This is a genomic window from Gloeocapsopsis crepidinum LEGE 06123, assembly GCF_015207655.1.
GTDB classification, from domain to species: domain Bacteria; phylum Cyanobacteriota; class Cyanobacteriia; order Cyanobacteriales; family Chroococcidiopsidaceae; genus Gloeocapsopsis; species Gloeocapsopsis crepidinum.
Genome location: NZ_JADEWN010000051.1, coordinates 1 through 46,221 on the forward strand (window position 1 = coordinate 1; position 46,221 = coordinate 46,221).

General features: G+C 42.0%; 40 protein-coding genes and 4 tRNA genes. 28 read left to right on the forward strand and 16 right to left on the reverse strand.

Features of this window, described 5'->3' with window-relative positions:
• Positions 1 to 142: 142 nt before the first annotated feature.
• The gene (locus tag IQ230_RS18300; RefSeq protein WP_228055111.1) at positions 143 to 556 is read left to right on the forward strand and encodes a cysteine hydrolase family protein; all 414 of its coding nucleotides are present in this window, start codon (positions 143 to 145) and stop codon (positions 554 to 556) included.
• A 20-nt stretch (positions 557 to 576) separates the two neighbouring features.
• On the opposite strand, the gene IQ230_RS18305 is transcribed toward IQ230_RS18300, so the two are convergent.
• Both IQ230_RS18305 and IQ230_RS18310 read right to left on the reverse strand, forming a co-directional pair.
• On the reverse strand, positions 577 to 1,134 hold the full coding sequence (locus tag IQ230_RS18305; protein WP_322742469.1) for a thermonuclease family protein: 558 nt from the start codon (positions 1,132 to 1,134) through the stop codon (positions 577 to 579).
• A gap of 158 nt (positions 1,135 to 1,292) precedes the next feature.
• The gene (locus IQ230_RS18310) at positions 1,293 to 1,640 is read right to left on the reverse strand and encodes a hypothetical protein (protein WP_193933706.1); all 348 of its coding nucleotides are present in this window, start codon (positions 1,638 to 1,640) and stop codon (positions 1,293 to 1,295) included.
• A 161-nt stretch (positions 1,641 to 1,801) separates the two neighbouring features.
• Between IQ230_RS18310 and IQ230_RS18315 the strand changes: the two genes are divergently transcribed.
• The gene (locus tag IQ230_RS18315) at positions 1,802 to 2,545 is read left to right on the forward strand and encodes a ferritin-like domain-containing protein (RefSeq protein ID WP_193933707.1); all 744 of its coding nucleotides are present in this window, start codon (positions 1,802 to 1,804) and stop codon (positions 2,543 to 2,545) included.
• On the opposite strand, the gene IQ230_RS18320 is transcribed toward IQ230_RS18315, so the two are convergent.
• Together IQ230_RS18320 and IQ230_RS18325 are read right to left on the reverse strand one after the other, a co-directional pair.
• Positions 2,542 to 2,886 carry an S-layer protein gene (locus IQ230_RS18320; protein WP_193933708.1) on the reverse strand — a complete coding sequence of 115 codons (345 nt, stop codon included), beginning with the start codon at positions 2,884 to 2,886 and terminating at the stop codon, positions 2,542 to 2,544. The two genes, IQ230_RS18315 and IQ230_RS18320, sit on opposite strands and share 4 nt — an antisense overlap.
• Before the next feature lie 91 nt (positions 2,887 to 2,977).
• Positions 2,978 to 3,712: a sulfite exporter TauE/SafE family protein gene (locus tag IQ230_RS18325; protein WP_193933709.1), complete on the reverse strand. Its 735-nt coding sequence runs from the start codon at positions 3,710 to 3,712 to the stop codon at positions 2,978 to 2,980.
• 712 nt (positions 3,713 to 4,424) lie between these two features.
• On the opposite strand from IQ230_RS18325, the gene IQ230_RS18330 reads away from it, so the two are divergent.
• The 3 genes from IQ230_RS18330 (at position 4,425) to purF (ending at position 9,178) form a co-directional block, all read left to right on the forward strand.
• The gene (locus tag IQ230_RS18330; protein WP_193933710.1) at positions 4,425 to 5,075 is read left to right on the forward strand and encodes a hypothetical protein; all 651 of its coding nucleotides are present in this window, start codon (positions 4,425 to 4,427) and stop codon (positions 5,073 to 5,075) included.
• 81 nt (positions 5,076 to 5,156) lie between these two features.
• Positions 5,157 to 7,478: a phosphoribosylformylglycinamidine synthase subunit PurL gene (gene purL / locus IQ230_RS18335; RefSeq protein WP_193933711.1), complete on the forward strand. Its 2,322-nt coding sequence runs from the start codon at positions 5,157 to 5,159 to the stop codon at positions 7,476 to 7,478.
• A gap of 212 nt (positions 7,479 to 7,690) precedes the next feature.
• Positions 7,691 to 9,178: an amidophosphoribosyltransferase gene (gene purF, locus IQ230_RS18340; protein WP_193933712.1), complete on the forward strand. Its 1,488-nt coding sequence runs from the start codon at positions 7,691 to 7,693 to the stop codon at positions 9,176 to 9,178.
• Positions 9,179 to 9,344: 166 nt separating this feature from the next.
• Here purF and IQ230_RS18345 read toward each other — a convergent pair whose 3' ends face one another.
• The 3 genes from IQ230_RS18345 to IQ230_RS18355 form a co-directional block, all read right to left on the reverse strand.
• Positions 9,345 to 9,980 carry a DNA-3-methyladenine glycosylase family protein gene (locus tag IQ230_RS18345; protein WP_193933713.1) on the reverse strand — a complete coding sequence of 212 codons (636 nt, stop codon included), beginning with the start codon at positions 9,978 to 9,980 and terminating at the stop codon, positions 9,345 to 9,347.
• Between the two features lie 51 nt (positions 9,981 to 10,031).
• Entirely contained in the window at positions 10,032 to 11,402 is a 1,371-nt protein-coding gene (locus IQ230_RS18350; protein WP_193933714.1) for an MATE family efflux transporter, read from the reverse strand.
• Between the two features lie 124 nt (positions 11,403 to 11,526).
• Positions 11,527 to 12,045, reverse strand: coding sequence for a methylated-DNA--[protein]-cysteine S-methyltransferase (locus tag IQ230_RS18355; protein WP_193933715.1), 519 nt, complete (start codon positions 12,043 to 12,045; stop codon positions 11,527 to 11,529).
• A gap of 162 nt (positions 12,046 to 12,207) precedes the next feature.
• Here IQ230_RS18355 and pdxR point away from each other — a divergent pair, with 162 nt between their 5' ends.
• Entirely contained in the window at positions 12,208 to 13,674 is a 1,467-nt protein-coding gene (pdxR, locus tag IQ230_RS18360) for a MocR-like pyridoxine biosynthesis transcription factor PdxR (protein ID WP_228055112.1), read from the forward strand.
• 156 nt (positions 13,675 to 13,830) lie between these two features.
• Here the strand turns inward: pdxR and IQ230_RS18365 are convergent, their stop codons facing one another.
• Positions 13,831 to 14,454 carry a chorismate lyase gene (locus tag IQ230_RS18365; protein ID WP_193933716.1) on the reverse strand — a complete coding sequence of 208 codons (624 nt, stop codon included), beginning with the start codon at positions 14,452 to 14,454 and terminating at the stop codon, positions 13,831 to 13,833.
• Positions 14,455 to 14,667: 213 nt separating this feature from the next.
• Here IQ230_RS18365 and rpsP point away from each other — a divergent pair, with 213 nt between their 5' ends.
• The 8 genes from rpsP to IQ230_RS18405 all read left to right on the forward strand — a co-directional run bounded on the left by rpsP (position 14,668) and on the right by IQ230_RS18405 (position 20,110).
• Positions 14,668 to 14,928: a 30S ribosomal protein S16 gene (gene rpsP, locus IQ230_RS18370; RefSeq protein WP_193933717.1), complete on the forward strand. Its 261-nt coding sequence runs from the start codon at positions 14,668 to 14,670 to the stop codon at positions 14,926 to 14,928.
• Between the two features lie 40 nt (positions 14,929 to 14,968).
• Positions 14,969 to 15,322: a KH domain-containing protein gene (locus tag IQ230_RS18375; RefSeq protein WP_265576232.1), complete on the forward strand. Its 354-nt coding sequence runs from the start codon at positions 14,969 to 14,971 to the stop codon at positions 15,320 to 15,322.
• A 127-nt stretch (positions 15,323 to 15,449) separates the two neighbouring features.
• Complete coding sequence (locus IQ230_RS18380; RefSeq protein ID WP_193933719.1) at positions 15,450 to 16,403, forward strand: PhoH family protein; 954 nt, start codon at positions 15,450 to 15,452, stop codon at positions 16,401 to 16,403.
• Positions 16,404 to 16,547: 144 nt separating this feature from the next.
• Entirely contained in the window at positions 16,548 to 16,955 is a 408-nt protein-coding gene (locus IQ230_RS18385; RefSeq protein WP_193933720.1) for a ChuX/HutX family heme-like substrate-binding protein, read from the forward strand.
• A 109-nt stretch (positions 16,956 to 17,064) separates the two neighbouring features.
• Positions 17,065 to 17,835 carry a DUF6816 family protein gene (locus IQ230_RS18390; RefSeq protein ID WP_322742470.1) on the forward strand — a complete coding sequence of 257 codons (771 nt, stop codon included), beginning with the start codon at positions 17,065 to 17,067 and terminating at the stop codon, positions 17,833 to 17,835.
• 152 nt (positions 17,836 to 17,987) lie between these two features.
• Positions 17,988 to 19,805 (forward strand): ABC transporter ATP-binding protein, encoded by a 1,818-nt coding sequence (locus IQ230_RS18395; protein ID WP_193933721.1) that lies wholly within the window; start codon positions 17,988 to 17,990, stop codon positions 19,803 to 19,805.
• A 139-nt stretch (positions 19,806 to 19,944) separates the two neighbouring features.
• Positions 19,945 to 20,027 (forward strand) — tRNA-Tyr (locus tag IQ230_RS18400).
• A gap of 11 nt (positions 20,028 to 20,038) precedes the next feature.
• Positions 20,039 to 20,110, forward strand: a tRNA-Thr gene (locus IQ230_RS18405).
• Between the two features lie 242 nt (positions 20,111 to 20,352).
• Here the strand turns inward: IQ230_RS18405 and IQ230_RS18410 are convergent.
• Positions 20,353 to 21,117, reverse strand: coding sequence for an SDR family NAD(P)-dependent oxidoreductase (locus tag IQ230_RS18410; RefSeq protein WP_193933722.1), 765 nt, complete (start codon positions 21,115 to 21,117; stop codon positions 20,353 to 20,355).
• Between the two features lie 254 nt (positions 21,118 to 21,371).
• On the opposite strand from IQ230_RS18410, the gene IQ230_RS18415 reads away from it, so the two are divergent.
• Positions 21,372 to 27,275: a hybrid sensor histidine kinase/response regulator gene (locus tag IQ230_RS18415; protein WP_193933723.1), complete on the forward strand. Its 5,904-nt coding sequence runs from the start codon at positions 21,372 to 21,374 to the stop codon at positions 27,273 to 27,275.
• A 6-nt stretch (positions 27,276 to 27,281) separates the two neighbouring features.
• Complete coding sequence (locus tag IQ230_RS18420) at positions 27,282 to 29,390, forward strand: response regulator (protein ID WP_322742471.1); 2,109 nt, start codon at positions 27,282 to 27,284, stop codon at positions 29,388 to 29,390.
• A 186-nt stretch (positions 29,391 to 29,576) separates the two neighbouring features.
• On the opposite strand, the gene IQ230_RS18425 is transcribed toward IQ230_RS18420, so the two are convergent.
• Positions 29,577 to 29,649, reverse strand: a tRNA-Arg gene (locus IQ230_RS18425).
• A gap of 430 nt (positions 29,650 to 30,079) precedes the next feature.
• Here IQ230_RS18425 and IQ230_RS18430 point away from each other — a divergent pair.
• The 3 genes from IQ230_RS18430 to cutA all read left to right on the forward strand — a co-directional run bounded on the left by IQ230_RS18430 (position 30,080) and on the right by cutA (position 33,375).
• On the forward strand, positions 30,080 to 31,066 hold the full coding sequence (locus tag IQ230_RS18430) for a helix-turn-helix domain-containing protein (protein ID WP_193933724.1): 987 nt from the start codon (positions 30,080 to 30,082) through the stop codon (positions 31,064 to 31,066).
• Positions 31,067 to 31,360: 294 nt separating this feature from the next.
• A complete protein-coding gene (locus IQ230_RS18435) occupies positions 31,361 to 32,959 on the forward strand; it encodes a flavin monoamine oxidase family protein (protein WP_193933725.1) in 1,599 nt (532 codons plus the stop codon).
• An 83-nt stretch (positions 32,960 to 33,042) separates the two neighbouring features.
• Positions 33,043 to 33,375, forward strand: a complete 333-nt coding sequence (gene cutA, locus IQ230_RS18440) for a divalent-cation tolerance protein CutA (RefSeq protein WP_193933726.1) — start codon at positions 33,043 to 33,045, stop codon at positions 33,373 to 33,375.
• A 113-nt stretch (positions 33,376 to 33,488) separates the two neighbouring features.
• On the opposite strand, the gene IQ230_RS18445 is transcribed toward cutA, so the two are convergent.
• Positions 33,489 to 33,570: transfer RNA gene (locus tag IQ230_RS18445), tRNA-Leu, on the reverse strand.
• 148 nt (positions 33,571 to 33,718) lie between these two features.
• Between IQ230_RS18445 and accC the strand changes: the two genes are divergently transcribed.
• Positions 33,719 to 35,074: an acetyl-CoA carboxylase biotin carboxylase subunit gene (gene accC, locus IQ230_RS18450; protein WP_193933727.1), complete on the forward strand. Its 1,356-nt coding sequence runs from the start codon at positions 33,719 to 33,721 to the stop codon at positions 35,072 to 35,074.
• Positions 35,075 to 35,284: 210 nt separating this feature from the next.
• Here the strand turns inward: accC and IQ230_RS18455 are convergent, their stop codons facing one another.
• On the reverse strand, positions 35,285 to 35,575 hold the full coding sequence (locus IQ230_RS18455) for a YggT family protein (protein ID WP_193933728.1): 291 nt from the start codon (positions 35,573 to 35,575) through the stop codon (positions 35,285 to 35,287).
• Between the two features lie 351 nt (positions 35,576 to 35,926).
• On the opposite strand from IQ230_RS18455, the gene psbX reads away from it, so the two are divergent.
• The 4 genes from psbX (at position 35,927) to IQ230_RS18475 (ending at position 38,435) form a co-directional block, all read left to right on the forward strand.
• Positions 35,927 to 36,046, forward strand: coding sequence for a photosystem II reaction center X protein (gene psbX, locus IQ230_RS18460; protein WP_099701471.1), 120 nt, complete (start codon positions 35,927 to 35,929; stop codon positions 36,044 to 36,046).
• A gap of 207 nt (positions 36,047 to 36,253) precedes the next feature.
• On the forward strand, positions 36,254 to 37,123 hold the full coding sequence (locus IQ230_RS18465; RefSeq protein ID WP_193933729.1) for a Ycf66 family protein: 870 nt from the start codon (positions 36,254 to 36,256) through the stop codon (positions 37,121 to 37,123).
• Positions 37,124 to 37,284: 161 nt separating this feature from the next.
• Positions 37,285 to 37,767, forward strand: a complete 483-nt coding sequence (locus IQ230_RS18470) for a TolB family protein (RefSeq protein WP_228055113.1) — start codon at positions 37,285 to 37,287, stop codon at positions 37,765 to 37,767.
• A 128-nt stretch (positions 37,768 to 37,895) separates the two neighbouring features.
• Positions 37,896 to 38,435, forward strand: coding sequence for a TolB family protein (locus tag IQ230_RS18475; protein WP_193933731.1), 540 nt, complete (start codon positions 37,896 to 37,898; stop codon positions 38,433 to 38,435).
• A 128-nt stretch (positions 38,436 to 38,563) separates the two neighbouring features.
• On the opposite strand, the gene IQ230_RS18480 is transcribed toward IQ230_RS18475, so the two are convergent.
• Both IQ230_RS18480 and IQ230_RS18485 read right to left on the reverse strand, forming a co-directional pair.
• Complete coding sequence (locus IQ230_RS18480) at positions 38,564 to 39,136, reverse strand: protein-S-isoprenylcysteine O-methyltransferase (protein WP_228055114.1); 573 nt, start codon at positions 39,134 to 39,136, stop codon at positions 38,564 to 38,566.
• Between the two features lie 7 nt (positions 39,137 to 39,143).
• Positions 39,144 to 40,136 (reverse strand): succinate dehydrogenase/fumarate reductase iron-sulfur subunit, encoded by a 993-nt coding sequence (locus IQ230_RS18485; RefSeq protein ID WP_193933732.1) that lies wholly within the window; start codon positions 40,134 to 40,136, stop codon positions 39,144 to 39,146.
• 654 nt (positions 40,137 to 40,790) lie between these two features.
• Between IQ230_RS18485 and IQ230_RS18490 the strand changes: the two genes are divergently transcribed.
• Both IQ230_RS18490 and IQ230_RS18495 read left to right on the forward strand, forming a co-directional pair.
• The gene (locus tag IQ230_RS18490) at positions 40,791 to 41,204 is read left to right on the forward strand and encodes an AbrB family transcriptional regulator (protein ID WP_099701476.1); all 414 of its coding nucleotides are present in this window, start codon (positions 40,791 to 40,793) and stop codon (positions 41,202 to 41,204) included.
• A 163-nt stretch (positions 41,205 to 41,367) separates the two neighbouring features.
• A complete protein-coding gene (locus tag IQ230_RS18495; protein ID WP_193933733.1) occupies positions 41,368 to 42,156 on the forward strand; it encodes a CPBP family intramembrane glutamic endopeptidase in 789 nt (262 codons plus the stop codon).
• 35 nt (positions 42,157 to 42,191) lie between these two features.
• Here IQ230_RS18495 and cbiE read toward each other — a convergent pair whose 3' ends face one another.
• Positions 42,192 to 43,427, reverse strand: coding sequence for a precorrin-6y C5,15-methyltransferase (decarboxylating) subunit CbiE (gene cbiE / locus IQ230_RS18500; RefSeq protein WP_193933734.1), 1,236 nt, complete (start codon positions 43,425 to 43,427; stop codon positions 42,192 to 42,194).
• 15 nt (positions 43,428 to 43,442) lie between these two features.
• On the reverse strand, positions 43,443 to 44,072 hold the full coding sequence (locus IQ230_RS18505) for a cobalt-precorrin-8X methylmutase (protein ID WP_322742472.1): 630 nt from the start codon (positions 44,070 to 44,072) through the stop codon (positions 43,443 to 43,445).
• An 11-nt stretch (positions 44,073 to 44,083) separates the two neighbouring features.
• Here IQ230_RS18505 and holA point away from each other — a divergent pair, with 11 nt between their 5' ends.
• Both holA and IQ230_RS18515 read left to right on the forward strand, forming a co-directional pair.
• Positions 44,084 to 45,061, forward strand: a complete 978-nt coding sequence (gene holA / locus IQ230_RS18510) for a DNA polymerase III subunit delta (protein WP_193933735.1) — start codon at positions 44,084 to 44,086, stop codon at positions 45,059 to 45,061.
• A 237-nt stretch (positions 45,062 to 45,298) separates the two neighbouring features.
• Positions 45,299 to 45,796, forward strand: coding sequence for a DUF4168 domain-containing protein (locus tag IQ230_RS18515; protein WP_193933736.1), 498 nt, complete (start codon positions 45,299 to 45,301; stop codon positions 45,794 to 45,796).
• The last annotated feature ends 425 nt before the right edge of the window (positions 45,797 to 46,221 follow it).

Genomic DNA, 46,221 nt, shown 5'->3' on the forward strand with positions numbered 1-46,221 from the left:
TTCGACTCACTTGATGCTGTTACAGATGTCCTTTGCCAAGGCTTGCAGGAGTTAATGCTAGCTCCTGCAAAGCTGTCTTCCATGACCTACTTCCCTCATCTGAGAATTGTTCTTTAGAACGCGGTTTAGTATCAAGGGAGCAATGGCACTCCAGCGCGTGACAACGGTTGCAGAAGTTCAGCCCAATTTTTTACCTGATTCTGCTGCTCATGCTGTCGTTCCAGATTTAGCACCGCTACCGTCAGAAGTCGCGTTTGACAAACTAACAATGTCAGCATTTGTTGGATCGTATCTGGATCTAGCGCTGCGGGATGCTCGAATTGAAGCGATCGCGATCATTGGAGCCGTTCTCGAATTCGGCATTGAACCAACGGTGCGTCATGCCGCAGATTTAGGATATGTCCCAGTGTTAATTAGCGATGCCTGTTATTCATTCTCAGAGCAGAATCGGACAACTTCGCTTGCAGCCCTTCAATCTACCAGTTTAATTGCTGATATCAATACATTCCATACCACGTTAGAGCGAGTGCATCAAAATGAGGTGGATGCCATTTAGCGCAACAATTTCTACTTCCTTCATTTTCGGCTACGGTACTGCCAAGGCTCGACAAAACGCGCATCACTCCATACACCTGTGCGTTGACTTTTAGCTTTAGCTTCTGCTTGTTCAACAGCAGTAGCACTCGGACAATTTTTAAGATAGGGACGGTAAACGAGTGCGAGTCCTTCACGTGCCAAAACTTCTTGAATCAAAGTTCCATTACTAAGACGCACTTCACCAATTTGGCGACCATAGCGATCGCTATCCGTAATCTTTAAAGTAACGCGATCGCCTTCCTGATCGATCAGTTGCTGTACACGCTGTTGCGCTTTGATACCCCAGTTGAATTGATTACGCGCAATCTTATTTTTCGTGTATTTTTCTTGATTAGAATGCGGGATTTCTGGAGCATCAACACACGCGAAGCGGACGTGAATTTTAGCTCCTTTGGTATCAGTCACAGTAATCGTGTCGCCATCACTGACTTTTTGTACAGTGTATTGTTCGCGTGGAATCAGAAATTGACACCCACTTAACCCGAATAAAATAATAATCGCGTAGATCAGAAGAAGCGATCGCACAAGTCGTTTCACAAACTCAAAACAAAATTGTCACCCGTGCGATATTAGCAAATATGAGGGGTAAGGAGTGAGGGGCGAGGGACGAGTGATTAGTTTTGAGTTTTGAATTTTGAGTTTTTTTAACTCATAACTCCTAATTTCCCTCTGCTTCCCATCTTCCCCAGCTTTCCTTACTTGCGGCTACCGACTAACTCGCGTTCTTCTACTACTTGTTCAACTGCTGGAGTATCAATCATTTCTAGTGCTTCGTACTCAGCGCGATCAATAACAGGATCGGATTGACGCGAACGGCGTGACAGATAGATACCACCTACTGCAAGTAAGCCTGAGAGTAGAGTGAATCCTGCTAAGTTGGAATTATTTGTTGTTGTCGGATTGATACTTGGTGATGACTGATTTACAGAATTAGCCGAAAGCTTAGAGCTAAAGGGACATGCTTGAGCCGGACTAGAAGTAACGAAAGTAGTACCTACGATCGCCGCAACCGAGACAAGGGTAATTAAATGACTTGGTTTCATAATGTTCTGCGGTAGAAAGTTGTTCCAGATTGTTCTTAATTTTGCATAACATTCAAAATACTGCCAAATATAAATTTCTGATGTATCACATCTTGCAACCCTAATCAAAAATTAGCGACTAGGATCAAAGATGTAATCTCCTTACACAGCACAAGTAGCTCATGAACTTTCTCACACACGTTCTACACTTAGCTGGCTCAAGTGCTGCAGCGTTTGTCGCAGCGCAGCAAATTCGCGATCCCTTAACACGCCCCAATGTTCTTGCTGGGTTTCAACTTGCAGAATCAGGTTCAGTTCCGTTTTTAGAAGCACTGAGTAAACGAGCAGCCGCTGAGGGCGATTCTTGGTTAGCAGAAAAACTGAAGAAACACGCCGCAGATGAAACAAGACACGGTCATATTTTTGCTCATGCCTTAAAACAACTCGACAAACAAGTTATTGACTTCAAAAACCTTTCCAAACCGTCTGATGACAAGCCAAATAAGCGGCGTAGTCCTTTTTTCGCAGCTTACTTTGAAGGGTATTCTCCCGAACAGCTAAAGCCAGATAATATTGACTGGAAAGTTTTCATGGCTAGCACCTATATCTTAGAGCTAGACGCGAGTAAAGACTTTGCGCGGATGGCAAATGTGCTACCAGAAGATGACGCAACTGCGCGAAACCTCAAAAAAGGAATGCTCAGCATTGCCCAAGATGAAACAGGTCATGCCGCATATTTATACGAAGCAATGACCCGTAAAATGTCAGTTATTGAAGTACAACAACTCGTTGATGAGTGGCGAACCCGTAAAGTTAACGCTTTATTAGCAATGGTTAGTGGTTTTCTACAACGTACTGGGCAAATGCCTTCACTTGTACAAGATGCTGCACCCGCAGACGTGTCTGACGAACTGGCTGCTGCCTAACTATTAGGTGCGACTGGTGCGGTAAACTCGATGGTGCTTTCTGTGGGGTTAGACTGCTGACTTTGTGTTGGTGTTGATTGCTGAAACAAAGACGGTGGTGCAGCCTGACGGAAGGCACCACAATAATACATTGTCATGACAGCTTTAAAAGCCCAGTGATCAGGCGAAACATCGCTAAAAGGTACAGGTAAGGTTTCTGCTTGGTTTTGAATACAAGCGTTGGCGACTGGATTTGTTGTCGGTGTCGTTGGCGATTCAGTTGCGGGTGTTTGGGCTTTAACAGGAGTAATGAGACTAGCAGTAGATAAAAATACCGTTGTTGCTAAAATTCGTAAGTTCATAAATACTTGAATATGCTGCTTTCTCTAGTCTAGTTTTTATTTTTGGTAGCGTATTGTAGGAGTAGAGCACCTAGAGTGGGAGATAGCAACTTCACCACGAAAAGAGAAGTTTTAGTCCAGCGACAACTAATAAAATTGATAGCAGCCTTTGTAAATTTGCATTTTTGTGCTTGCTGCCATACTCAGCGCCAATCAAACCACCAAGAATTGCAGATGGTGCCCAAAACACAATTGCTTTAGGTAATAGTGCTACGTGCGAAAGATGTCCGAGCAACCCTGCAGTTGAGTTGACTAGGATAAATGCTGCAGACACTCCCGCAGATTGCTGCGGATTTGCCCAACCCATCAGTAGAAGTAGAGGGGATAGAAAGATACCTCCACCGATACCAGTCACTCCTGATAAGAAACCGATCGCTGCGCCTGACGAAAGTGCAGCAAATAGTGGAATCGCTTGATGTGTTACGGCAATTGTGTGATGAGTGCGAAAAAGTTTGTACGCCGCAACAAGCAAAGCACTACCTGTAATTGGATTGTAGAAAGCAGTAGGTAACGTTAGATACCCCCCAATAAAAGAGCATGGTATAGAAGCGATCGCTAACGGTAAAAATAACGACCAAGAAAAATATCCCGCGCGATAAAATTTCACAGTAGCAATAACTGCAACTAAAATATTCAGCGTCAAAGCAGTCGGTTTCATCACCTCTGGAGCGATACCCATTAATGCCATAATTGTCAGATAACCTGACGAACCTGCATGACCGACCGAAGAATACAACACTGCTGCCGCAAAAATTAAGACAGCAAGTATCAAGATTGTGGCATTCACTAAAAATTACTCAGACGCGGCTATCAGAATATTTTGAAGCACGATTGCATTCACTTTACTATTAGTCTATTGCCCTCACTAAGTCAAGCTTACCTGTTTTGATACTTATAACCGAAAATTGTGATTCAAATTGAATATCAGTTGCTAACACAAGATAAGTTCAGCTCCTTATAATAGATTTGATGATACAAGCTGTTCTCACCCTATTACCCAGCTCAACTAGCAACAATCACTTCAAAATTAGTGCACCTAGTTAATATTGAAAAATCCGCCAGTGCAGGATAACTGGCGGTGTATCTAGAAGCAGGAGAGGAATCGCGTTAACTGAGTTGATTGTAATTCTTAAGTTCTTGCATAATCTCCAGTATAATCACGGTTTTTTCATTGATACGCAATTTATATTCAGGGTTTTCTGGGTGGTCAAAAGAGTAAAATTAGGGCATTTGTATCCTTTCATGAATCTTTCTAAGTAAAGGTTTTATCAATCAGGGATGATCATTTGGATTTAGAATAAAATGAATTAAATCAGAAGAACTATTTTTTCATCTAAAGGTGGTAAAAGCATAACTTATATAGTTTATATTTAAAATTAAGTTTATTTCTGAAGTTAAGACAGGTAAAGCGATACTAAAGTAGGCGATCGCCTACTTTATGTGAAATATAAAGCTAGTGAATTAACCTAATTATTTATAACAGTTTTTCAATTAAAAAAATGGCATTATATCAGCTTATTTACTTAGTAATTAGTATATCTTTATTAAGTGCAACAGCTTGTTCTTTTCCTATTAATAAAAATACAAACAATTGTAATTCTGATATAAATACAAGAAATTTAAATCAAGTTTCTCAATCTACAGGCATCCAAAAACCAGTAACGAAGACAGCCAGTATCAATATTGAAGGAGAAAAAACAACTATTTTTTTGGAACTATACAGCAATCCTTGCTTTACAACCTACTTCCCAGCCCAAGATTTCATCCCTGAATCGGTTGCCTCTGGCGAAGGCACAGCAGTTTGGTTCTATACCAATTTTGGCGGTACAAAAAATGAAGCAGCTTACATTCAATTCTTCTTTCCAAGCTACGCTAATACAATTGACCAGTTGAGACAATGGGTTGAAGGAGAAAGCGGTTTATTTGCCTCAAATGGCTGGCGAATTATTGAGGTTGTACAAGAAGTCACGTACCCCTGGGCTAAAGAAGAAATTATTTTTTACCAACCAGAAAAGAATATCACAGGTACTGTATTTCTTGGAGAAGCCCAAGGCAATGCGTTCTATGTCGTTACACATTATCCAGTAGAATACGGAGATGGATTTATACCTAGAGCTAATGTCATTCTCCAAAATTTGGATACCGAATAATCAAATCTAAGTTAAAACTTCCGTGAAGGCATTCGCTCAATATCGATAAAATAATTCTTTATTGCGTTTCTAATTTAAGTTATGTCCGTCCTCTCTTCTGCACCTTTTTCTCTTGAAGAAATCGCAAATGAAGGCTTAAAACCTGAAGAATACGAAGAAATTGTGCGGCGGCTAGGACGCCATCCAAACAAAGCTGAATTAGGCATGTTTGGCGTTATGTGGTCAGAACATTGCTGCTATAAAAATTCACGCCCCCTCCTCAAACAGTTTCCCACAACAGGTTCACGTATTTTGGTTGGACCTGGAGAAAATGCTGGTGTGGTGGATTTAGGCAACGGACTGCAACTTGCTTTCAAAATTGAATCGCACAATCACCCTTCAGCCGTTGAACCCTTTCAAGGGGCTGCGACAGGTGTTGGAGGTATTCTCCGCGATATTTTTACGATGGGGGCGCGTCCGATCGCATTACTCAACTCACTCCGCTTTGGTTCTCTAGAAGATGCCAAAACACGACGTTTATTTACAGGCGTCGTTGCTGGGATTAGTCACTATGGCAATTGCGTTGGTGTTCCTACTGTGGGCGGCGAAGTTTATTTTGATCCGGCTTACTCAGGTAATCCCTTAGTTAATGTCATGGCATTAGGATTAATGGAAACTGAGGAGATTGTTAAATCTGGGGCTGCAGGCTTAGGAAATCCTGTTCTTTATGTTGGTTCTACCACAGGACGCGATGGCATGGGTGGTGCAAGTTTTGCGAGTGCAGAACTCAGCGATGAATCTGAAAAAGATCGTCCCGCAGTGCAAGTCGGCGATCCTTTTTTGGAGAAATCTTTAATTGAAGCTTGCTTGGAAGCTTTTAAGACAGGTGCAGTTGTAGCAGCGCAGGATATGGGTGCAGCTGGTATTACCTGTTCAACATCGGAAATGGCTGCTAAAGGAGGAGTAGGAATTGAACTTGACTTAAATGAAATTCCGGTACGCGAAACGGGGATGGTTCCCTATGAATACCTGCTTTCCGAATCGCAAGAGAGAATGCTATTTGTTGCAGAAAAAGGCAGAGAACAAGAACTAATTGATATTTTTCACCGTTGGGGACTCCACGCAGTTGTGGCTGGTAAAGTAATTAACGAGCCAATCGTGCGCATTTTATTTCAAGGTAGAATTGCCGCAGAAATTCCCGCGACAGCTTTAGCCGAAAATACACCGATTTACCACCGCGAATTACTCAGCGAACCACCCGAATATGCCCGTAAAGCTTGGGAATGGACAAGCGATCGCCTGCCGCTATGTAATGCATCTGGGATTGAAATCCAAGGCAGTTTTTATACTTGGAATGAGATTTTACTTACATTATTAGATACGCCCACGATCGCCTCAAAACGCTGGGTATATCGCCAGTACGATCATCAAGTCCAAAATAATACTGTAATGCTTCCTGGTGGCGCCGATGCGGCGGTTGTCCGCTTGCGTTCTCAAGAACAATCTGCGCCTTCAAATTCAGCAGTTGCCGCAACCGTTGATTGTAACCCGCGTTATGTTTATCTAAATCCCTATGAAGGAGCAAAAGCCGTTGTCGCTGAAGCAGCGCGAAATCTTAGCTGTGTCGGTGCAGAACCTTTAGCAGTAACAGATAATTTGAATTTTGGTAGTCCAGAAAAACCTATAGGCTATTGGCAACTAGCGGAAGCTTGTCGTGGTTTAGCAGACGCTTGCCGAGAATTTCAAACACCTGTTACGGGTGGTAATGTATCACTTTACAATGAAACACTCGACTCCTATGGCAACCCGCAACCCATTTATCCGACACCTGTAGTGGGAATGGTGGGCTTGATTCCTGATTTAACGAAGATTTGCACTCAAGGCTGGAAAAATGCAGGAGATATCATTTATCTTCTTGGCTCATCGCTAAAATCGCAAATTACTTTAGGCGGTTCCGAGTATCTTGCCACAATTCACAACACAGTTGCGGGATTACCGCCGCAAGTTGATTTTGATTTAGAACGTCAGGTACAAGCGGTTTGTCGTCAAGGCGTTTCTCAAGGTCGGATAAATTCGGCACATGATTGTGCGGAGGGTGGAATTGCGATCGCCTTGGCTGAAGCTTGTCTTAGCAGTAACTTAGGCGCAAACATTACACTAACACTAAACACTCAATTGCGCTGGGATGAACTACTTTTTGGCGAAGGTGGCGCTAGAGTTCTTGTTTCTGTCTCTCCAGAACAACAAACGCAATGGGAATCTTATTTACAACAGCATTTACCGTCGAACTGGCAAAAAGTTGGTTTGGTCGAATCCGACACGTTCTTACGGATTTCTACGTCCGATCAGCTATTAATCGAAGTTACAATCGAACTGATGCGCGATCGCTACTGCAATGCGATTCCTAGACGTCTAGATGTCTAGATCAAGTAGGACTTTAGTCAATGCGCGAGTCTCAGAAGGTTTCAAAAATAACCCTGACCGCCGACCCCTGACCTCTTCTACAATGAGCGTTCTTACGCTACTGTGGTAAGAGGAATAGTTAACGATTTATTAAGCTCGGTTAAACATTCTGAAATTTCAGCTAGAGACCAACTTTACTGAATCAACACCCCGCTCAGGAGCAAAGCAGCAGCATGATTCCCAACCATTCCCATTTATTGCCTGATGCCGAAGCAGTAGACGTTGACAGCATAGCGCGTCCTGATAAACCTGAAGAAGCCTGTGGCGTTTTTGGTATTTATGCACCAGGGGAAGATGTTGCAAAATTAACTTACTTTGGTTTGTATGCGCTACAGCATCGCGGTCAAGAATCAGCAGGTATTGCTACCTTTGCCAGGGAAAAAGTCTACTTGCACAAAGAAATGGGATTAGTCTCCCAAGTTTTTAACGAATCGATTCTGCAAGAATTACCTGGTGATATTGCTGTAGGTCATACCCGCTATTCCACGACAGGTTCCAGTCGTGTTGTTAACGCCCAACCTGCTGTCGTCGCCACTCGCTTAGGTTCACTTGCTCTAGCACATAACGGCAACTTAGTCAATACGGTACAACTGCGTGAAGAATTACAAAAAGCGCATTGTAACTTAGTTACTACTACAGACTCAGAATTAGTTGCGTTGGCGATCGCCGATGAAGTCGATAGTGGTAAAGCATGGTTAGAAGGAGCGATCGCAGCTTTTCAACGCTGTCAAGGCGCGTTTAGCCTGGTTATTGGCACTCCAGCAGGTGTGATGGGTGTTCGCGATCCGAACGGAATTCGTCCTTTAGTAATTGGTACTCTGGCTGATAATCCTCAACGCTACGTACTAGCCTCTGAAACTTGTGGTTTAGACATTATTGGTGCTGACTATCTTCGCGATGTTGAACCAGGAGAGCTAGTCTGGATTACCGAAGCAGGACTCGCCTCGTTTCATTGGGCACAACAGCCACAACGCAAGCTGTGTATCTTTGAGATGATCTACTTTGCACGACCTGATAGCGTGATGCACAGTGAGAGTTTGTATACCTACCGCCTCCGCCTCGGACGCCAACTCGCACAAGAATCTCCGGTTGAGGCGGATATTGTTATTGGTGTCCCAGATTCGGGTATTCCTGCAGCGATTGGTTTTGCGCAAGCATCGGGAATTCCCTATGCCGAGGGGTTAATTAAAAATCGTTACGTCGGACGCACATTCATTCAACCAACACAGACAATGCGCGAATCAGGTCTGCGGATGAAACTCAATCCCCTCAAAGATGTCCTCGCAGGCAAAAAAATTGTCATCGTGGACGACTCTATTGTTCGCGGGACAACAAGCCGTAAACTTGTCCGCACACTACGCGATGCAGGGGCTACTGAAGTACATATGCGCGTCTCTTCGCCGCCAGTCACTCACCCATGTTTCTACGGCATTGACACGGATAGCCAAGACCAATTGATTGCCGCAACTAAATCTGTTGCAGAAATTGCAGCACAAATTGAAGTAGACTCTCTAGCGTATCTCAGTCAAGAAGGAATGCTTAAAGTAACTCAAGAAGATACAAATACCTTCTGTACTGCTTGCTTCAATGGTGACTACCCAATCCCTGTTCCTGAACTCGTAAAGCGTTCCAAACTCATGCTCGAAAAAGTTGTCGTTTAACTTACTAAATGTGGCTGCTGATTTTAGATAGATCCGCAGCCCTTCCTATTAAATGTATCAGCAAAAAAGCTTAGCGCTTAGAAACCACAGCTACATGAACGAAGGAATCATAACACCAAGCAGGTACAAATATTCCATCTCAATATTTGTAGTAAATCTCTGTAATTTATGCTTTTAGTTTTAAACTTTGCCACAGATACCAGGATGCAACTGTACGGTAAGGCTGCCAAATCTGCCCAAGCTGATTTACAGTTTTCTTATGTGGTAAATCTGGTAGGCTGTATGCTTTATAAATTGCTGCTCGAATTCCTAAATCGTCCGCAGGCAGTACATCCCAGCGATGCAGGCGAAAAATCAATACCATTTCTACTGTCCAACGACCAATACCTTTAACTTGAGTTAACGTCTGAATAATAGATTCATCATCCATTGTTTCTAAGTCATTTAGTGTCGGTAATCCGTCAAGAATTTTTTGTGCCAGTCCTTTGAGGTAGACAATTTTAGGACGAGAAATTCCTGCTTTTCTGAGAGTTTCATCAGAAGTTTCAAGAATACTCTGTGCGGATAGTTCCGAATATAATTCAAGAAAACGTTGGTGAATAATTGACGCTGCTTTGACAGAAAGTTGCTGATAAATGATCGCTTCGCACAAGCTAAATAACAAATCGCCTGTCTGTTGTTCTTGCGCTAAAGTACAATCGCCAACTCGCTCAATGATTGTTGCTAATATCTCATCAGACTGTTTGAGTGCAGTAGTTGCAATCTCGTAATTGAAGTCAACCAGTTTTTGAGAGTGTATCATTCACTAAAGCCAACACGTTCTTAATTAGAATCTCAGTCTCAACAAATTAAATTAGTCAGTTCCAATTTTCCTAGAAATTAGGTTGCCAAAGCGCCAAACATAGACGGTGGCTGCCATTAAACTGCCAAGGTAATAACCCACCCACAGTCCGACACCGCCTAAGCCAACAGCAAAGCCTAAAACATAGCCACTGACCAGTCCAATTCCCATAAAAGACAGAATACCAAGCAGGACGGGAATGCGAGTATCTTGAAGCCCATACAGTGCCCCTAGCGCTGTCTTTTGTAGTCCATCAAAAACGTGACCAACTGCAACAACACTCAGCATAGGAATAACAAGTTTTAGCAACTGTGCATTCTCAGGATTACTAATGTCTACATACAACCCGACGACTTGCTGACGAAAGGTTAGTAGGGCGATCGCAACCACTGTTGTCGCCCCTATGACAATGCCAGAACTCACAAATCCCGCCCGTCTTATACCTTCAAGGTTTTGCCACCCCAACCACTGACCAACACGCGCCGTAGTGGCAAACGACATTCCTAGCGGAATCATAAACACAATCATTCCCGTTTGCAACGCAATTTGATGCGCCGCCAGAATATCGGTTCCCAAGATTCCCATAAGATACGTCATTACCAATACCAAACCATACTCGAAGGCGATGGAAACCCCAATCGGTACACCAACGACGATCAGTTCCCGTAATAACTTCAATCGAAGCTGATACCACTTCTGAAACAAGCGGTAGATTCTTAGCTGTGGGTGTTTAAACAAGTAAACAACCAACACCAAAAACATTCCCCACCACGATAGAGTGCTAGCTAATGCCAACCCTGCTAACTCCATACGCGGAAAGCCAAATTTACCAAAACCCAAAACGTAGTTGCCTACTATATTAAAGAGCGTTCCCCCAATCACAATAAACATGATAGGACGAGCTTGCGACAATCCAGAGACAACTCCTCTGAGCATGGCAAAGCCAACCGCAGGGAACAATCCCCAAAGCATGACATGGAGATAACTACTCGCTAATGTAACGGTTTCAGGAATTTGCCCAAGTCGCAGCATCAAAATATCCATATGGGCTATTATCCACATGGTTGAAATTGATAACCCGACTGTTAGCCACAATCCTTGTTGCGTAACCTGCTCAATCCGAGTTTTCCTTCCTGCGCTATAGGCTTCAGCAACGAGTGGACTGACTCCCATCACAACACCGCTGAGAATATTTAGAAAAACTTGAAAGGTGAACGAGGCTAATCCTCCTGCGGCTAAAACTTTCCATCCTAAATGCCCCATCATTACAGTATCGACAAACCCTGTAGCCGATTGAGCAACTTGGGCACTCACTAGAGGAACAGCGAGTTTCAGAAATGCTCTGATTTCGGCTCGAACTGGAGAAACTGAAATTGAAGTCATGATAAATTTTCAAAAAAACAACACGACAAATTCAGCAACAATGGATGTACCATCGAATGCGTGTAGAGCAGTCTGATTGATTACAGCGTTTAGAGTGAAAACAAATTTGAATTCAAGATTTTCGTCAAATGCGTTGAGTTGCTAGCAGGTTAACTCCTTCATGTCTTAGTAGCCATTGTTTGCGTTCTATTCCGCCTCCATATCCCACTAATGTTGCATTTGCACCAATCACCCGATGACAAGGCACGACGATCGCAACAGGATTAATTGCATTTGTCATTCCTACCGCGCGGGCAGCCGTTGGTTTTCCGAATTTCGCTGCGAGTTCTCCATAAGATATGGTGTTTCCTATAGAGATATCTCGGAGTGCTGACCAAACCTGTTGTTGAAAGGGTGTTCCCCCAAGATTGACAGGGATGCGATTGATCGCCTGGTAATCTCCTACAAAATAGGCTGCAAGTAAGTTTGTGAAGCCATGCGGATTTTTGGCTCGTTGCAGTTGCAATTGCCCAAAGCGTCTTGTGAGTCGCTGCATCAGTTGCGTTTGCTGATCGGCGTATTCTAAGGCACAGAGTGCTTGTTGATCGGCAACTAATAAAACCGTCCCGATCGCGGTATCTATTTCATCTAATAGCAGTTTCATCAGATATCCCTCAGAATTAGCTGATGCGATCGCACTCAGTTGTAGGTCGAGATTTAGAAGTAACTGAGTTTAATTACTCACTCTTTTGTTAAAGTAATAGGAATTCTGGTATGTCACAAGTACCAGTTTTATAACTTTATTCCGTACCAGTTTTGCCAACTCATGATGGATCTCGCACTCAAGCTGGAGACGACTTCGACAATTCCATTACACAAACAGCTTTACGAAGAAATACGCCAAGCGATTTTGTCAGGTCGGTTAGAGTCTGGACAGCGGATGCCCTCAACTCGTGCGTTGGCAAAGACATTAGGCCTCTCACGAGCAACCGTTTTATTCAGCTACGATCAATTGCTCAGCGAAGGTTATCTACAAACGATTCCTGCTTCTGGAACCTTTGTGGCTTGTCAGCTACCTGATGCACTACTGCAAGCAACCTCGCCCCCAATTTCACCCGCATCTCCATCTTGTATTGAGTTATCTACCTATGGCGCAGCCTTGGCAACAGTGAATTTGCCACCCCCACCTGGACAAAAACCGCTGATCAATTTCAGTTGCTATGGCAGACCTGCCTTTGATGAATTTCCGATCCAAATCTGGCGGCGGTTGTTGTCTCGCGCCTGTTGCTCTAGCACAGCCATACTCGATTATCCTGCCGATCCGTTGGGATACAAACCATTGCGAGAGGCGATCGCGCGCTATCTAACTCAATCGCGTGCAGTGCGTTGCGAACCCAGTCAAGTAGCGATCGTGAATGGTTCTCAGCAAGCTTTAGATCTGATCGCTCGGCTATTTTTGAATCGAGGCGATCGCGTTGTCATGGAAGATCCTGGCTACACTGAGGCGCGGTACATCTTCCAAGTACAAGGTGCAGAGTTATTAGCTGTTCCTGTGGATCGCTCAGGATTGGTCATGGAACAACTTTCAGCCCTGACAACGCCTGTTAAGTTAGTTTATGTCACTCCTTCTCATCAGTTTCCCACAGGAGCAGTGTTGTCGTTGCCTAGACGATTGGCGCTTTTAGCCTGGGCACAACAAACAGGTACCATTATTCTAGAAGACGACTACGATAGTGAGTTTCGTTATGACGAACGCCCAATTCCTGCGCTGCAAGGGCTAACAAACAGTGACTCGGTAATTTATATAGGCACTTTTTCCAAAGTCATGTTTCCCTCACTGCGAATGGGGTATCTAGTTATACCGCAGCAACTCATTTCGGTAGTCGCTCGTGCGAAATGGTTGGTTGATCGCCAATCTCCCTTATTAGAGCAACACGCTTTAGCCGATTTCATCAACGAAGGACATTTGGAAAGCCATATTCGACGCATGCGAATCCTGTATGCACAGCGTCGGAGAACGCTCGTGCAAGCTTTAACTCAACATCTAGGAAATCGAGTGACAATTATCGGCGAGAATGCTGGGATGAATGCGCTTGTAAAATTTCATACTGATCAGAACGATGAAGAGATTATCGCTCAAGCAGAACAGAAGGGTGTGGAGTTAATTAGTGCTCGTTCTTGCTACATGAATGCTGAATATGGCAATGGAAAGTTTTTGTTGGGATGTACCGATCTCAACTCAGAGGCGATTCAGGAAGGTGTGTGGCACTTAGCTCAAATCCTCAAAGCATAAATTGCTATTTTGTTAGACCTCTTAAGCCCATAGACTAACATCCGAAGCTAGAGAAACAAAGTGTGACAAGCGCACGCTGCATGATTAGTTTTAACAACTAGACAACTCCGCGATCTTAGTCTGATTAGCTACAACTTCACTCATTAAGCGGTTCTTTTAGTCATCGCCACCATCTAAATGCGTTGCTCCGAGATATTTTGTCAGGTAAGGTGAGAAAACCTCGTAAATAAGCGTTAGCGGCTGTCCGTGATGCCAAAATAAGTAATGACGACCCCAAAAAGGTCCTGACTCAGAAAAAGCTGACTCCAAAGCTTTTGAGTGACCGTAGTAAAGTCCTTGGACATCTCGATACAACTCAGTACGTAGACGAGTTAAGCTAGCCCAGATTGGTAGATTGCGGTTCTGTAAATACTCATCTACATGACTTGCTTCCCACCAAGAAGTTGCATACGCCAGTCTTTGTCCTGAAGCAGTCCGCAGCCATACTTGACGTCGCAAACGAGGTCCAGGCACAGCTTGAATTTGCGTCGGTGCGCCATCCAAGTCCATCCCAACTGCAGACATATCGATCACATCGACTTCTGTCGGTTCCCCTGTTAACAATTGCAGGTGTCTTGTTGGAGAACCATCGCCCAACAATAGTAGTTGCCAAGCAGGTGCTAACTGAGTATGTGGTAAGCCTTGCTGTACAGCTTCCTCTCCACCTTGCCACAGTGGGGTCAAGCAGTGCCAGGCAGTTGAGATTTTTACGTTATCGGCTGATTTAAAAAGTGCAGTCAATTTATTTTACAAAACTTCATACCTTCTTATCAAATCATAAACAATTCTGCTTCGCCAAGGAGCGAGGTAAAGATTTTGCTTTAACTTTAAACAAGTCTGCTCAGCTATCTGCTTGAAGCTGAAGGATAGTAAGTGGTATTATAATTTATTCAGCTAATCATAAAATGTCAATCGATAGCTTATTTCTAGGAACAGGAGTAATTAATTTCTAACATGATCAAACTGCGATTAAAGAGATTCGGTAAAAAACGGGAAGCGAGTTACCGGATTGTTGTCATTAATAGCCGCTCTCGCCGTGATGGTCGCCCCTTGGAAGAAGTGGGATTCTACAATCCAAGAACTGATGAAACAAAGTTGGATGTTCCTGGAATAGTAAAAAGACTTCAACAGGGCGCTCAACCCACCGATACCGTGCGACGCATCCTTGAAAAAGCAAATGTCTTTGAACAGCTCAGTGCCTCAGCAAACCAGTAGGATAAGCTATAGTCAGGTTAGTACCCCTGACTACACCAAATTGGTCAAGTTTCTCATTCAACCATTTTTAGAAAATCCTGACTCTTTGAGTGTAGACTGCGAAGTGTCTCAAAGTAATAGGAAAGTTTGGGTGCGTGTAGCCTTTGAAAGTGAAGATAAAGGCAAAATTTATGGTAGAGGTGGACGCAATATTCAAGCAATTAGAACCGTCATTGCAGCAGCCGGTGCAATAGCAGAGCAATCAGTCTACCTAGATATCTACGGTGGTGATGCTCAAGAGCGCGATTTGACAGCGGATACATCTGCAGAGATCGGAACTAAACCATCTCAGCAAAAGCGCAGAACAACTTCTAAACCTAATGTTAGACTGCGATCGCGCTCCAGCGTTCAATAGACAATATCAAGGATTCACTAAAGAACTTGATCAGAAAAGCGCAAAGTGAATGATTGGGGGTTGGTTCAGAAGCTCGAACTAACCCCTAAAGTTTAGTTATTAAATTTATCAAGACTTAAGATATTTTATGGCAGAGGCATCAACGATTCAACTGCCGAGTCCAGAAAGTGCGATCGCACTTTCTGGGGAGCATGAAGAAAATTTAAAAACCCTATCGCGACAAACTGGCGCAACATTTGTGCTGCGCGGACAAGAACTACACATTTCCGGAACCGAAAAGCAAATCGAACTTGCCCAAACATTAGTGCGATCGCTATCTGATCTATGGCTCAAAGGAAACAGTATTGCTTTAGCTGACATTCTCACAGCACGTCAAGCGTTAGATACTCATCGCGAGAACGATCTACAAGATTTGCAGCGTAATATTTTGGCAAGAACCCGCCAAGGAGAGGAAGTTCGTGCTAAAACCTTCAAACAGCGACAGTACATTCAAGCAATTCATAAAAATGACTTGACTTTTTGTACAGGACCCGCAGGTACAGGTAAAACCTTTCTGGCGGTTGTGATTGCTGCACAAGCACTCTTAGCAAATCAATATGAGAGACTAATTCTCACGCGCCCAGCCGTTGAAGCAGGAGAAAAACTCGGCTTTTTACCAGGAGACTTGCAGCAAAAAGTTAATCCTTTCTTGCGTCCGCTTTATGATGCCTTACATGAATTCATTGATCCAGAAAAAATGCCCAGTTTGATGGAACGAGGTGTGATTGAAGTTGCTCCTTTAGCTTATATGCGCGGGCGTACTTTAAACAAAGCTTTTGTGATTGTCGATGAAGCCCAAAACACGACACCCGCTCAGATGAAGATGGTGCTAACACGTCTTGGTTTTCGTTCGCGTATGGTAGTTACTGGAGATATGACCCAAACTGACTTACCAGGACACCAAGAGTCAGGATTAGCTGTCGCACTCAATCTCTTGCGCCATGTCGAAGGTATCGGCTTTTGCGAATTTTCTCAAAAAGACGTTGTGCGACATCCTCTAGTACAAAGAATTGTCGAAGCTTACGAACGCTACGAAAAATAAGCTACTATGCTGAGGCAAGAGAAGAGTGAGTTGCTAGTGGATAGTGAAAGAGTGGCTAGTTGCTAGTCAAAAAGAAGTTTATATTTAGTATTTCTCCTCTGCACCTGAAGCTCCTTTACTCTCTATCCCTATTCTTAAATAATTATGAGTGCGACATTAAAAGAATTTTTGGAAGCTTGTGAAACGTTATCAACGCTGCGTTTGATTGTGACGAGTAGTGCAGCTGTTTTGGAAGCACGTGGCAAGCTAGAGAAGATATTTTATGCCGAGTTGCCCAAAGGGAAATATGCAAATATGCATACTGCAGGGTTTGAATTTCATCTCAATATGGATGAAATTCAGCAAGTAAAGTTTGAAACAGGTGAGGCAAAGCGAGGTAACTTTACAACTTATGCAATTCGGTTTTTAGATAAAGAAGGAAAACCAGCACTGAGTGCATTTCTGCAATGGGGTAAACCAGGAGAGTACGAGCCAGGGCAAGTCGAGGCTTGGCAAGCTTTACGCGAGCAGTATGGCGAAGTTTGGGAACCGACTCCGGTGGAGAGTTTGTAGTGGGAATTGAACCACACAAGAGCCAGTCTCGTGCGGAGGTGTCCTCCGTTGAGAGAACTGGCGTGTGCAGAGGACATAGAGAAGAGAGAATGTACAGAGAATACCAGTAGTGAAAATCTTTTGGGGTTTGTGTCTCGTTGTTGCCTTGTTTTTGGGCGGTAACGAGGCTGTGGCTGGGCAATTAGCTGAGCGATTGGCAAGTTTTCCTGATTGGGATAAGCCTGTGGTACAGGTAGCTAAAGGAGACTTGGTTTATCCAGACTGGATGGCTGGGACTTGGAATGTAAAAAGTACTCTGATTGATGCGGTTGCACCTTTAGCACCCGATATTGTGACTCCTGGTTTTGAGAGTAATCGTCAAAATTTACAGCAGCCAGTTAGTTTTCAAGTTCGGTTTGGGAAAGATAAGTTATTTAAATCTTCTGCAATAGTTGCAGATCGGGCTTTTAATGGGTTGAGTTTGGCAAAAGCATATCTGGGTAACACAGTCATTGCTGTAAAAGTCGATCCAAAGTCTCCTAATCGTCAGATTACGTTACTGAAAGGCGATCGCCAGTTAGTTTCCATTGTCTCTGGTCGTGCTACTGAAAAACCAAAAGACGATCAATTTATCACAACCGAAGTGTTTCAGCAATTCTTTCGTGCTGCCCAGTCGCGTCCTTATTTTAATGAAGTTGAATCAACAACTGCTTACCAATACTTGCCACAATTTCCTTCTACGATTGAAGCTGATCAAGTTACTGCTGTCTTTTTGTCTCCTCAAGACCCAGACTACCCAGACTACTTTGCTACGGCTTCTCGACCTGTGGCACTTTATCGCTATCGGTTAGAATTTAGTCCTGTTAATGTGCCAAAAACACAAAAGAAAGCCAACGGTTGAAACCGCGGCTACATAGACAAAACCTGTCTTCACAGGTTTTTACACCATGAGTTTGTTCTATCTATACAAGAAAGTCACGTAATTTTTTGTATTATTTGTAGTATTATGTATTATAGAAGCTGCGATCGCAGCCGTTTAGTTGGTACAGCAATATGGCAAATTTGCGCGATATCCTCAATTACTATAAAGATTATCGAGCGATCGCAATTTTTAGTATTGCGGCAGCTAGCGTATTTGAAATTATCGATCTGATTGTGCCGTATGCGATCGGACAAATTTTAAATGTACTCTCAAATCAACCTGTAGATGGGATAGTTCAAAATGCGATCGCAACTATTTCCCAGATAACGCGATTGCCTGTCAATCAATTCTTTTCATTAGCAGTACTGTTAGGCTTAGTCTTCTTAGTGACTGTAGTACGTGCCCCACTACAAGTTTGGTTAAGCTGGTGGTTTCATTGGGATATTGCCTTACGTACCCGTCGCGATCATGCCCAAAAAACACTAGAAAAAATCCTCACCCTACCACTAGAATTTTATGACGAAAATAATCCTGGAAGAATTGCGGGACGAGTAGCAAGAGGACTCGAAAATCACACTTGGACTTATCCAGAAATTGCCGGACAATTGATTCCCAAGTTATTGAGAGTCTTAGGCATTTTCTTAATTATTTGGTTTATTGAGTGGCGGATTGCGTTGTTGTTTCTTGTGTCCTTCATCTTCATTCTCAGTTTTAGTCTTAAAGACTTAAAGCAGTTGATGGATCAAGAACGACGGCTAGATCGGTATATGGAAAATACCCAAAGCCGCACCTCGGAAATTGTTACCAATATCAAAACTGTCAAAGCTTTTGCAACTGAAGCCGCAGAGTTAAAGCGCCAACGACAACGTTTAGATCGCGAACTGCAAGTCGTTATTTATCGCATTCACTTGGGTTACATCAAGTTATCGACTTGGCAAAGAACTATCGTTCAGTTTTGTGTTTTTGCCGTGTTAGGTTTAGCACTTGCAGCTACTCTAGGAGGACAAATTTCCATTGGACATTTTGTTACAACACTAACAATTTCTAGTATGGCGTATGCTGAACTCGAACCAATCAGTAACTTAGCAGAGATTTTTGCACGCCGTTATGCTTCCATGCTGCGTTTTCATGAGTTTATGCAGCAACCAACGGGGAAAGATGCAGCAAGTTTGGTGAGTGCATCCTCAAATATAAGAATGTATGACTTTACAGGCAAAGTCGAGTTTTCTCACCTAACTTTTGGTTATGACCCCGATCGCCCAGTTCTTAAGGATATTAACTTACTAATCGAACCTTATCAAACTGTGGCACTAGTTGGACGCTCAGGTTCGGGTAAATCGACTTTAGTGAAGCTACTGTTTCGTTATTTTGAACCTAATCAAGGTCAAATTCTAATTGATGGTCACGATATTCACGATCTAGATGTTGCTGGATATCGCCGCCGTTTGGCAATTGTGCATCAAGAAGTTGATGTTTTTAATGGAACTTTGCTTGATAACCTGACCTACGGTAATCCTCATGTCAGTTTCGCACAAGTTGAAGAGGCTTGTCGGATTGCGAGATTAGATGAAGTTATTCAACAAATGCCGCAAGGATACAATACGGTAGTTGGTGAAAGAGGTTTGCGGTTATCGGGTGGACAAAGACAAAGGTTAGGAATTGCGCGATCGCTGTTAGTCGATCCTGATGTTTTGATATTTGATGAAGCAACCTCAAGTTTAGATTACGAATCGGAACGTTCGATTCAACTTGCCATGCGCTCAATTTTGGGTACGCGGACTACAATCATTATTGCTCACCGTCTTAGTACTGTACGTGAAGCAGACAAAATTGTTGTTCTTGACCAAGGTAAAATTGTTGAAGTCGGCAGTCACGACGAATTACTGCGTCAACGAGGTATTTACCGTCGTTTGCACTCATTGCAGGAAACTGGAGAACTTTTAACCTAAGTAGATGAGCATAAGTCAGGTAATAGGTAATAGGTGACGGATATTCTTTCCAATTACCAAGCTTTAAAGGCAAATAATTGTAAAAAAATACTTTCTTTTTTGAAAAAGTTACGGTAATATAATAAATCGTGGGTTAAAAGGGTCGATGCCCGAGTGGTTAATGGGGGCGGACTGTAAATCCGCTGGTTTACACCTACGCTGGTTCAAATCCAGCTCGGCCCACCTCAAATTTTGCCCATGTAGCTCAGTGGTAGAGCACTTCATTGGTAATGAAGAGGTCACGAGTTCAATCCTCGTCATGGGCTTTTAGGTTATCTAAAAGCTCTCATAAGTTTAACTCGTCAAGTGTCCTCTTGGTAGTTGTTCAATAATGATGCCCTCGACTGAAGTCGGGGCTACTCAAGCAAAGTGTACCTTCGTACACTAAAGTAAGGTTTAAAGGTAAGTCCGCCTCCGTGGACTTTGTTTAGTGCATTTTTTGCGAAGAAAGGTGCCGGAGGTATTAGAATTTTCTTAACTTTCTTAAACTCAAAACTCAAAACTCTCCTCACCAAGGCAAACGACTACCATCCCAAGAGAAAAACTGCCCGCTATCATCTGGTTGCAGTGCCTCGATGACTTTCAATAGTTGGGTTACACTTCGTTCGACAGAAAATAACTTGTCTGGGCGTACACTACGCTGGAAGGGCTGAGACAAACGTGTATCGGTTGTGCCAGGATGAAGTACAACAACAAGAGTGCGAGGGCTTTTGCGACTGTATTCGATCGCTGTCGTGCGTACGAACATATTCAAGGCTGCTTTTGAGGCGCGGTAGCCATACCAGCCCCCTAAGTGATTATCTCCGATGCTACCAACCTTAGCAGAAATACAAGCAAACACATTGCGATCGCCGTGCTTGAGTAATGGTAGTACATGTTTAGCAATTAACACTGCACCAATGCTATTGACTTGAAAGTAACGTAGCAAATGTTCCGCATGAATTTGCTGTAAACTTTTTTCTGGTTGAATACTGCCTTCATGGAGAAAACCGACGCAGTAGAGTACAAGGTGTAATTTGTCAACTTGGTGCTGAATTTGAGCTATACCTTGGGCAATTTGCGATTCATTGGTGATGTCGATTGAGATTAAACCGAGGCGTTGCGGATATTGTTCTTGGAGTGTCGTTAATTCTGCACTCGCTAAATTACGATAGGTAGCATAAACTCGCCCTATGCGATCGCCTTGCAATAGATTTTGCACAAACCCTAGTCCAATTCCTCGATTTGCACCAACAACCAGCACGTTAACTGATTCGCTTTCAAACACAGACATTCTTCAATTTATTCTCCACTGCTTTCTGATCGTACACAGAGCTGAGAACTGAGCTAATGGAATAGCTGAAGCCTAATTCTGTAACGTTCGTGCGATCGCCAAGTAACATAAATCTCATAGTATTCAGCTATATGACTCCTGACAACCTGCTTGCTGCACGATCGCTTCAATTGAGGTAACTTGAAAATATCCTTGAAAAGCTGCCAATTTTACACAGTCAATTAAACGGCATACTCCATAAGCGTTGAAAGAATATGAGCCTTGCGATCGCTGGTTATACACCGCTAGACATTATTTGCCAAAGTACAGATACGATTACTTATCGCGCTTATCGAGAGTTAGACCAAACCTCAGTTATTATTAAAACGCTTAATGCTGAGCAGCCATCCATTGCAGAACTGACTTACTTAAAACACGAGTACAAAATTCTCCAAGAATTGGACATAAACGGACTGCTTAAACCACTGTCTTTGGAAAACTATCAAAATGGTTTAGCCCTCATATGTACAGATTTTGCTGGGGAATCTTTAGAGAAATTAGTTACAAAGCGTTTTGAGTTAAAAGATTTTTTAGCGATCGCTATCCAAATAGTCACAACTGTTGCTGAATTACATCAAAATAGTATTGTTCACAAAAATCTTCAACCAGGCAATATCTTGGTTAACTGTAACCAAATTCTCATTATTGATCTTAGTCATTCTTCACGCTTATCAAGAGAAAATCAAAGCACTCGACACCCCCATTTGCTTGAAGGCAATCTTATCTATATATCTCCTGAACAAACAGGAAGAATGAATCGCTCAATTGATTACCGGACTGACTTTTATTCTTTGGGCGTCATCTTTTATGAAATGCTGATAGGACAGCGACCTTTTCAAACAAATAATCCCTTAGAACTAGTTCATAGTCATATTGCAAAAACAGCATTACCACCTAGAGAAATCAATCCCGAAATTCCTCAAGTTATTTCAGAAATAGTCATGAAGTTGTTGGCAAAAACTGCAGAAGATCGCTACCAAAGTGCCTTGGGTTTAAAGGCTGATCTAGAAACTTGCCTGAGAATGCTACAGACACATAGAGAAATTTCTGACTTTGCTGCTGGAAAACTAGATTCGTACAGTCAATTTCTGATTCCACAAAAACTTTATGGTCGCGAACAAGAAGTTGATCTCTTAATTAACGCTTTTAAACGAGTCAGCCAGGGAGCAACTGAAATAATGTTAGTCAGTGGTTACTCTGGAATCGGTAAATCTTCTCTAGTTAATGAAGTCCATAAACCAATTGTTGCAGCGCAGGGTTATTTCATTACAGGAAAATTCGATCAGTTTAAACGTAATATTCCTTATGCTTCTCTCATTCAAGCATTTCAAGAATTAATCCGACAGTTACTGACAGAAAGTAGCCATGCAATTGCCATATGGCAAACAAAACTTTTAACAGCATTAGGTTCTAATGGTCAGATTATTATTGATGTTATTCCTGAAGTTGAACGCATTATTGGCACGCAACCAGCAGTTCCTATTTTAGGCTTAACTGAATCTCAAAACCGATTTAATCGAGTATTCCAACAATTTATTCGCGTATTTACTCAGCCAGAACATCCACTAGTCATCTTTCTAGATGATTTGCAGTGGGCAGATTTAGCTTCATTAAAACTAATTCAACTGATTGCTAGTAATCCAGATAGTCAATATCTGTTGCTGATTGGTGCTTATCGCGATAATGAAGTTAGTGCGACACATCCGTTAATGTCAACTTTGAACGACGTGCAACACGCGACAGTAAATAATATTGTCCTCCAGCCTTTGCAAATTAGGCATGTCAACCAATTAGTGAGCGATACTCTCCGCAGTCATACGAGACAAGTAATATCACTGGCTGAGTTAGTATTTCACAAAACACAGGGAAATCCCTTTTTCTTAACTCAGCTACTCAAATCGCTTTATCAAGACAATCTCTTATTTTTTAATTTCAGTGAAGGTTGCTGGCAATGGAACATTGATCAACTTCAAGGTATTGAAATCGCTGACAATGTTGTCGAATTAATGGTTAGTCAAATTCAAAAATTATCACAGAAAACACAAAACGTTCTTAGATTTGCTGCTTGCATAGGAGATAAATTTACTTTAGATGTTTTAGCCATTGTTAATGAACAATCTCCATCAAAAACAGCTACCGATTTGTGGGAAGCGCTACAAAAAGGTCTAATCTTGCCACTTTCTGAAACTTACAAGATTCCCTTGGTACTCGATCTAAACTCAGTAGCACAATTTGAATATTTAAAAATTAGCTACAAATTTTTACACGACCGCGTACAACAAGCAGCTTACTTACTTATCCCAGATTCACAAAAAAAACTAACTCACTTAAAAATTGGTCAGTTACTATTACAAAATACCAAAACCGAAGAAATTGAAGAGAATATTTTTTCTTTAGTAAATCAACTCAATTATGGTACTGACTTACTTAGTACTGAATCAGAAAAATATGAGCTAGCCCAACTTAATCTTATTGCAGGTCGGAAAGCAAAAATAGCAACGGCATATGATTCAGCAACACGGTATCTCAATATAGGGTTGGGGTTATTAACAGTTGATAGCTGGCTTCATCATTATGAACTAACACTAGCACTTCATGAATTAGCAGCAGAAACAGCTTATCTTAACGGCGATTTCGAGCAAATGGAGAAATGTATAACAGATGTTCTCCAACATGCAAATGCTCATATTGACAAGATGAAAGTCTATGAAGTTAAAATTCAAGCTTGCATGGCGCAAGTTAAACAACTCGAAGCTGTCAAAATTGGATTACAAGCACTGGAGCTACTAGGGATAAAGTTGATAGAGGAGCCTAACCCTTCAGATATTGAGCAAACATTAAATCAAACAGCAACAAATCTTACTGGAAAGAATATTGAAGATTTGATCGATCTACCTGTGATGACAGAGGTAGATAAGCTAGTAGCCATACGCATGCTCACAAGTGTGGGTTCTCCTACCTATCAAGCTGCACCTACACTGTTTCCGCTAATTGTGTGCGAACAAGTGAATTTATCACTTAAATATGGCAATGCGCCTTTTTCTGCTTATGGATATGCCTGTTATGGTGTCATTTTAAACGGAGTTGTTCAAGATATTGAGTCAGCCTACAAGTTTGGCAAGTTGGCTTTCAGTTTAGTTGAAAAGTTTAATGCCCTAGAACTCAAGGCAAGCGTATTCTTTGTTGCTGGAGCGTGTACAATTCATGGGAAAGTTCATGCTAGGGAAACTTTACCACTGTTACTTGATGGATATCAAAGCGGGCTAGAAAATGGTCATTTTGAATATGGTGGCTATGCTGGAATGCAAAAAAGTCAATATTCTTACCTTATCGGTCAAGAATTGACAAAACTTGAACAAGAAATGGCAACTACTAGTAGTACTTTGGCTCAACTTAAACAAGAAAATGCCTTAAGTTGGAATCAAATTTTTCAGCAAGCGATTCTTAATCTGTTAGATTCATCTGAAAACCATTGCTACCTAATTGGTGATGCATACAACGAGGAGCAATCATTACCACTGCTCGAAAAAGCCAATGACCGAACTGGACTACATTATTTTTATTTAAATAAGCTCCTTCTTTGTTATTTATTTAGAAAATACGATCGCGCGTTAGTCAATGCTGTTGGCGCTGAAGAATATTTAGACGGGGTGAAAGCATTTCTTGTTGTACCAGTGTTCCATTTCTACGATTCTTTAACACAATTAGCCCTATATGCATCAGCACCTCCTACACAGCAAGAACACCTTTTGCAAAGAGTGGAGAACAACCAAGAAAAGATGCGAAGATGGGCGAACCACGCCCCCATGAATTTTCAGCATAAGTATGAGTTAGTAGAAGCAGAGAAAGCACGGGTATTAAGTCAACATTGGCAAGCGATGGAGTATTACGATCGCGCGATCGCCCAAGCCAAAGAGCAAGGTTATCTGCAAGAAGAAGCTTTGGCAAATGAATTAGCCGCAGAATTTTATTTTTCCCAAGGTAGAAACAAAGTTGCTCAAGTTTATTTAGTTGAGGCTTACTACGGCTATCTGCGTTGGGGAGCAACCGCAAAAGTTAAAGATCTAGCAACTCAATATCCTTACGTTCTGGCACAAACGAAACAAGGCAACAGTGAAGAGGTATCAAGAAACCTAGATTTAGCAACGGTAATCAAAGCCTCGCAAGCGCTTTCTAGTGAAATTGTCTTAAACAACTTACTCACAAAGCTGATCCAAATTGTGCTGGAGAATGCAGGTGCTCAAAAGGGCTTTTTACTTTTAGATCAAGCTGGAGAACTTGTTATTAAAGCATCCGGAGGCGTCGTTGATGAAACAGTAGAATGCGATCGCCTACTTCCTATCTCTGTCATTAATTATGTTGTCAGAACACAAGAAGCGATCGTTCTTAATAATGCAACAACAGAAGAAATCTTTGCTGCCGATCCTTACATTATTGAACACAAACCAAAATCGGTTTTATGCACGCCCATTCTCCACCAAGGTCGATTGACGGGTATTCTTTACCTAGAGAACAATCTGACAGTAGGAGCTTTTACGCGCGATCGCCTAGAAGTTTTGCAACTTTTGGCAGCGCAAGCAGCCATCTCAATTGAAAATGCTCGTCTCTACGAAGATCTAGAGAATTACAACAGAACACTAGAAGCAAAAGTAGCAGAACGAACCCTAGAGTTACAAGATAAGAATTCACAACTGCAACAAGAAATTCGCGATCGCCAACGAGCTGAGGAAGCTGCTGAATCAGCGAATCGTGCCAAAAGTCAATTTCTCGCCAATATGAGCCACGAACTACGGACACCGCTCAATGGTATTTTGGGTTATGCTCAAATCCTCAAAAAAGAGAAAACCTTAACTGAGCAGCAAAAGAATGGGTTGGACATCATTCATCGCTGTGGCGAGCATCTCCTAATTCTGATCAACGATATTCTAGATTTGTCCAAAATTGAAGCTCAGAAAATGGAACTCGATCCCCATGATTTCCATTTTCCTTCGTTTTTAGAGGACATTGTAGCAATCTGCCAAATTCGTGCAGCACAAAAACAAATTTCTTTAACAGCCGAATTACCATCAACACTTCCTCAATTTGTGCGAGCTGATGAAAAGCGACTGCGCCAAATATTGCTCAACTTATTAGGTAATGCGATTAAGTTTACCGAAGAGGGTAGCGTGAATTTTCGAGTCAGCAATCGCGATCGCCAACTGTTATTTCAAGTCACAGATACAGGCGTTGGCATAGCAGCAGAGCAATTGTCAGAAATCTTTTTGCCATTTCAACAGGTAGGCGAACATCGCCATTATACAGAAGGCACAGGCTTGGGTTTAGCAATCAGTCGGCAGTTGGTACGAATGATGGGTAGTGACATAACGGTACAGAGTACTTTAGGTCAAGGAAGTGTCTTTTCATTTGCATTAAATCTACCCAGGTGCCAATCGACTCAAGTTGTTAGCCCAGATGTCCGCAGAATTATTGGTTTTGAAAGCAAAAAACGAAGAATTCTCGTCGTAGACGACAAACCCTCTAATCGTTCTGTCTTAGTCAGTATGCTAGAACCACTAGGGTTTGAAGTCGTAGAAGCAACAGACGGCTTAGATTGTCTTGCCAAAGTCCAAAAATTTAAACCTGATTGTATTTTTATAGACTTAGTGATGCCTGCAATGGATGGTTTTGAAACGGCTCGTCGCCTGAGGACATTACCAGATCTCGCAGATGTTGTTGTGATTGCCATTTCAGCAAGTGTTTTTGAATTTGACAGACAGCAAAGTCAAGCAGTTGGTTGTGACGATTTTCTCTCTAAGCCAATTCGAGAAACAGAGTTGCTAGAAAAATTAAAAATTTATTTAGGTTTAAATTGGGTGTATGAAGAAGAAACCACAGCACAAGATTTAGCTTCTTCCCAACAGCAATTGATAGCAGACATTATTCCTCCTCCAGCAGAGGAAATGACAGTTTTACTTGATTTGGCAATGATGGGCGATCTTAAAAGTATTCTTGAACAAACCGCTAAAATCGAAGCATTGGATCGGCGATACCTACCATTTGCCCTCCATCTCCGTCAACTTGCCAAAGGTTATAAAGAGAGACAAATTTTGGAGTTTGTCAAAAAATATGCAGGGGTTTAAGTGAGTGTGGCGACAACAGAATATATCATCCTAATTGTTGATGACACGCCTGCTAATTTAGAGGTGTTGTTTAGTTTTTTAACTGATTGCGGTTTCAAGATACTAATTGCAGAAGATGGTGAAAGTGCCCTTCAGAAAGCAGAATATGCCTCGCCTGAACTGATCCTGCTTGATATTGTGATGCCAGGCATAGATGGTTTTGAAACGTGTCGCCGTCTCAAAGCACAGGAAGCCACGCGCGACATTCCAGTCATTTTTATGACTGCTTTATCTGAAACAGTAGATAAGGTTAAGGGATTACAAGTAGGAGCAGTTGATTATATTACCAAGCCGCTGCAACATGAAGAAGTTTTAGCTAGGGTACAAACACATCTGCGTCTGCGCAATCTCAATAAGCAACTACAAGCACAAAATCTACAGCTAGAGCAAGAAATTAAACAACGTCAGCAACAAGAGGAAGCACTGCGCCAAAGCGAGGAACGATTTCGCTTGGCAATTGAAGGGATCAAGGACTACGCAATTTTTATGCTTGACGCTGAAGGTTGTATTGTCAGTTGGAACACAGGTGCAGAACGCATTAAAGGTTATCAAGCAACAGAAATTATTGGACGACATTTTTCTTGCTTTTATCCTGAGGCAGATTTGCAGTCTGGTAAACCTCAGCAATTACTCCAAATAGCCGCGGAGGAAGGTCAAGTCAAAGATGAAGGATGGCGAGTTCGTAAAGATGGTTCGCGATTTTGGGCTGATGTTGCGATCGCAGCGTTACGAGACGAAAAAGGACTGCGTGGCTTCTCAAAAGTGACACGCGACATTACCGAACGCAAGCAAGCTGAACAAGAACTCCAACGCCAATATCAGCGATCGCAGTTGTTTGCTGAAGTTACATTCAAGATTCGTCAATCTCTTCAACTCAAAGAAGTGCTACAAACTGCTGTGGCTGAAGTCCAGAAGATTCTCCAAGCAGATCGAGTTTTAATTTATCGTTTCTGGTCAGATGGCACTGGTAGCTCAGTTGCAGAAGCCGTTCTTCCTGGTTGGGTTGCAATTTTAGGACAAAAATTTCCTGAGGAAGTTTTTCCAGAAGATTACCGCCAGTTATACTTGCTGGGACGCATTTGCCGAATTACCGATGTAGAAAAAGAAGAAAACATCTCTCCTTGTTTAGTCGAGTTTGTTCAGCAATTTAGTGTTAAGGCAAAACTCGTTGTTCCCATTATTATCAAGCAGGAACTCTGGGGTTTATTAGTTGCCCATCAATGTGCTAACCCTCGATATTGGACTGACTTTGAAACAGAACTGCTGCGCCAGCTAGCAGATCAAATTGGCATAGCTTTAACTCAAGCTCAACTTTTAGAACAAGAAACCCGATTCTCGCAGCAGCTAGCCCGCTCTAATGCTGAACTGCAACAGTTTGCCTCAATTGCGTCTCACGATCTGCAAGAACCACTACGGAAAATTCAGGCATTTGGCAACCGACTACAAGATAAATATCGCGATGTACTTAATGAACAAGGACGTGACTATATCCAGCGGATGCAGAACGCAGCTCACCGAATGCAAACTTTGATTGACGATTTATTAATATTCTCTCGTCTCACTACTAGAGCGCAACCCCTTGTTTCGGTTGTTCTTGCTGAGGTGATCGCAGAAGTATTGTCTGATTTGGAAGTACTAATTCAGCAAACTGGGGGGCGTGTGGAGGTAAGCGAGTTGCCTACTATAAGTGCCGATCCTTTACAAATGCGTCAGTTATTCCAGAATCTAATTGGTAACGCCCTCAAATTTCGTCGAGCAAATGAACCTCCTTGCGTGAAGATCTCTAGTCAGATTGTTGAACAACTACAATTCACTACAGATTCAGGCAGTGCCGCTCTTTGTCAAATTACAGTAGAAGATAACGGTATTGGCTTTGACGCCAAATATCTCGACCGCATTTTTCAAGTTTTTCAACGGTTGCATAATCGCAGTGAATACGAAGGCACCGGCATGGGATTAGCAATCTGCCGTAAAATTGTGGAGCGACACCGCGGCACTCTTACCGCAGAAAGTCAGCCAGGGCAAGGAGCCAAATTTATGATCGCGTTGCCTGTCAATCAATTACTAGACCAATAGTAAGCCCCCTTTGCGGGGGCTGGTTAACATATTGTTTTACTTATATGCCCTTATTTTGCCTGGAAACTGCACTGCATCGCTTGAGTGCGATCGCTGAACCAAACATGTTCAGTTTTTTGTGTCTAGTTCCGTAACTTTACTTGCGATCTCAAAATGGTACTTTTATACTGTTGGCTACACTAAAAGCCCTGCCGGAGGGATTCGAACCCCCGTGATACAACTTAGAAGGTTGTTGCCTCATCCACTCGGCCACGGCAGGATAAAAATCTACTTTGCTATGATAGCAACTAGAACTCGTTCTTTAGCATTTTTTTGATTTTTATCAAGCTTAGCCTATAGTATCAAAATTCCATATAGATCTTTTGACTACCAAGGAAAACTACGGCACCACTCAATACACGATGAAAATTGTCGCTACAATAGGGATCAGTGGCGTTTAAGGCGGAGGTTGTACCAAGCCTTGACAAAGAATTTTGAAAAACAATGTTCTCGTTACTAATTTGCCAATAGGCAATTGACTTGACTACACCAACAAAATTAAAAGCTTTTACAGGTATACTTCAACGAAGTTGTTTCTATTTCTGATACAGTATTGTCTGTATAATAAGCGCTGCTATATAACATAAAGTACTAATCCGATTTCGCTGCAAGCTCAGGCAAGCAGAAACGGGCTGTGGAAAACCTATGGTATGACCGTGAAAAAACTATTGGATGCTGACAAAAGTGAAATTCTTAAACTGTATCGGGAAACCGGAGAAACAACCTCGACGTTGGCAGAACGATATGGTGTCAGTAATTCGACAATTAGCCGTCTACTAAAAGTTACCTTACCAGAAGCTGAGTATGAATCTTTAATCGCTTCAAAACGAGCTGCACGCACTCCTCACTCAGAAAGTACGCAAGATGAGCCTAATGCGCCGGAATCAGTTGATAGTGAAATCCAAATCGTAAAAGCACAACCGCAGTCTGAGCAAGTCGAACCAGTCCGTACTTCTAGTCGCAGAGGTAGACGCGCCACACCAAAGCCACAGCCAAAATTAGTCAAAAAACCAGCAGCGCACCAACTGCAACTACTCGATACATTGAGTGCAGATGTTGATAGCAACTCAACACCAAATCAAGAAGAGAGTCCTCAGCTTGCGATTGACAACAATCCTTCTGCGATCGCAGAAGATGTCGAAGAGGACACTGACACAATTACAGAAATCCTTGGGGAAGATTTAATTGACGAAGATGAAGATGATGTCGATGACTTGGAAGATGATTTAGATGATGACGATCTTGACGATCTCGACTTAGATGACGATTTTGATGAAGAACCTTTCACAGTTTCTAGACCAATAAAAAATAGCAGAGTCTCGGTACAAGTTCTACCACTATCAGAAGCGTCTTTACCAAAAACTTGCTATTTAGTCATCGATCGAGCATCTGAGTTAATTACACGTCCCCTCAGAGAGTTTGGCGATTTGGGACAAATTCCTACTGGTGAAACTCAGGAAAGAACTTTACCTGTGTTTGATAACCATCGAGTAGCACGTCGTTTTTCAACGAAACGAGACAAAGTCATCAAAATTCCAGATAGCAGATTGCTGCAAAAAACGCGATCGCATCTCCAAGCTAAAGGAATTACACGACTACTCGTTGACGGTCAAGTTTATTCCTTGTCTATAACTTAGTATTGTACTTCAGCTAATTTGGAACTGTAATTGTACTGAAATTAAGTCTGTATTTACTCTTGTTTAAGAATCTCTCAGTAGATTCTCGAATAGACATATAAACCAAGGTGGCGCTAGTTTTGTTTAGTATTTAAATTGTCTAGAACTACCTAAAACAACTGACTTTTCAGATGTCCTAATATATACAGCTTTAAATTGCGGAATTTGATAACTGGGTGCAGCCATTGTCAGACGAACGAACAAGTTCATACTCAAGGTAGTTCTATCGACAGCAGGTTGTATGACAGTAAGCAAATGGCTAAATTCGCCTTAATTAAGAGATTGCGTCGTGCTTGTAATATTGCTCGGTTATCACATAAAAGCAGAATTCCGACAAATGAATTAATAGAAATACTGCATCAGAAAACTTCACGGCGACGGTTACTCCAAGGTGGACTTTTTGCTGCAAGTGCGATCGCTGGAGTCACTTTAAGTCATAAACGGCACAGTATGGCTGTTGGTGCAAGTTCTAAAGTACTAATTGTTGGCGCAGGAATTGCAGGATTAACAGCTGCGTATCGACTACATCAAGCCGGAGTAGGTGTTGAAATTGTTGAAGCCAGAAATCATATTGGCGGAAGAATCCGCAGCCTTGCCAACGCCGCAGGAACCTCCACAACAGTTGAGTTAGGAGGAGAATTTATTGATTCAGATCATCAGAATATTCAAGCGCTTGCAGCTGAACTAGGCTTGCAGCTTAGCGATTTATCAGCTGTAGATCGAGGATTAATAGAGGATACTTGGTACTTTGAGGGCAGAAAAATTCCCTTAGAACAGATTGTTCAAGATTTTATCCCCTTAGCGCCAATTCTAGAGAAAGATGCAGCGATCGCAGAAAATCTAGAATCTCCAGAAGCAATTAAACTAGATCGAACTTCAATTACACAGTATTTAGCACAACAGCCAATTAGCCCAACTTTACGCAAACTGATCGCAATTGCTTACACAGTAGAATATGGTCGTGAAGCCGCAGAACAGTCAAGTCTCAACCTAATCTACTTAATTACCACAAATACAGATGAATTTGGCATTTATGGCGATAGTGATGAGCGTTATCACATTATCGGAGGTAATCAGCAACTTCTGCAACGATTGGCACAGCCGTTGACAAGTTTTATAGAAACAGAAACTGAATTAGAAGCAATCCGCAGTCTATCAGATGGTCGTTATCGCGCCAGCTTTCGGGCAGGAACTAGAGTATTTGAGCGTAACTACGAACGAGTTTTACTCACTATTCCTTTTAGTGTTTTACGTACAGTACACCTTGCTGTTGATTTGCCACCTGCAAAACGTCAGGTAATTAATGGTTTATGTTACGGTACAAACTCTAAGTTAATTACTGCATACAAAGAAAGAGTTTGGCGCGATCGCTACCAAGCCACTGCTTCTGTGTTTACTGATTTGGGTTTTCAGAATACTTGGGAACCAACACGTTATTCATCTACAGAAAGTGGCTTGATGACTAATTTTTGTGGCGGACGTTACGGAGTCGAAATAGGAAGAGGAACTACACAAGCTCAAGCGCAAAAATTTTATGGACAAATCGAACAAGTCTTTCCTGGACTTTTTAGCCAACGCACAGGAGAAGCAATTCGAGCTTACTGGACAAAAGAGCAATATAGTGCAGGTTCTTATGCTTGCTATTTAGTCGGACAGTGGTCCCAGTTTTATGGCAAAGAAGGAGAACGTGTAGGAAACCTCCTGTTTGCCGGCGAACACTGCTCCTATGACTATCAAGGGTATATGGAAGGAGGCTGTGAAACGGGCGAAGTTGCAGCACAGGAAATCTTGAAAGACTTAAATATCAAAACTGGAGCGACCTTGAAAAACCGTCAAGCCAACCAGCGCCGTTAATTTGCACAAAAGGTTCAACAGACAAGTGGTGTACACTTAAACATAATGGGAAATAAGTTGAGTATAGTTACATAGAGTCAATCATGAGCAGTGCTTCTGATGTAACTCAATACAGTGTGGTATTAGTGAGTACTGGTTCACAGCAAGAGGCAGAGGCGATCGCCACTTCTTTAGTCAAATCTCGGTTGGCTGCTTGTGTCAGTATCGTCCCAGTTTCATCAACTTACACTTGGCAAGGAGAACTTTGTCAAGAACCAGAGTGGCAGTTAATTATTAAAACAGATTTAAGTCAGTTTCCGGCTCTAGAAGCAAGAATTCAGGAGCTACACTCTTACGAAGTTCCAGAAGTGATTGCACTTCCTATTATCGCTGGTTCTAGCACTTACCTTGCTTGGCTCTCTGGGCAATTAAAATAATGAACCACCTCAAGCACTAAGCTAAAAGTTAAACAGTATTTCTATTAGTACCATTTTGCTAAAAGAGAAATCAATAATTTCTCCCCTGCTTCCTTCACGGCATAACAGTAAAATGCGGATGGCGAGACTCGAACTCGCAAGGCGTAAGCCACACGCCCCTCAAACGTGCGTGTCTACCAGTTCCACCACATCCGCTTGTGACTAATTATAGATAGTAGCAGATTAAGCGCAATTTCGTCCTATATTTACTGTATGCTGAAGCTACGCGATCGCACTACCGCTGTAGAAATGTTCAGGAGTTAGCGAAAGCATTTACTCTAGCTGTTGGTATATTTGCTGGCAAATGCATTTTTCTAAAATACTAATCGCCAATCGGGGAGAAATTGCCCTCAGGATTATCCGTGCTTGTGAGGAGATGGGAATTGCTACTGTTGCAGTTCATTCAACGGTTGACCGTGATTCTCTTCATGTCCAACTTGCGGATGAAGCCGTGTGTATTGGTGAAGCTCCAGGGAGCAAAAGTTATCTTAATATTCCCCGAATTATTGCTGCAGCTTTAACACGTAATGCTACCGCAATACATCCTGGTTATGGCTTCTTAGCTGAGAATGCCCGATTTGCAGAAATTTGTGCCGATCATCAAATTACTTTTATTGGTCCGTCACCCGAAGCAATTCGTGCTATGGGTGATAAATCAACCGCCAAAGAAACGATGATTCGAGCTGGTGTGCCAACTGTTCCTGGTAGCGATGGGTTGCTTAGAGACGAACTTGAAGCACAGGCGATCGCTCGTAAAATCGGTTATCCTGTCATCGTTAAAGCCACAGCAGGTGGTGGCGGACGTGGAATGCGCCTCGTACGCGACGACAACGAAATCACTAAATTCTTTTTAGCGGCTCAAGGCGAAGCGGAAGCTGCCTTTGGTAATCCTGGGCTGTATCTTGAAAAATTTATTGAACGCCCTCGTCATATTGAATTTCAAATTTTCGCAGATAGCTACGGTAATGTGATTCACCTCGGCGAACGTGATTGTTCCATTCAACGTCGTCATCAAAAATTGTTGGAAGAAGCACCAAGCCCAGCACTGAACTCAGCACTCCGCGAAGAAATGGGACAAGCCGCTGTTCAGGCAGCCAAGTCAATTGACTATGTCGGTGCGGGTACTGTTGAGTTTTTGCTTGCCCCTAACGGCGAGTTCTACTTTATGGAAATGAACACGCGGATTCAAGTTGAGCATCCAGTCACAGAAATGATTACTGGACTTGACTTAGTTGCTGAGCAAATTCGCATTGCTCAAGGCGAAAAACTCCAGCTGACTCAGGATCAAGTAGTACTACGCGGTCATGCGATCGAATGTCGGATTAACGCTGAAGATCCAGATCACGATTTTCGTCCTTCTCCTGGTCGCATTAGCGGCTATTTACCACCAGGTGGACCAGGCGTACGTATGGATTCCCACGTTTACACAGATTATCAGATTCCTCCCTACTACGACTCGTTAATTGCCAAATTAATCGTTTGGGGTCCCGATCGCCCTAGTGCTATCAAACGGATGAAACGCGCTCTACGCGAGTGCGCACTGACTGGCTTACCAACAACAATTAACTTTCACCAAAGGATTTTAGAAACACCAGAATTTCTTCAAGGTGAAGTCTTTACAAACTTTGTTGAACACGTTATGTTTCCAAGGAAAAACTAGAGCAGAAGAGTAGAGACTCGGTAAGCTGAGGTAGGCGGGGAGACTAAGAGAGTTATGAATGTTGAGGTTAAGTGTTGAGTTTGAGAGAGTTGAGAAAATTCTTTTAATTCAAAACGTGCTAAGGCACCACTACGCTAACAAAACTCAAAACTCAGAACTCAAAACTCTATTACCCACACTCCCACTAATCACTAACCACTCACCATTCCCTTATTGCAAGCGAGAAGCCATTGTCAGTAGCCCTTGCTGACCTAAAAGCAATTCTCTCAACAAGCTGAAAACACCCAGCCAAATAACAGGAGTAATATCGACCCCACCAATAGGTGGTATTAGCTTGCGCAAAGGAGCTAAAAATGGTTCTGTCGTTACAGTAATTACATTGAACGGACGTTTAAGTTCAACTTGGGGATACCAGGTCAAAACGATGCGAAAGAGAAACAACAAGATCATTAATCCAAAGATCAGACCAAGAGTCCAGCTAGTAAGAGTAACAGCGCTCATATCAGGTTAACGGTGAAACAACTAGAAAAGTGACCAAGAATTTGGAGAACAGAAATTGGAGTGAAGGAGTTTAAGTGTTTCTAACTTCTAAACTATAGATTCTTCATATACAGCAATTGGTATTTTAAATTTTGTAAACGTTTTATTACTTTATTCTATTTTAACTGTAGAGAAGCTTATAAATAGTACGTATAAAAATCCTTGTAGCTCATAGAAGACTTTTGGGTATTCTGGGCTATTTCTGCTTGTTATTTATCGAACTGTAAATTCAGAACATTATTAGACAAGCTTCTCAACGGTGTAACAGAAGATTAAAATTAAGATCGAAGTGTGCAAAAAGGTTGCGAATCTATGACACCCTCTTTAATGAATTTCTTTTACAGTTTACTGGCAGGACTGTTAATTGTTGTCGTTCCGGCAACTGTTGGGTTGATTTTTATTAGTCAAAAAGATAAGGTCGAGCGTTCATAAATCTGTGTGGGAGTCATAATGACTCCCGCTCTATGGAGATCGGCGCTGGATTTGTGCCACAATTGTACGATGTGTAAGTTAGTTGCATACAGCAATCTGTATAAACAATAGTGAACTAGTAGTATGCAACGTATTAGAATGCCCAGAGATTCCTATGGTTATTTTAAGCTGAACTCGTTAGGATAAGACATACTTGAGAGAATAGAAATGGTTAACTTTGGACTTAACCCAGCGAGTATCCTGGGCATTTTCTTAGCTGTAGCTGGTGCAGGGTTGTATTTCCTGCGCTCAGTACGTCCAGAGCTATCGCGAGATCATGACATCTTTTTTGCTGCTGTCGGGCTGCTATGTGGCTTCATTTTGCTGTTTCAAGGCTGGCGGTTAGATCCCATTTTGCAATTTGGTCAGTTACTACTGAGTGGTTCAGCAATCTTCTTTGCAGTTGAAAGTATTCGGCTACGGGGCGTTGCTACTGAGCAAGCAAAACGTAATACGCGAATTGTTGACGAAGAAAGACCAGTCAGCCCAGTTTATGAATATCAAGCAGAGTTAGACGAACTTGAACCACTTTATGAAGAGCGTCCGACCATTAATCCTAGAAGAAGAATTCAGGGAACGAAAGAAACACGTCCTGCAAGAACAACTGACTACGAAGATCAACCTCGACGTAGTATAGATGAATACGACGATGAACCTCGGCGTCGTTACTCGAATCGGGGAGGTAATTCAGAACGGTTAGCGCCAGCAGCAGATAAACCCACTAAGCGGCGTCGTCCTTCTCGCCCGACAAGTCGTCCAGGAGAAGAACGCTCAAGTGATGAATGGGGCTATTCTAAGCAATCAGAAAGTAGCTGGGAGGATGCTGGAAGTAGCAGTGCTAACAGACAGTCTCGTTCTTCAAGAAGTAGTGATTCTTCATGGGAAGATAAAGATGCCTCTAATACAGTGCCTAGATCGAGAAAGCGGCGTTCCTCACAAGATTCGAGAAAAAGAGGAACTGACATCGAAGCAACACCAACAGACTATGTAGATTACAAACCCATTGATCCATCAGATAGCAACTTTGACGAACCCTAGCTCCAAAAAGTTGTAGGTCTTATGTCCCAAAAGTACTAAAATTCTGAATGTGTCAGCTTGGATAGGGGCATAAAAGCAAATCTGAGGTGAGAAAACTTTTAGCAAAATGGTGGCTCCAGCATTGGTTTCTTTGTCTAAGCTTGGGGTTATTGGTTCTTGTGATGGCTTGCAGTCCTAGCGATCGCTTAATGAGCAGTCCTGGCAGTCTAAACAGCCGTTATACTGACGAACAACCAGCATTAAGTGGCAATGGTCGCTACGTAGCATTTATCTCTAACCGCGATAGCAGTCGTAATCTCTTCTTGTATGACTTGCAAGAGCAGGTGTTTCTGCCCATACCACGCTTACAAAATCGTCCAGACGCGATCGCTCAAAGCCCTAGCATTAGCTATACAGGACGCTACATAGTCTGTATTGTCAATGATCGCGGTAAACCAGACTTAGTACTTTATGACCGCGTTACGCAACACCCACAGATATTAAATCAGTGGTATCAAGGATGGGTTCGTAATCCTAGTATCAGTCCTGATGGTCGTTATGTCGTATTTGAAAGTAGCCTTCACGGTCAGTGGGATATTGAAGTGCTAGACCGAGGTTCTAACGTTGAGTTAGATATTCCCGATGGTGTTCCTGTTAACAAGTAATCAATTATTGCGTCACTACTATAATTCCTGCGTCCCTATTCCCTAGCTTGTCTAAGGCTTCGTTATTTTCCTGGCAATTGTCTTAGAGTATTTCCCCGATCTTTGACCCCTGACCCCTGACCACTGTTGTGAAACGCTTCATTATTTTCTTGGCAATAGTCTTAACACTAACATCTATCTTAATAGTATTAGGTAGTTATGGAAGCTCCGCCCGTTTATTAAGCTTCCCCTCAGATTCAGGAGGAAAAAGTCTCAATAGCCCTGCGGCTGAAATGACTCCGCGTGTTTCTGGGAAATATATTGTGTTTAGTTCCGACCGCTTGGGGCGTCAAGATATCTATTTATTTGATATGGTCAGTCGTAGCTTAGTTGACTTACCAGGGCTGAATTCTTTTGATGCGATCGCTTCAAGTCCCGCAGTATCAGAAAATGGTCAGTACATTGTCTTTTCTAGCAATCGCCAAGGTAGATCTGGAATCTTTTTGTATGACCGAGAAACGCGGCAATTACGGAACTTGACAAAAAACTTACAAGCTGAAGTTCGCAACCCTACAATTAGCGCTGATGGTAGTAGGATTGCTTTTGAATCAAGCATCAACGGACAGTGGGATATTTTAGTATACAACCGCTCTGGACAACCAATTAATGTTTCGATTGAGCCTCAGTAAGAGAGTTGAGGCAAGGAAACGCTCTCTTCCTATCAAGTCCTATCAAGCGCTATAAGAGCATCATTAGCACCTGTACTAGGGTTGTTACGACGCGCAACCTACGATTACATTTCAACAAGTAACACAATTTAGAATAAGTACGGAACTAATCGCTTTGTGCGTTGCCTATAGGCTTCATACTCATCACCGAAGCTGCTAAGAAGCATTTCCTCACGGTCAACTCGTGTTGCATATGCAATACTAAAGCCAATGAATCCAGATAGACCTGCAATCAAGTTTGGCAGCAATAGTGCTTGTGCAATGCAAAGTAACAACACAGAGGCGTACATTGGATGACGAATGTTTTGATAGACACCACTAGTTGTCAATGTGTGTCCTTCTCGAATTTGCAGCGTTGATGACCAATTTTTGCCTAAGTCGTGATGGCTGCGCCAAAATAACCAAAGAGAAAGAACAAGAGTACCGATACCTAATCCGTTTGCCCAGATTGGTAGATGGTAGTTCGCGAAATTTAACCAAGGCGATAGAACATAAATCAAAGGAAGAAATAGTATCCCAATTAATAATAGAAGGCGCACCACCTTTTCCTGAGTGCTTTTTCGGTCATCAATAATTGTGTTCTGCTTTTGTTCTCGCTGGTAAGGAATTCTGACGATTAACCATAGCATCATTCCAATTGTAAAAATGATTTTTGAGGTCATTGGATTCTTACTCCTCACCCTTCTTTCGTTGCACTGACTCAATGAGCGATCGCACTTCTTCGGTACCTGTTGAGGGTTCAAAATGAATCGGAAATTTACCCCGAATCAGCATTCTTAAGCCCAGTGGTCCAATTCGTAGTAAACCTCTAAGATCGCGTAAGTAATCACCGACTACCTGAAAAACAAACTTTGGTTCATTAATCCAGCCACCCTGTTTTACAAGTTCAATTAATCCCTTACGATGGCGAATGGGAATACTATCTGGTACTTCCTTATCAGCCAAGATTTCTTGTTTGATTTTGCTAATTTGATCCAAGGGTGCAACATCCATCGGGCACACACTGTTGCAATACAAACAGCGCGTACAACCCCAGACACCTTGAGTTCCAATATTATAATTTTCTAAACGTGCTTCAGTTTGAGTATCGCGAGAATCTGCTACCATGCGATAAGCTTTGGCAAGAGCATGAGGACCAACAAAATCTGGATTAATTTCTCGCGCGTTACATTCTGAATAGCAAGCACCGCACATAATACAATTACCAGTTTGATCGAGACGCGATCGCTCTTGTGGTGTTTGTAAAAATTCTCGTTCTGGTATTTTTCTGGCGCTGCTACTTACATAAGGTTCTACAGCCTCTAAATGGTTCCAGAAACTACTCATATCTACTACCAGGTCTTTAATAACTGGCATATTTCCTAAAGGAGCAAGAATAATTTCTGGAACTGGAGACTCAATACCAGTATTTTGTAGTCTTTGAACTTCGGAGTCAACATTTTCCTTGCACGCCAAAGCTGAACGTCCGTTAATTCGCATCGCACAGCTACCGCAGATAGTATTGCGACAATTCTTCCGAAACGCTAAACTACCATCTTGCTCCCATTTAATTTGATTGAGGCAATCCAGAATGGTCTTACTTGGTTCAACCTCTAAATGATACGCCTGAGCTTGTACTGGAGAATTTTCTTTTTGCCGAATAACTTTGAAAATAACTTGCATTCTTACAAAGCCTTACACTTTTCTAGATGGATACCGATGAGTCTAATAATCTTGCTGATATTTACTCACTAAGACTATTATTTCCTCAGCTATTGCTATTGTTGTTGCACTTTTGCGTTTGGCAGCTAATTTTGGTGTTGCATCTAGTTTAAGAAACATTGAGGAACTTTAGTTATGCTAGCCTTTCTACTACTTCAGCAGGATTGAGACTAATGATTTGTCGAAGATAAACAGCAAATGTTACAAAAAATATGTCTTAAGAATTATGTGTCCTAGCTTGACATAATATCTTAGCTAGGATTGAGTAATCGCATAAATCAATAAACTGCTACCAGTTGTTTATTAACATAGACGCTTCGCATAGAGCAAAAGAGTTAATCTAAAAGGCGTTTAGGTTGATATTTTCAGAAGAGTAACATATAGTATCATCGCTGGCAGGATAAAAATATCTGGAGACGACAAATAAAATTTACTCTTGCCTTGATACTTTACCGTTTAAAAAAAAATTGCAAATATAAATTAACAAGGGATAAGATGTAAATATTCCCAGATTCTTTTGCTAAAAAGTAGAGATAAGAGGATATATTTTTTATAATGTCAATGTTGTAAAAGACATTGAAAGCAACTTGGAGAACGTAAGGATTTAGAAGTGCGATGACAGAAACTGCAACTGCACCATTAACGGGAAAAGCATTACTGCAAAAGGTAAAAGAATTATCTGACTTACCAAGACGAGAAAGAGCAAAGCGCTGTGGTTATTACACAGTAACTAAGAATAAACAGACTCGCGTTAATCTCACTGATTTTTATGATGCATTATTAGCAGCTAGGGGAATTCCCCTCAGTCCAGAAGGACCAAAAGATGGACGCGGTCGCGAACCAACCTATCGTGTTAGTGTTCATAAAAATGGTCAAATTGTCATCGGTGCAACCTATACTGAAGCAATGGGACTCAAACCTGGAGATGAATTTGAAATTAAATTAGGATACAAGCACATTCACTTGATTCAGCTAGATAGTGATAAAAGTGCTAACCAGGATGAAGACGCGGATGAAGATGAAGAATAATTTTTTCCAAAAAAGGATTAAGGTTGATTCCTTAATATCGGAAATCAGCTTTTAGTCTGACCTTTTTACTATTCAATCAACAAAATCTGGCAATTTGACAGCAGTTTTGATCGGATTTAACTATGCAGCATATAGTTTGCTAATAAATTTGGCAGCTACCCCAATGTCATTGCTACAAGTAATAAGTTTTTTTCTTACTTGGGCTGGGTGTTGGTTGCCAATAGCAATTCTGCTGGCGATCGCCCGTGGTTGGCAAATTGGAACTTTAGAACCAGCGCAGAAACTTCCCTTATTAGGATCGCTGTATCTACTTGCTCCCATTATTCTTTGGATAGCTAGCTTAATAACAAATAGCAGTTTCCGAGATTATGGCTTAGTCTGGAATTTTGCAATTCTCCGCTCTTTGAGTGTAGGTTTAGCGATCGGAGTGCTAAGCCTGATTATTTTATTCGCAATTCAAACAATTTTGGGTTGGGTGAAATGGCAAAAAATATCTGCCCAGCAAATCACAAGTGTCGTGCTACCTACATTAGCTTTAGCGCTATGGGTAAGTGCAACAGAAGAGTTAATTTTTCGTGGCTTTGTCTTAACCCAATTACAGCAAGATTACACACTTGCGATCGCTGCGATCGGTTCTAGCGTGATTTTTGCAGTACTGCATCTTGTGTGGGAACAACGCGAAACAGTACCGCAACTTTTCGGATTATGGTTGATGGGAATTGTTCTTGTGTTAGCAAGACTCGTCGATGGTGGAAGTTTGGGCTTAGCTTGGGGATTACACAGTGGTTGGGTTTGGGCGATCGCATCTATCGACACGGCGGGGATATTAACTTACACCGGAAAAGCCCCTGAATGGGTGACAGGCAAATATGGCAAACCATTAGCTGGAATGCTAGGAATTTTCCTCTTACTCGCAACTGGGGGTATTTTATGGCTCAGTGGTAATTGCTAACTGGTATTCTCAATTCAAAACTCAAAACTCAAAATTCAAAACTTTTGAACAAGACGGGTGGCACTCAAAATTGTCACAGGATTGAGGGGTGTAAACCGCGTTAAGTTCCCGATTGGTACAGATCGCGATAGTTGTACTTGTAACATTTGATAATGCCATTGTTGATGTTTTAACCAATCTAAAGCAATAGTAAGATGCTCTACAGTTGTTAGAGCCAAGACAACAATAGCTTGAGAAGAAACGGGTAAAGCTTCCAATATGGAAACTAAATTACCGCCACTACCACCAATAAACACGCGATCTGGTGTTGGAAGTTGGGATAGAACTTCTGGTGCACTGCCATGAACCGTAACAATGTTTTTGACTTGCAAGCGATCGCAGTTTTTTTGAATAAGAGTTGCACCTGCTGTTGTTTTTTCGACTGCATAGATGCGAGATGTAGGAAATAAACGGGCAATTTCAATTGCGACTGAACCTGTACCTGCACCAATATCCCACACAATTTGTCCAGGTTGTAGCGCCAATTGTCCTAAAACTAATATGCGGACTTCGCGCTTTGTCATTAATCCTGGGCGATCGCTAAAACTCAAGAAAACACGATCGGGTAAACCTAATTGTGGTAGTGTTGCTAAGTCTAAGTTATTGAGTTCACTTTGACGCAGTAAAATAACAATATTGAGAGGTGCAAACGTTTCTAACTGGACTTGTTCGAGTGACCAAGATTGAACTCGTTCTTGCTTGCTACCTAAATTTTCACACACCCACAACTGATACTCATTGGGTAAATCTAATGATTGCAGTAAACAAGCGATCGCACCAGGATGATTAATGTTATCTGTTAAAATGGCAATTTTCTCAATGCCTTGCTGCAATACTGGAATCAATTCTGCTAACGAGCGTCCGTGAACGCTAATTACTTTAGCATCTTGCCAAGGAACCTTAATTGCATTAAATGCTAACTGTACTGAACTTAAATGTGGGTGAAAGACAAGTTTTTCTGGCGGAAACTCAGCTAGTAGTAATCGCCCCAACCCAAAAAACAGTGGATCGCCTGTGACTAAGACAACAACATCACCAGTTACTTGCTGCCGAATGCATTCAATTGCTGCGGTGAAATCGCCAAGTACTTGTTTTTGAGCGGGATGTTGGGGAAAATAGCTTAAATGGCGATCGCTTCCAATCAACAACGTCGCCTGTGCAATAATCTGCTGTACTTTCTGACTCAGCCCTATTCCATCCAAACCAATTCCGACAACATGAACCACACTCATGAATTATTCTGCTTCCTAATTCTCTAGCGCTAACATTATTAAGGCATTAAGAATTGCTGCGGCGACAGACGATCCACCTTTACGACTTTCAACGCGAATTTGCTCAACTGGTGTTTGGGCTAATGCTGCTTTTGATTCCAACACTGAAATAAAGCCTACGGGAGCACCGATAACCAACGCAGGTAAAATAGAATCAGTCGTGATGCGATTGCACAAAGCAAGTAAAGCGGTAGGAGCATTACCGATAACATAAACGGCGTCAGGGTATTTCTGCAAACATTGTAGTAACCCTGTTTCTGTACGAGTTTTTCCTGGTAAGGCAATACTCGCTTGTTCAACAGCACTGATGAGTGGATTATTAAAGGTTTTTGTTACCATCCCGGCAATACCTTGTTTCACCATGCTGACATCAGTCACAATGGGAACTCCACACCGCAGCGCCGTTATTCCGGCGGCAATTGCATTTGGACTAAAAGAAACAAGATGTTTAAATTCAAAGTCAGCAGTAGTGTGAATGACACGCCGGACGATCGCATATTCTGTAAAACTCAAGTTATGTGCGCCGATTTCGCGATCGATGACTGCAAAGCTTTGCTCCATAATTGGATGGACTAATCCTATACCTTCGCTTTGTTTGCGCTGCACAAGTAATTCCTATGCCAATATACGTTTACTGGGGTGAAGATGATTTCGCGATGCAAAAAGCAATTCTTCGCCTGCGCGATCGCTTCGTTGATTCCCAATGGCTTAGTTTTAACTATACTGCACTTCCGGCTTCTCAACCAGAAGTTGTTCTCCAAGGACTAACTCAAACTATGACGCCTCCTTTTGGTGCGGGAAGTCGTTTTGTCTGGCTTGTCGATCCAACAATATTTCAGCAGTGTTCTTCAGACTTATTAGCACAATTGCAACGAACACTACCTGTTATTCCGGATCATTCAATTTTACTCTTTAGTTGCCGTAACAAACCTGATGGACGTCTCAAGTCTACTCAGTTACTCCAAAAGTTGGGTGAACTTCAAGAATTTTCTCTCATTCCACCGTGGAAAACTGAGCAACTCATCCACAGAGTACAACAAGCAGCTCAAGAACTAGACATGAAACTCACCGCACAAAGCACCCAAATGCTAGTAGAAGCTGTCGGCAACAATACACGACAAATGTATAACGAACTAGAGAAATTACGGACTTTTAAAAGTTCTGATACACAACCGATAGATGTAGTAGCTGTAGCTGCCTTAGTTAGCAATACTACTCACAACAGCTTGCACCTTGCCGCCGCAATTAAAGACGGAAACTCAGCTAAGGCGCTGGAGTTAGTCACACAGCTAATTAACCAAAATGAACCGGCTTTGCGCATTACTGCAACTTTAATAGGGCAATTTCGTACCTGGTTGTGGATTAAGTTAATGAGTGAGGCAAAGCATGATAATGCAGCAATAGCCCAAGCTGCTGAAATTGCAAATCCCAAGCGCGTTTACTTCCTTCAACAGGAAGTGAAGAGGATTTCTGTGCAACAACTTGTTTCTACATTGCCAATATTGCTTGAACTCGAAGTCAGCCTTAAACAAGGATTTGAGGAAGTTTTGATGCTACAAACAAAAATTATGGAACTTTGCCAAATTTTTTGCTAAAGCCAGTAAAAGGAAGTGTTATTTGATTGTCAGTAAAAAAATCGGTAGAATGGAGCATCTCAAAAGAAGGTCAGAGATGTTAAGGGTAAATACGGAGATTGAAGGAGAATAAGTTTCCTAATATCAGCATTCCTTTATAGCTATTGACTCTAGAATAATTCTATTTCTGGAACTTCTCAGGGATAAACTACTTCAAAACAATTGTTACCTTAAGTACTGTATGTTGTCTCTCGTTGTATGATATCTTATTGGGATAAAGTCTACAGCTCTAGTCGCTTAAGCCAAATGCTGTCGCGATCGCTAATTATCGCCACTTTAAGTAGTGCAAGTGTGCTTTCTGGATGGATACCTAATTTAGTGGGAGCGCGACTATTGGAGTTTTCTTCTGTTGCTTATGCACAAGCTGTTAGCAATGCAGAGGTGACACAATATGCTCGTTCTGTGTTAGTTATGGAACCAGTGCGTCAAACAGCATTTAACGAGATTAAGAAAATTATTGCTTCAGACAACGTTCCGTCGATTATCTGTAACCAACCTCGAAGCTTTAGTTCTCTTCCTACGAATGCAAGGAATATTGCAGTAGACTTCTGTAAGCGTTCTAGACAAATAGTAGAAAGTAATGGATTGCCTATTGATCGGTTCAATGCAATTACTGTAAATTTGCAAAATGATGCTAATCTAGAACGAAGAGTTAAAAATGAGTTACTTCGTCTACAAAATACTTCAGCTAATTAGTCGTATCAGAAGATTAGTAGCATAATAAATTAATTTTCTACATCAATGTCATTAATATTAAGTAGTCTAGACTTTTTCTAACTAGACGACAGATGATAATTCTGGTTATTAAACAAAATCGTTGAGTTTTTATAGTAACGGTCAATAGAGTTAGGACATTATTGAAACTCAGAACGATTGACTTGTAAAGTTTGCTCAACGGAGGAAACCCTCGCACGCTTCCTCAACCGCTGCTCTGACTAACTTTTAACCCTGACCTCTGCTATAATTATTAAGATAGCTGACGCCTGACGAGAATTACAGCCTATTGCAGTTTTATGAGGCACAGTAGCAACAGTGAGTAAACCAGTTTTTCAAATGCACGGGATTAATTAAATCGAGTGCAGTGGCAATGAGAAGATCAACCCTGAATGCAGTAGTTGGGG

Bases quoted from the DNA above. Each gene is read 5' to 3' on its own strand.
- IQ230_RS18300 (WP_228055111.1), top strand. From the start codon at position 143: ATGGCACTCCAGCGCGTGACAACGGTTGCAGAAGTTCAGCCCAATTTT.
- IQ230_RS18310 (WP_193933706.1), bottom strand. From the start codon at position 1,640: ATGAAACCAAGTCATTTAATTACCCTTGTCTCGGTTGCGGCGATCGTA.
- IQ230_RS18315 (WP_193933707.1), top strand. From the start codon at position 1,802: ATGAACTTTCTCACACACGTTCTACACTTAGCTGGCTCAAGTGCTGCA.
- IQ230_RS18320 (WP_193933708.1), bottom strand. From the start codon at position 2,886: ATGAACTTACGAATTTTAGCAACAACGGTATTTTTATCTACTGCTAGT.
- IQ230_RS18330 (WP_193933710.1), top strand. From the start codon at position 4,425: ATGGCATTATATCAGCTTATTTACTTAGTAATTAGTATATCTTTATTA.
- purL (WP_193933711.1), top strand. From the start codon at position 5,157: ATGTCCGTCCTCTCTTCTGCACCTTTTTCTCTTGAAGAAATCGCAAAT.
- purF (WP_193933712.1), top strand. From the start codon at position 7,691: ATGATTCCCAACCATTCCCATTTATTGCCTGATGCCGAAGCAGTAGAC.
- IQ230_RS18345 (WP_193933713.1), bottom strand. From the start codon at position 9,980: ATGATACACTCTCAAAAACTGGTTGACTTCAATTACGAGATTGCAACT.
- IQ230_RS18350 (WP_193933714.1), bottom strand. From the start codon at position 11,402: ATGACTTCAATTTCAGTTTCTCCAGTTCGAGCCGAAATCAGAGCATTT.
- IQ230_RS18355 (WP_193933715.1), bottom strand. From the start codon at position 12,045: ATGAAACTGCTATTAGATGAAATAGATACCGCGATCGGGACGGTTTTA.
- pdxR (WP_228055112.1), top strand. From the start codon at position 12,208: ATGATGGATCTCGCACTCAAGCTGGAGACGACTTCGACAATTCCATTA.
- rpsP (WP_193933717.1), top strand. From the start codon at position 14,668: ATGATCAAACTGCGATTAAAGAGATTCGGTAAAAAACGGGAAGCGAGT.
- IQ230_RS18380 (WP_193933719.1), top strand. From the start codon at position 15,450: ATGGCAGAGGCATCAACGATTCAACTGCCGAGTCCAGAAAGTGCGATC.
- IQ230_RS18385 (WP_193933720.1), top strand. From the start codon at position 16,548: ATGAGTGCGACATTAAAAGAATTTTTGGAAGCTTGTGAAACGTTATCA.
- IQ230_RS18395 (WP_193933721.1), top strand. From the start codon at position 17,988: ATGGCAAATTTGCGCGATATCCTCAATTACTATAAAGATTATCGAGCG.
- IQ230_RS18410 (WP_193933722.1), bottom strand. From the start codon at position 21,117: ATGTCTGTGTTTGAAAGCGAATCAGTTAACGTGCTGGTTGTTGGTGCA.
- IQ230_RS18415 (WP_193933723.1), top strand. From the start codon at position 21,372: ATGAGCCTTGCGATCGCTGGTTATACACCGCTAGACATTATTTGCCAA.
- IQ230_RS18430 (WP_193933724.1), top strand. From the start codon at position 30,080: ATGACCGTGAAAAAACTATTGGATGCTGACAAAAGTGAAATTCTTAAA.
- IQ230_RS18435 (WP_193933725.1), top strand. From the start codon at position 31,361: ATGGCTAAATTCGCCTTAATTAAGAGATTGCGTCGTGCTTGTAATATT.
- cutA (WP_193933726.1), top strand. From the start codon at position 33,043: ATGAGCAGTGCTTCTGATGTAACTCAATACAGTGTGGTATTAGTGAGT.
- accC (WP_193933727.1), top strand. From the start codon at position 33,719: ATGCATTTTTCTAAAATACTAATCGCCAATCGGGGAGAAATTGCCCTC.
- IQ230_RS18455 (WP_193933728.1), bottom strand. From the start codon at position 35,575: ATGAGCGCTGTTACTCTTACTAGCTGGACTCTTGGTCTGATCTTTGGA.
- psbX (WP_099701471.1), top strand. From the start codon at position 35,927: ATGACACCCTCTTTAATGAATTTCTTTTACAGTTTACTGGCAGGACTG.
- IQ230_RS18465 (WP_193933729.1), top strand. From the start codon at position 36,254: ATGGTTAACTTTGGACTTAACCCAGCGAGTATCCTGGGCATTTTCTTA.
- IQ230_RS18470 (WP_228055113.1), top strand. From the start codon at position 37,285: ATGGCTTGCAGTCCTAGCGATCGCTTAATGAGCAGTCCTGGCAGTCTA.
- IQ230_RS18480 (WP_228055114.1), bottom strand. From the start codon at position 39,136: ATGACCTCAAAAATCATTTTTACAATTGGAATGATGCTATGGTTAATC.
- IQ230_RS18485 (WP_193933732.1), bottom strand. From the start codon at position 40,136: ATGCAAGTTATTTTCAAAGTTATTCGGCAAAAAGAAAATTCTCCAGTA.
- IQ230_RS18490 (WP_099701476.1), top strand. From the start codon at position 40,791: ATGACAGAAACTGCAACTGCACCATTAACGGGAAAAGCATTACTGCAA.
- IQ230_RS18495 (WP_193933733.1), top strand. From the start codon at position 41,368: ATGTCATTGCTACAAGTAATAAGTTTTTTTCTTACTTGGGCTGGGTGT.
- cbiE (WP_193933734.1), bottom strand. From the start codon at position 43,427: ATGAGTGTGGTTCATGTTGTCGGAATTGGTTTGGATGGAATAGGGCTG.
- holA (WP_193933735.1), top strand. From the start codon at position 44,084: ATGCCAATATACGTTTACTGGGGTGAAGATGATTTCGCGATGCAAAAA.
- IQ230_RS18515 (WP_193933736.1), top strand. From the start codon at position 45,299: ATGATATCTTATTGGGATAAAGTCTACAGCTCTAGTCGCTTAAGCCAA.